The sequence below is a fragment of the Bacillus sp. LB7 genome, from assembly GCF_030449715.1.
Taxonomy (GTDB): Bacteria; Bacillota; Bacilli; order Bacillales; family Bacillaceae; genus Bacillus; species Bacillus paralicheniformis.
In genome coordinates this window covers 1-54,764 of record NZ_JASGCA010000020.1, presented here as the reverse complement: position 1 = coordinate 54,764, position 54,764 = coordinate 1, and the positions used below count along the sequence as shown (strand labels likewise).

Sequence of the window (54,764 nt, the reverse complement as noted above, 5' to 3'; positions counted from 1 at the left end):
TTAGAGAAATCCACTTTTTTCTTGCATATGTCCTTCAATACATAAAATTGGTCAAAAGAACCGGTAAACTCCTCTAACGAAGGCGACTGCGCCACCACTTTAAGGTTTGCGATTTCAGAACCATCCAATTCCAGTCTTTTCAGATGTTCAAGGCCGGCAAGAACGGTTCCGTCTTTAACGGAAGAATTGATAAGTGTTAGTGTTTGAAGCGTATGAAGCGTGCCTAAGAAATCAACGTTTTCTAACGTAATATTTTCAACCGTTAAAGACCTTAATGTTTCCAAACCTGCTATCGCTTTTATTTCTTCTTCGGATACATGTTCACTTCCGCATATATGTAATCGTTTCAACGTGCTGATTTGAGAAATATCGTTTATTTGTTTTTCGTTACAAACATTTACCTTTAAAAACTCAAGGTTTTTACAGTAAATGAGCGGCGTGTATTCTGCAGCTTGAATATCCGTCATATCCAATTCTCTCAAAGATGATAAATCCGCAAGCGGAGACAAATCGGTTACGCATGTTTTCTCCACATTTAAATACTGCAGATGTTTCAATTGAGCGATTGGCGTTAAATCTGTTACCGGGTTATTTCCAAGGTAAAGCTTTTTCAAAAAGATCATGCGTTGCAAAGGCGTTAAATCATGAATACGATTTGCACTTAAATTCAATTCCCTCATATCCGTACAGATTGATAGCGGTTTAATGTGTGTCAGCTCCCTGCCAGCTAAACGCAGCTTTATCTTGTTACAAAATGCTTTTGGACTTTCAGCCATCGTTTTCACAATCGCAGTCCAGCGATCGCCCAGCTGACGAAGCCATCGGTCTGCATGTTCAAGATCGGCTTCCTGCGGTCTTGCATGCAGCACCGGAAGTTCCATGGAACGGATGGCATCCAGGAAATGAAGCTCTTCCTCTTTGCCGTAGCTCCAGCTGACGGCATCATCATATTCATCAATCGTATAATGACCATTTTTGAGCGTATTTGTTATATGGATCAGTAAATCTGTCACATGATGAGCAATCACATACTTTATTTCTTCGTCGCGTCCGAAATTGATCACTTGTCCGGCTTGTCCCTCCTCATCAGGGTCAAGGTCTACGCCAATATGATTTCCTCCGTAATCCCTGCTAATCGGAATCCATCGGCGGTTCGCATATTTCTCTTTAATCCAATACGGCGGAACCGAATATGCATCGATCTCTTCCAATTCTTCATCTCCTTCAAGCCCTTTCCATATTCGCCACTCCGTGAGCATTTCTTGCAAGGAAAGAAAAGGAAGTCCGAAAAATAATCCGGGGCCCGATTCTTTTTCACCATTATGGGTAAGATAAAGCGCCCTGAGCTCTTCAGGAAACGTGACTTCCATTTCATTTTCAGCTTTTTGAATGTCTTCCTCTGTCGCAGGAGGATTCAAAAACGGACGGAAATGTTGTTTTAATTCAGTATGCAACTGTTTCATTATTGTTTGAATCATCTTTTCTCTCCTTCATGCTTTGTAAGACTCATTACATCATGAATGTGTATCCTTGGCAATCCGGGAAGGGAAACAGAGCGAAAAGCCGAACATATTAGGAGAGGTGAGCATGAGATGAAAGGTTTGTTTCAGTATAATTGGCAAGTTCGTGATGAGTGGTTTGACTGGTGCCTGAAGCAGCCGCCGGAGGAACTCGAAAAGAGGCGTTCAGGCGGTATGGAAAGCATTTTGAAAAACTTGTTTCATATTGTCGATGTTGAGGTGAGCTGGATGTATGCCATTTTAGACAAGCCGGACTTCACTCCCGAGTTTTCCGACTACCCGTCGATTCAGCACATTATCAGGTTTTCTGAAGCGTATCGTCCCGAAGTTGAGAGCGTGGTTTTTCATTTTTCCAGCGCAGCCGAACAAAAGCCTGTCAAAACGTCTTGGTCAGAAGATACCTATACACAAGGTGACATTTTAAAGCATTTGATCGCCCATGAAATTCATCACATCGGACAAATATCCGTCTGGGCGCGGGAGATGAACCGTGTTCCGGTATCCGCTTCATATGTAGGACGGCAGCAATAAAAAAGACCCCCAAGACAAAAGTCTTGAGAGCCTTTGAAACGCCATAAATTAACGTTTTGAGAACTGAGGTGCACGGCGTGCGCCTTTAAGTCCGTATTTTTTACGTTCTTTCATACGTGCGTCACGAGTCAGTAGACCGGCACGTTTTAGAGTTGAACGGTATTCCGGATCTGCTTCAAGCAAAGCACGGGCGATACCGTGACGGATTGCTCCGGCTTGACCGGATAAGCCGCCTCCATGAACGTTTACTAAAACGTCATAAGTACCAGCTGTTTCAGTCAAATTTAATGGTTGTTTGATATCTTCGATTAGAGCTGCAGATGGGATGTGCTCGCTGATTTCACGATTATTCACGATGATACGGCCTTCTCCTGGAACTAAGCGCACACGCGCTACAGAGCTTTTACGACGGCCAGTACCGTAATATTGAACCTGTGCCAAATTGGTAACCTCCTTTTTAATTAACCGCGAAGTTCGTAAACTTCAGGTTTTTGTGCTTCGTGTGGATGCTCAGAACCACGGTATACGTTCAATTTTTTGAACATTTGACGACCTAGAGAACCCTTTGGAAGCATGCCTTTGATCGCAAGTTCAAGCATTTTCTCAGGGTAGTTTGTACGCATTTCAAGAGCAGTTCTTGATTTTAAACCGCCTGGATGTTGAGTGTGACGGTAGTAAATTTTGTCCGTTAACTTTTTACCAGTTAACTCGATTTTTTCAGCGTTGATGATGATCACATGATCTCCAGTGTCAACGTGTGGTGTGTAAGTTGGTTTATGTTTTCCGCGAAGGATAGATGCAACTTCTGTAGAAAGACGTCCTAGCGTCTTGCCAGCAGCATCAACAACTAACCACTTGCGTTCAATATTACTTGCGTTAGCCATAGGTGTTGTACGCATTAAATTTCCCTCCTAAATAAATCTGCCATTTTCAATAAACTTCAATTACGTTCTATTTCAAAACACAATAAGTTTCCGGGGCTTATCGTGGGGTTGAAATACATACCATATGATATCTTATAACTTTCTGTACTCTCTGTCAAGAAAATGTTACACCTGGTTTAGTTGTCATAGATAACACGCCATAAATACAAGCCGTGCGCCGGTGCAGTGCGCCCTGCGGCATCGCGGCTTCTGGCAAGAATCATCTTTTCAATGTCTCCAGGGGAAAATTTGCCGGTTCCTACATCCAGAAGCGTGCCTGCAATGATTCTAACCATGTTATACAAAAATCCGCTGCCCACAATCCTCATCTGCAGGCCGTCCCCTGTGTCAGACCATTCCAGTTCATAGACCGTTCTGACTTTGTCCTTCACTTCGGTTTTGGTCGCACAAAAGCTTGTGAAATCATGGGTTCCGACCAGATAGCGGGAGGCTTCTTTGACTTTTTCCATATCAAGGTCATACGGAACATGGTATGCATAGTGGCGTTTAAAAACGTCCGGATGTCTGCCCCTGTAAATCATATACCGGTATTCTTTTCTTTTTGCAGAAAACCTCGCATGAAATTGATCATCGACAGCTTCCGCCTTGTGGACCGATATATCACCAGGCAGCAGGGCATTTAAAGCATACGGCCATTTCGCCTCAGGGATGGATAGCGGACTGTCAAAATGAATCGTCTGTCCGACCGCGTGGACGCCGCTGTCGGTGCGCCCGGATGAAACGACGGGAATACGCTCTTTCGCTTTATGGAGTGTTTGCAGCGCTTTTTCAAGCTCATCCTGCACCGTTCTTTGACCAGGCTGCACTTGGTAGCCGTAAAAAAGGTGTCCGTCATATGAAATCGTGCACTTCATTCTCATCGTCTATCACCTAAGTCCGCAATAAAATTAGCAATACGCCAAGACCAGCTAAAATGAGGAGCACGGAAGTATCCTTCCATTTCCATGTCAGCTGCCTGTATTTTGTACGGCCTTCCCCTCCCCTGTATCCTCGCGCCTCCATCGCGGTTGCAAGCTCTTCGGCTCTTTTAAAGGCACTGACAAACAGCGGAACAAGAAGGGGAACGATCGCTTTGACACGTTCTTTGACCGGGCCGTTCGTAAAATCGACGCCTCTTGCCATTTGCGCTTTCATGATCTTATCCGTCTCTTCGATCAGAGTCGGTATAAATCTGAGGGAGATGGACATCATGAGAGCGAGTTCATGAACGGGAAGCTTCAACTTTTTAAATGGACCGAGCAAATGCTCCAAACCATCGGTCACTTCGATTGGAGTCGTCGTCAATGTTAAAATCGTTGTGATCATGATGAGGTAAACAAAGCGCAGCGAAATAAAAATCCCTTGTACAAGCCCCTGCTCATAAATTTTAAACAAGCCGAAATCGGCGAGAACCGGTCCTTCCCTTGTCATAAAAATATGAAGCAGAAACGTAAACAGCACAATCCAGAACACCGGCTTCATCCCTTTTAAAAGGAATCGCACCGGAACGCCCGACAAAGCTGCGGCTGCGACCGTAAACAGGCCGAGCAGTGCATATGTTTCCGTATTATTCGCGAAAAAAACGATAAAGACAAAAAGGAAAATGGTTAACAGCTTTGTACGCGGATCAAGCCGGTGAACGATCGATGTCCCGGGTACATATTTGCCGATAATGATATTGTCCATCATAGGGCATTTTCCTCCTGAAACAGAGCTTTAATTTCGGAGGCTGCTTCTTCAATCGTCAAGATCGGCGCTTTGAACGTAATGCCCAGCGTTTCTTCAAGACGTTTTTGGAATTTAATCGTTTCCGGCAAATCAAGCCCTAAGGCAGCGATATCGTCTTTCCTTGAAAAAAGCTCCCGCGGCGTCCCTTTTGCTTTGACCGTGCCTTTATGCATCACAATCAGTTCATCTGCATACGCCGCCGCATCTTCCATACTGTGGGTGACGAGAATCGTCGTCAGCTTCCTCTGCTTATGGAGGCTGTAGAACATGTCCATGATCTCTTTGCGGCCTCTTGGGTCAAGCCCTGCCGTCGGTTCATCGAGGACGAGAACCTCCGGCTCCATCGCCAGCACGCCCGCAATAGCCACGCGGCGCATTTGCCCGCCGCTTAGTTCAAACGGAGACCTGTCGGACAGCTCCTCATCCAAACCTACAAGCTTCAGCATTTCCCTCGCCTTTTCTTCCGCATTCTCCCGGCTCATGCCGAAATTGATCGGGCCGAATGAGATGTCCTTTAAAATTGTTTCTTCAAACAGCTGATGTTCAGGAAACTGAAAGACAATCCCGACCTTTTTCCGCAAAGCTTTTAAGTGTTTATTCTTTTTGCCTGCTTCAAGAACGTCCCCGCCGAGGCGTATCTGTCCTTTTGTCGGCTTTAAAAGCCCGTTCAGGTGCTGAAGCAATGTCGATTTTCCCGATCCTGTATGGCCGATCACAGCGACATAGCTTCCTTCGTTAATCACGGCGTTGACATCATAGATCGCCAGGCGTTCAAAAGGCGTTTTCATCTGGTATCGGTGCTCTACATCTTTGATTTCAATGTGCATAGCTCATTCACCAATCCTTCTTGTGTCAGATGATCGCCTTTCAAAGCCAGACCGCTTTCCTTCAGCATTTGGCTGAGCTGAAAAGAAAACGGCAAATCAAGCCCGATTTTTATCAGGTCTTGATTCAAACGAAAGACTTCCTGCGGCGTGCCTTCGGCAAATTTTTTCCCGCCGTTCATGACGATGATCCGGTCGGCCTTAGCAGCTTCGTTTAAGTCATGTGTAATCGAAATGACCGTAACCATTCCTTGGTCTTTCAGCCTTCTGACCGTATCCAGCACTTCTTCCCGCCCCATCGGGTCAAGCATGGAAGTCGCCTCGTCGAGAATCATGATGTCAGGCCGGGCGGCAAGCACTCCCGCAATCGCAACACGCTGCTTTTGCCCTCCAGAGAGATGGTGCGGCTCTTGATCGAGAAATTCTTGCATGTTCACCTGTTGAACGGCCCAATCCACCCTTTCCACCATGTCTTCTCTTGGAACTCCGTTGTTTTCTAAACCAAAAGCCACATCATCGCGGACGGTTGTCCCGACAAATTGGTTATCCGGATTTTGAAACACCATGCCGACTTTTTTTCGGACATCCCAGACCGTCTCTTCCGTCAGCTGAATACCGCCGACTTCAATCGATCCTTCGTCAGGCAGGATCAGACCGTTCAAAGCACGGGCGAGCGTCGACTTCCCTGAGCCGTTGTGACCTACGATCGCAAGCCATTCTCCTTTCGACACATGGAAAGATACATGATCAAGCGCAGGCCTGTCCGCATCTTTCTGGTAGCGAAACGTAATATCCTCTGCAGCGATTAATCGATCTTGATTCATTTGCCCGTCCGGCCTCCTCTCCTCTAAAGCTCTGCTTTTCTGACTATTCTTTTATCATAGAAAATTCCCCGGTATCTAAAAAAAGGGCATAGATCCAGTTAAAAACTGTCCCGCCCTTCTTTAGACACACAAAATATGTGATTAAACCAATTCGATGATAGCCATTGGTGCTCCGTCACCACGGCGAGGACCAAGCTTCATAATACGTGTGTATCCGCCTTGGCGCTCTTCATAACGAGGTGCTACATCAGAGAAAAGTTTTTGGAGTGCATCTTGGTCTTTCTCTGCATCTGCAACCTCATTGCGGATGTATGCAGCTGCTTGGCGGCGTGCGTGTAAATCTCCGCGCTTGCCAAGTGTAATCATTTTTTCTACAACAGAGCGAAGTTCTTTCGCGCGAGCTTCTGTTGTTTCAATTCTCTCGTTGATGATCAAGTCTGTTGTAAGATCACGCAGCATTGCTTTACGCTGTGCACTAGTGCGTCCTAGTTTTCTGTATGACATGTGGTGTCCCCTCCTTTATTGAAATACTCTATCTGAAATAAAAAACACACGAAAATCCTAGTTCACATGGAAACTAGTCAATCGTCTTTGCGAAGGCCAAGTCCAAGTTCTTCAAGTTTCGCTTTTACTTCTTCAAGCGACTTGCGACCCAGGTTGCGAACTTTCATCATATCTTCTTCAGTTTTGTTCGCAAGTTCTTGAACTGTATTGATTCCCGCACGCTTCAAGCAGTTGTAAGAACGGACTGAAAGATCGAGCTCTTCAATAGTCATTTCAAGAACTTTTTCTTTTTGATCCTCTTCTTTTTCAACCATGATTTCAGCATGCTGAGCTTCGTCGGTCAAACCGACAAAAATATTAAGGTGTTCAGTCAAAATCTTTGAACCAAGCGCAATCGCTTCTTTTGGTCCAGTGCTTCCATCTGTCCATACGTCAAGCGTAAGTTTGTCATAGTTTGTAATCTGACCCACACGAGTATTCTCAACTTGATAAGATACACGAGAAACAGGTGTAAAGATGGAATCAATCGGGATGACGCCAATCGGCTGATCGTCTCTTTTATTCGAGTCAGCTGGTGTATACCCGCGACCTCTTTGAGCGGTTAAGCGAACTCGAAAACTCGCATTTTGGCCAAGAGTCGCAATGTGAAGATCAGGATTCAAAATCTCAACATCACTGTCGTGGGTAATATCAGCAGCTGTTACAACTCCTTCACCCTGAACATCAATCTCAAGCGTCTTCTCTTCTTCAGAGTAGATTTTCAGTGCAAGTTTTTTAATGTTTAAGATAATCGTTGTAACATCTTCAACTACGCCTTCGATCGTCGAGAATTCATGCAGTACACCATCTATTTGGATCGATGTTACAGCGGCACCAGGGAGTGAGGATAAAAGGATACGACGTAAGGAGTTACCCAAAGTTGTACCATATCCACGCTCAAGTGGCTCTACGACAAATTTACCATACTTGGCATCGTCGCTGATTTCAACCGTTTCGATTTTTGGTTTTTCAATCTCGATCATTTCATAAAACCCTCCTTCAAAACGTCGAAACCCCGGAAAGAATTTCTCTGATTCTATCCGAAATTCCCCATTGTTTAGTCCCGTATGTGCTCAGGCAACGAGTGTGCATTCGTTTTATAAATTAACTGTATCATAACCCATTATTGACAGGGACACAAAATCTATACAAACAAATTACACGCGGCGACGTTTTGGCGGACGGCATCCGTTATGAGGAACAGGCGTTACGTCTCTGATTGCTGTAACTTCCAGTCCAGCAGCTTGAAGTGCACGAATTGCAGCTTCACGGCCGGAACCTGGTCCTTTTACAGTAACTTCAAGAGTTTTAAGTCCATGTTCGATAGAACCTTTAGCAGCTGTTTCAGCAGCCATTTGTGCAGCGAATGGAGTGGATTTTTTAGAACCTTTAAATCCTAGAGATCCGGCACTTGACCAAGAAAGAGCATTGCCATGAACATCTGTGATAGTAACAATCGTGTTGTTGAAAGTTGAACGGATATGAGCAATTCCAGATTCAATATTCTTTTTCACGCGGCGTTTACGCGTGTTTGTTTTACGAGCAGCAGCCATTGTTTAATTACCTCCCTTGCTTATTTTTTCTTGTTAGCTACAGTACGACGCGGACCTTTACGAGTACGCGCGTTATTTTTAGTATTTTGACCGCGAACAGGCAATCCGCGACGATGACGAATTCCGCGGTAGCTTCCGATTTCGATCAGACGTTTGATGTTAAGAGACACTTCACGGCGAAGGTCACCTTCAACTTTCAATTTGTCAATCACGTCACGGATTTTACCAAGTTCTTCTTCAGTCAAATCACGAACGCGAGTATCTTCAGAAACTCCAGCTTCTTTTAGAACTTGCTGAGCCGTTGTACGACCGATTCCAAAGATGTATGTTAATGAAATAACAACACGTTTATCACGTGGGATATCTACACCAGCAATACGAGCCATCTCTCTCGCACCTCCTTAAAAATTATCCTTGTTTTTGTTTATGCTTTGGATTTTCACAGATCACCATTACTTTTCCTTTTCTGCGAATGACCTTACATTTTTCACAGATCGGTTTAACTGATGGTCTCACTTTCATGTGTTTCCAACCTCCTTCAATTTCCGGAGTGCTTTATTTGTAACGGTACGTAATTCTACCACGAGTTAAGTCATATGGAGATAATTCTACCGTAACTTTGTCTCCAGGTAAAATGCGAATGAAGTGCATGCGGATTTTACCAGATACGTGAGCCAAAACCGTATGGCCATTCTCAAGTTCAACTTTGAACATTGCGTTTGGCAGCGTTTCGACTACAGTACCTTCCACTTCAATTACATCGTCTTTCGCCATTCAAGTGTTCTCCCTTCTTCAAATCAGTAACTTGCTCTCTGACAAATTTCAAAAGAGAAAATCTCAATTTTCCGTTTGTCACACGCCCTGTTTCGTTTATACTGTTCTGAACTTCCGGAGATACGCAATCATAAAAGGTTAAATGATTGATATTCTTTTTCTTAGGAGAATGAAATTTACGCTTTTCTCCGTCTGCTACCAGCACATGATGATGATCGACTATATCAATAACAACTGCGTATTGGTTCATTTCGCGGCCTTTAATTATGCGTACGAACTGTCCAATTTCAGGTGATTTCCGATACATCTCATTTCACCTAGGCTTTTGTCAGTATCTCAAAACCGGCTTCCGTTATGGCAATCGTGTGTTCAAAGTGAGCACACTTCTTCCCGTCCACAGTTACAACCGTCCAGTTGTCAGCCAATGTTTTGACATAGCGTGTGCCTGCATTGACCATCGGCTCAATGGCCAGGACCATGCCAGGCTTTAAACGCGGGCCTTTGTTCGGCGGACCGTAGTGAGGAATTTGCGGATCCTCATGCAGATCCTGCCCTACCCCGTGTCCTACATATTCCCTGACGACTGAAAATTGTTCGCTTTCGACATATGTTTGAATTGCGTGGGAAATATTCGACAAACGTTCTCCCGGTTTTGCTTCCTTCAAGCCTCTATATAAAGACTCCTCTGTCACATCCAGCAGCTTCTGATCATCATCGCTGATCGTACCCACTGGATAAGTCCATGCAGAGTCACCATGATAACCGTTCAGCTTCGCACCGATATCGATGCTGATGATGTCCCCGTCGCGAAGGACCCGTTTTCCCGGAATACCGTGCACGAGTTCTTCGTTGACCGAAACGCAAATGCTCCCGCGAAAACCATTATACCCTTTAAAAGACGGGATTGCACCTTGCTTTGTAATAAAACGTTCGGCAATTTGATCCAGTTCTTTTGTCGAGATGCCGGGTTTAATGTGCTTTTTCAGCTCCTGATGAGTTAAAGCGACAATTCTTCCGGCTTCCCGCATGATTTCGATTTCTCGGGGAGTTTTACAAATAATCATTTGTCCCGGCCTCCGAGAAGCTCCTTTATATCAGCGTAAACTTCATTGATGTGCTTTTGCCCGTCAATGTTTACGAGATATCCTTTTTCCTCGTAGAAATCGAGTAAAGGCTGGGTTTGCTTCATGTTGACCTCTAACCGCGTGGATACGGTAGCTTCATTATCGTCTTCACGCTGATAAAGCTCTCCTCCACACTTGTCGCATACATTTTCTTTCGCAGGCGGATTAAAGACTAAATGATAAGTTGCACCGCAGTTTTTGCAGATTCTGCGTCCTGTCAGACGTTCCATCAATGCATCTTTATCGACTTGAATGTTGATGACATGGTCAATCGACTTGCCAAGTCCTTTAAGAATTTCCTCAAGTGCTTCAGCTTGAGCGACTGTTCTCGGAAATCCGTCCAGAAGAAAACCTCCGTCACAATCATTCTTGCCAAGTCTCTCCCTGACAATACCAATTGTCACTTCATCCGGAACAAGCTCACCTTTATCAATGTATGATTTGGCTTCGAGTCCCAGATCCGTTTCTTCTTTCATCGCAGCGCGGAACATGTCTCCTGTTGAGATATGAGGTATCCCAAAATCTTCAACAATCCGTTCAGCCTGTGTCCCTTTACCGGCTCCAGGCAGTCCCATTAAGACTAAGTTCATTTCGGATTCCCCGTCCTCTCTATTTTAGAGGGAATGGGCGCGCCCCATTTCCTCTAGTGCTTCATAAATCCACGATAGTTTCGTTTTACCAGCTGGCTTTCAAGCTGCTTCATTGTTTCAAGTGCAACCCCGATGACAATCAGCAAACTTGTTCCGCCAATTTGTGCAGATGAAGGCAGCCCAGCAATATTAACGAACAAGACAGGAAGAATGGCAATCACGGCCAAGAATATGGAGCCTACAAATGTAAGTCGATACAAAATGCTCGTAATTCTATCTTGAGTCATTTTTCCTGGACGAACTCCCGGAATATAGCCACCTTGTTTTTTAAGATTATCGGCCATTTGCTCAGGGTTTACCTGCACAAATGCATAGAAATAGGTAAAGGCGATGATCAATGCCGCGTAAACTCCCATTCCGACTGGATGCGTGTAATCAAACGTTTTTTGAATCCAATTCGTGACGTCATTGGTACCAAAAAATGTTGCCACGGTCCGCGGAGTGGTGATAAACGCTACTGCAAAGATAACCGGAATAACTCCCGCCGGGTTAACCTTCAGTGGCAAGTGTGTAGACTGGCCGCCAGGAACCGGTGAACGGCCTGAACCTTTCGCATATTGAATTGAAATTTTTCTAACTGCCTGTTGGATGAAAATAACGCCAACGACAATCGCCAAAATCGCAACCAATATAACGACAACCTTTATGATTTGCAAGAATAACTGATCTCCAGCATCTACAAACTGCTGAGCGTAGATCTGATTAATCGTCTGCGGAATGCCGGCAACGATACCGGCGAAGATGATAATGGATATTCCGTTACCAACGCCATGAGACGTAATTTGTTCTCCCAGCCACATTAAAAAAGCAGTTCCAGCAGTTAGTACAACCGCAATAAGCAAATAAGTACCGACTCCAGGGTTTGTAATCAACGCGCCGCCGGCCATGTTGTTAAACCCGTAAGACATACCTAAAGCCTGGATAAATCCAAGAACGATTGTGAAGTACCTTGTGAACTGAGCTAGTTTTCGGCGACCAACTTCTCCTTGCTTAGACCATTCGGTAAACTTCGGCACAACATCCATCTGCAGGAGCTGAATGATGATTGAAGCTGTGATGTAAGGCATGATTCCCATCGCAAGAATGGAGAAGTTGAACAATGCACCGCCGCCAAATGTGTTTAGAATCCCAAATACGCTCATTTGATCCTGTGCCTTTAAAACTTCTGTGTTTACATGCGGCACAGGAATGAACGAACCGAGACGAAAGACGATAAGCATTAAAAGAGTGAAGATAATCTTATTCCGAATATCCTTCACACGCATAAAATTGGAGATTGTCTTAAACAAGTTAGATCACCTCAGCTGTACCGCCAGCAGCCTCAATTGCTTGTTTAGCAGAAGCGGAGAATTTATTGGCTTTAACAGTTAATTTCTTTTCTAATTTACCGTCGCCAAGAATTTTCACTCCAGATTTCAACTTGCTGATTACACCTGTTTCTAAAAGAAGTTCAGGAGTAACTTCCGTCCCTTCTGCAAAGCTGTTGAGTTTGTCTAGGTTGACCACAGCGAAATCCTTGCGGTTGATGTTTGTGAAACCGCGCTTAGGAAGACGTTGGAATAAAGGCATTTGTCCACCCTCGAATCCAGGACGTACACCGCCGCCAGAACGAGCGTTTTGACCTTTATGACCTTTACCTGCTGTTTTACCGTTACCAGAACCAATACCACGACCTACGCGGTTGCGCGTTTTACGTGAACCTTCTGCGGGCTTTAATTCATGAAGTTTCATTTGGACACCTCCTTAGCCTATCGTTTATTTTTAAAGTTCTTTAACAGAAACTAAATGAGATACTTTGTTAATCATACCGCGGATTGCAGCGTTGTCTTCATGAACGACAGTTTGGTTTGTTTTCTTTAAACCGAGCGTTCTTACAGTAATGCGCTGATCTTCCGGGCGTCCGATTACACTGCGTTTGAGGGTAATTTCTAATTTAGCCATTAATGTTCCCTCCTTATCCTAACAGTTCTTCTACAGATTTTCCACGAAGCTTCGCAACGTCCTCAGCGCGTTTCAGCTCGCTTAAACCTTGGACTGTTGCACGGATCATGTTGATCGGTGTGTTAGAACCTAAAGACTTAGAAAGGATATCAGCTACACCTGCAAGCTCAAGTACCGCACGTACTGGGCCTCCAGCGATAACTCCCGTACCTTCAGAAGCAGGTTTTAACAAGATGTTTCCTGCACCGAAACGTCCGATGATTTCGTGTGGAATTGTAGTTCCAACCATTGGTACTTCGATCAAATTCTTTTTCGCATCTTCAACAGCTTTGCGAATCGCTTCCGGAACTTCTTGTGCTTTACCAGTTCCGAAACCAACGTGACCGTTTTTGTCACCGACAACGACTAGAGCTGCGAAACGGAAACGACGACCACCTTTAACAACTTTCGCTACGCGGTTAACGGTAACTAAGCGTTCTTCTAACTCTAATTTGCTTGGGTCAATACGACGCATATTCATATGTCCCTCCTTCTTTTATTAAAATTCTAATCCAGCTTCGCGTGCAGCATCAGCCAATGCTTTTACACGTCCATGATAAAGGTAACCGCCACGGTCGAACACGACATTTGTGATACCTTTTTCAGAAGCGCGTTTTGCAACAAGCTCGCCAACTTTTGCAGCCGCAGACGTATCGCTGACATTTTCAGCGTTAAAGTCTTTATCAAGAGTAGATGCACTCACAAGTGTAACACCGTTCACGTCATCAATCACTTGTGCGTAAATATGTTTGTTTGAACGGAAAACATTTAGACGAGGTCTCTCAGGGGTTCCTGAAAGCTTCGCGCGAACACGACCGTGTCTTTTAAGACGTGCAGCATTCTTGCTTGTTTTCGTAATCATCTGGGTCACTCCTTTCTCACATTAAGCGGTTTTACTTAGCAGATTTACCTTCTTTACGACGAACCATTTCTCCTTCATAGCGGATCCCTTTGCCTTTGTAAGGCTCTGGAGAACGTACAGCGCGAATGTTTGCAGCAGTAGCTCCAACACGCTCTTTATCTGTACCTTTTACAACTACTTTTGTTTGAGATGGAACTTCGATTTCAATTCCGTTTTCAGGAACGATTTCTACTGGGTGAGAGTATCCAACGTTCAAAACAAGTTTGTTTCCGGATTTAGAAGCACGGTAACCGACACCGACTAATTCCAAACCTCTTTCAAAACCTTTAGATACACCTTCAACCATGTTTCCGATGATGCTGCGAGTTGTGCCATGCAGCGCACGGTGTTCTTTATTATCAGAAGGACGTTCTACAGTAAGTACATTGTCCTCAATTTTAATCTTCATATCAGGATGAAACGTACGAGTTAATTCTCCTTTTGGTCCTTTCACGGTTACAGTGTTGTCATTCATAGTAACTGTAACGCCTGAAGGAATCTCAAGTAGCTTCTTACCTACACGAGACATACCAAACACCTCCATTCATGTTAAACTTCTTACCAAACGTATGCTAATACTTCTCCGCCAGCCTGTTTAGCGCGGGCTTCTTTATCCGTTAACACACCTTGTGATGTAGAAAGAATTGCGATTCCAAGTCCGTTCAGTACGCGAGGCACTTCGTTTGACTTAGCGTAAACGCGCAGACCTGGTTTGCTGATTCTTTTAAGGCCAGTGATGACACGCTCGTTGTTTTGTCCGTATTTCAAGAAAACACGGATGATGCCTTGTTTGTTATCTTCAATGAATTCTACGTCACGGATGAAACCTTCTCTTTTCAAGATTTCAGCGATTTCTCTTTTCAACTTAGAAGCAGGAATTTCAAGCTTCTCATGACGCACCATGTTTGCATTACGAATACGAGTCAGCATATCTGCAATCGGATCTGTCATAACCATTATTTAATAACCTCCTTCCCATAAACGGGGATTACCAGCTGGCTTTTTTAACGCCAGGAATTTGTCCTTTATATGCAAGTTCACGGAAACAAATACGGCAAAGTTTAAATTTACGAATAACAGAGTGCGGACGGCCGCAGCGTTCGCAGCGAGTGTACTCTTGTACTTTAAACTTCGGTGTGCGTTTTTGTTTCGCAATCATTGACTTTTTAGCCACGATTTCGCCTCCCTTTCATTGATTATTTCTGGAATGGCATACCTAATTGAGTTAACAGTTCACGAGCTTCTTCATCAGTGTTGGCAGTCGTTACAATAACGATGTCCATACCGCGAACTTTAGTTACCTTATCATAGTCAATTTCAGGGAAGATCAGCTGTTCTTTGATTCCTAGTGTGTAGTTTCCACGACCGTCAAAAGATTTTTTTGAAATTCCGCGGAAGTCACGTACACGCGGTAAAGAAACAGAAATTAGTTTATCAAGGAAATCGTACATGCGCTCTCCGCGAAGAGTTACTTTCGCACCGATTGGCATTCCTTCACGAAGACGGAATCCAGCAATAGATTTCTTCGCACGAGTAACGACAGGTTTCTGACCAGCGATAAACGTTAGTTCTTCAACAGCGCTATCGATAGCTTTAGCGTTTTGAACAGCGTCACCAACACCCATGTTGATTACGATTTTTTCGATTTTAGGCACTTGCATCACAGATTTGTATTCGAACTTTTTCATTAATGCAGGTGTAATGTCTTTATTGTACTTTTCTTTAAGGCGGTTCATGAGATAGACCTCCCTTCCTTTATTACTAGTTATCTAGAACTTGCCCAGATTTTTTTGCAACACGAACTTTTTTGCCATTTTCTACTTTGTATCCTACGCGCGTCACTTCACCTGTTTTAGGATCGAGCGGCATTACGTTTGACACATGAATTGGCGCCTCTTGATTTAAAATTCCGCCTTGAGGATTTGCTTGAGTCGGCTTTGCGTGCTTCTTCACCATGTTGACACCCTCAACGATTACGCGGTCTTTTTTAGGGAAAGCTGCAAGGATCACTCCTTGTTTCCCTTTGTCTTTACCAGAGATAACCATTACTTTATCGCCTTTTTTAACATGCATCCTGATCGCACCTCCTTAGTCCGGCATTGATATCATTAAAGTACTTCTGGAGCTAGAGAAACAATTTTCATGAAGTTGTTATCACGAAGTTCACGTGCTACAGGTCCGAAGATACGAGTTCCGCGCGGGCTTTTGTCGTCACGGATAATAACACATGCATTCTCATCGAATTTGATGTAAGATCCGTCATTTCTGCGTGCGCCGCTCTTAGAACGAACGATAACAGCTCTCACGACTTCACCTTTTTTGACAACGCCTCCTGGTGTTGCTTGTTTAACCGTGCAAACAATGACATCACCAATGTTAGCTGTTTTGCGTCCAGAACCACCAAGCACCTTGATTGTTAACACTTCACGGGCACCAGAGTTATCAGCTACTTTTAAACGAGTCTCTTGTTGAATCATTATTTGTTACCTCCCTTCGGAAAAAGGATTTCCGAACTTTATTAGATAATAACAGCTTCTTCGACAACTTCAACTAGACGAAAACGTTTAGTCGCAGATAATGGACGAGTTTCCATGATCTTTACGATGTCACCGATTTTAGCTTGATTATTTTCATCATGTGCTTTGAATTTTTTAGAGTACTTTACGCGTTTACCGTAGAGTGAATGTTTTTTGTAAGTTTCTACAACGACAGTGATGGTTTTATCCATTTTGTCAGAAACAACACGTCCTTGGTAGACTTTGCGCTGATTGCGTTCGCTCATGTTTTAGAGAACCTCCCTCCGGAATTATTTGTTGGCAGCAATTTCTCTTTCCCGAATCACAGTTTTCATGCGCGCGATTGACTTGCGCACTTCACGAATGCGAGCAGTATTTTCAAGTTGTCCTGTCGCTAATTGAAAGCGAAGATTGAAAAGTTCTTCTTTAAGAGACTTTACTTTTTGTTCAATTTCAGCAGTGGTAAGGTCACGAATTTCATTAGCTTTCATTTGATTCACCACCAATTTCTTCACGTTTTACGAACTTCGTTTTAATTGGCAATTTGTGAGATGCAAGACGAAGAGCTTCACGAGCGACTTCCTCAGACACACCAGAAATTTCAAATAAAACTTTGCCCGGTTTTACAACAGCTACCCATCCTTCAGGAGCACCTTTACCGGAACCCATCCGAACCTCTAGAGGCTTAGCTGTATAAGGCTTAGAAGGGAAAATTTTGATCCAAACTTTACCGCCACGTTTCATGTAACGAGTCATCGCAATACGTGCTGCTTCGATTTGGCGGTTTGTGATCCAAGAAGCTTCTTGAGCCTGGATACCGTATTCACCGAAATGCACTTCAGTGCCGCCTTTCGCACGGCCGCGCATTTTTCCGCGATGCTCTCTGCGATATTTAACGCGTTTTGGCATTAACATATTATTTTCCTCCTTCCTCAGTTTTCTTCTTAGTAGGAAGAACCTCTCCACGATAGATCCAGACTTTTACACCAAGCTTGCCGTAAGTTGTGTCAGCTTCAGATGTAGCATAGTCGATGTCTGCACGCAAAGTGTGCAATGGAACAGTTCCTTCACTGTAGTATTCAGAACGAGCGATGTCAGCGCCGCCAAGACGACCGGATACCATTGTTTTCACACCTTGTGCACCAGCACGCATTGTGCGTTGGATTTGTTGCTTTTGCGCACGACGGAATGAAATACGGTTTTCCAATTGACGAGCAATGTTATCAGCAACTAGCTGAGCATCAAGATCAGCTCTTTTGATTTCAAGAATGTTAATGTGTACACGCTTGCCAGTAAGGCTGTTAAGGGCTTTGCGAAGCGCTTCGACTTCAGAACCGCCTTTACCGATAACCATACCAGGCTTAGCTGTGTGGATCGTAATATTTACACGGTTTGCCGCACGCTCGATTTCCACTTTAGAAACAGAGGCGTCAGACAGGCGTTGATTAATAAATTCACGGATTTTTAGATCTTCGTGAAGGAAGTCAGCGTAATCTTTGCCAGCGTACCACTTAGATTCCCAATCACGTATAACACCAATACGAAGACCGACTGGATTTACCTTTTGACCCACGAGTTATCCCTCCTTCTTTTCTGATACAACGATTGTAATGTGGCTCGTACGTTTGTTGATTTGGCTTGCACGTCCCATAGCGCGCGGACGGAATCTTTTCAACGTCGGGCCTTCGTTCACGTAAGCTTGAGTAACAACCAGGTTGTTTGCATCCATTTCGTAGTTGTGCTCAGCATTAGCGATAGCAGATTTTAAAACTTTTTCAATAATCGGGGAAGCAGCTTTTGGCGTAAGGTTTAAGATCGATACTGCTTCACCTACTTGCTTGCCTCGAATCAGGTCCATTACTAGACGTGCCTTACGAGGAGCAATACGGACTGTTCTTGCGACAGCTTTAGCTTGTTGCATTTAAAAGCCTCCTCTCATTAGCGTCTTGTTTTTTTGTCATCACTAGCATGACCTTTGTAAGTACGAGTCGGTGCGAATTCACCCAACTTGTGACCTACCATATCTTCAGAGATGTAAACAGGCACATGTTTGCGTCCATCATAGACTGCGATTGTGTGACCGATAAATTGCGGGAAAATAGTAGAACGGCGAGACCAAGTTTTCACAACTTGTTTCTTATCCGTTTCATTTAATTTCTCGATTTTTGTCATTAGATGATCATCGACAAATGGTCCTTTTTTTAAGCTGCGAGCCATTTTGGAACCTCCCTTCGTGATTGCACTACGGTCCGATATGAACCGTAGACAACCCCGTTATTTATTTTTTCGACGACGTACGATGAATTTATCTGATTTGTTCTTTTTCTTACGAGTTTTGAATCCAAGAGTTGGTTTACCCCATGGAGACATAGGTGATTTACGTCCGATTGGAGCGCGTCCTTCACCACCACCGTGCGGGTGATCGTTAGGGTTCATAACAGAACCGCGAACTGTAGGGCGGATGCCTTTCCAGCGAGAACGTCCTGCTTTACCGATGTTGATCAGTTCGTGTTGTTCGTTACCCACTTGACCGATAGAAGCACGGCAAGCAGAAAGGATCATGCGAACTTCACCGGAGTTCAGACGTACAAGAACGTATTTTCCTTCTTTACCAAGAACTTGAGCAGATGTTCCAGCTGAACGTACCAGCTGTCCGCCTTTTCCAGGTTTCAATTCAATGTTGTGCACGACTGTACCAACAGGGATGTTGATCAGTGGAAGTGCGTTACCTACTTTAATGTCAGCTTCTGGTCCTGACATGATTTCAGTTCCTACTTGAAGGCCCTTAGGAGCCAGGATGTAGCGTTTTTCTCCGTCTACATAGTTAATTAGAGCAATGTTAGCTGAACGGTTTGGATCGTACTCAACTGTAGCAACGCGTCCAGGTATACCATCTTTATCGCGTTTGAAGTCGATAATACGGTATTGGCGTTTATGTCCGCCGCCTTGATGACGTACAGTTAATTTACCTTGGTTGTTACGTCCGCCTTTTTTGTGAAGCGGAGAAAGCAAGGATTTTTCCGGCTGATCTGTTGTGATTTCTGCGAAATCAGAAGTTGTCATGCCGCGACGTCCGTTAGAGGTCGGTTTGTACTTTTTAATCGCCATTTTGAATTTCCCTCCTTCTTTTCACAAATAATTAAGCTTCAAAAATTTCGATTTCTTTGCTGTCTTCAGTAAGCTTGACAATCGCTTTTCTGCGTTTGTTCGTCATACCAGAGTAGCGGCCGACACGTTTGAATTTCCCTTTGTAGTTCATGATGTTGACTTTTTCAACTTTCACTCCAAAGATTTGTTCAACAGCGTCTTTCACTTCTGTTTTGTTAGCTTTTACGTCTACTTCAAACGTGTATTTTTTTTCAGTCATTAAATCAGCAGAACGTTCAGTAATGACGGGGCGCTTTAGAACATCACGAGGATCTTTCATTATGCAAGCACCTCCTCTACTTTTTCAACCGCTGCTTTCGTCATCACAAGCTTCTCGTGACCGACAACATCGAGGACGTTGATTCCGTTAGCTTCAACAACAGTAACTCCTGGAAGGTTGCGAGCAGATAGTTCAACTGTCTCGTTTGCATCCGCAGTTACGATTAAAGCTTTCTTCTCGATAGACAGACCTTTAAGGATAGCTGCCATTTCTTTTGTTTTAACCGCATCAAGATTAAGATCTTCAAGAACGATCAAGTTGTTGTCATTCACTTTAGAAGACAATGCTGATTTGATAGCCAAGCGGCGAACTTTTTTCGGTAATTTATATGCATAGCTGCGTGGTGTAGGACCGAATACGATACCACCTCCGCGCCATTGCGGTGAACGGATAGACCCTTGACGAGCACGGCCGGTACCTTTTTGACGCCAAGGTTTGCGACCTCCGCCACGTACTTCCGAACGATTTTTTACTTTATGAGTTCCTTGACGTAAGGAAGCTCTTTGCATAAGAATAGCGTCGAATACTACGCTCTCATTTGGCTCAATTCCAAATACAGAGTCGTTTAATTCGATATCACCAGCAGTAGAACCGTTTTGGTTATATAAAGCTACTTTTGGCATGATCAATTTCCTCCTTTCCTAAGAGAATTATTTAGTTTTAACAGCACTTTTAACAGTGACTAGAGATTTTCTTGCACCAGGAACGTTACCTTTAACTAAAAGAAGGTTGCGTTCTGCATCCACTTTTACGATTTCAAGGTTTTGAACGGTAATTTGCTCTCCGCCCATACGACCAGGCAACAGTTTACCTTTGAATACACGGTTAGGGTCTACAGGTCCCATTGAACCAGGACGACGATGGTAGCGGGAACCGTGAGACATAGGTCCGCGAGATTGTCCGTGGCGTTTAATAGCACCTTGGAAACCTTTACCTTTCGATGTTCCTGTTACATCAATAACTTCTCCGTTAGAGAAAATATCAACTTTGACTTCCTGACCAACTTCATACGCATCCATATCCACTCCGCGTAATTCCTTAACGAAGCGCTTAGGTGCAGTTTCCGCTTTTGCGACGTGTCCTTTTTCCGGTTTGTTGGCAAGCTTTTCACGCTTGTCGTCAAAACCGATTTGAATCGCTTCATAGCCGTCGTTTTCAGTAGTTTTCTTCTGAAGTACAACGTTAGGAGCAGCTTCAATAACAGTTACCGGAATAAGATCACCGTTTTCTGCGAAAACTTGCGTCATACCAATTTTTCTTCCTAAGATTCCTTTGGTCATTCGTCACACCTCCTATAAAAATCATTCTATATTTTAGATTAAAGTTTAATTTCGATATCGACACCAGATGGTAAATCTAATCGCATTAAAGCGTCGACAGTTTGTGGTGTTGGGTTCACAATGTCGATCAAACGTTTATGTGTACGCATTTCAAACTGTTCACGAGAATCTTTGTATTTGTGCACCGCACGAAGGATTGTGTAAACTGATTTCTCAGTTGGCAACGGAATCGGACCAGAAACGCTGGCTCCGGAACGTTTAGCCGTTTCAACAATCTTCTCAGCAGATTGATCAAGGATTCTATGATCATACGCTTTTAAACGAATACGAATTTTTTGTTTTGCCATTATTTTCCCTCCTTTTCGCCTACTTACATTAGACAATTCTCCGTGAGAAAAACCTGAATCACCTTGCCATGGCAAAGCGGCCGGGTGTGTCAGCAACCTCTCACTTCATCGCAGTCAAAGACCAACATGCACTATTATACAAAATTTATAGGCATGATGCAAGGTAATATTAAATATTACCGGCTTTTGCACACTTTTTTTATTATACAGATTCAAGCAGTGTTAATCAAGAGCTTACAGGCGGAAAATAAATCCCTTTATAATAACGACGTAAATAAAAAACGAGACCCGGCTGGATCTCGTTTTTTTATTTTATAAGTATTATTCAGTGATAGAAGAAACTACGCCAGAACCAACTGTACGTCCGCCTTCACGGATAGAGAAGCGAGTTCCGTCTTCAATCGCGATTGTTGAAATCAATTCAACAGTCATTTCGATGTTGTCTCCAGGCATAACCATTTCTACGCCTTCAGGAAGCTGAATGATACCCGTTACGTCAGTTGTACGGAAGTAGAACTGAGGACGGTAGTTAGAGAAGAATGGAGTGTGACGTCCGCCTTCTTCTTTAGAAAGAACGTAAACTTCAGCTTTGAATTTTTTGTGCGGAGTGATTGTACCTGGTTTAGCAAGTACTTGACCGCGTTGGATATCTTCACGAGATACACCGCGAAGAAGTGCACCGATGTTGTCACCAGCTTCAGCGTAATCAAGAAGCTTACGGAACATTTCAACACCTGTAACAGTTGTTTTACTGTTTTCTTCTTGAAGACCGATGATTTCAACTTCGTCACCGACTTTAACTTGTCCGCGCTCAACGCGTCCAGTTGCAACTGTTCCACGACCTGTGATTGAGAATACGTCCTCAACAGGCATCATGAACGGTTTGTCAGTATCGCGCTCTGGAGTTGGGATGTATTCATCAACCGCATCCATCAATTCGAAGATTTTAGCTTCGTATTCAGCGTCACCTTCAAGAGCTTTAAGAGCTGAACCTTTGATAACTGGTACATCGTCACCAGGGAACTCATACTCAGAAAGAAGATCGCGAACTTCCATTTCAACTAGCTCAAGAAGCTCTTCGTCGTCTACCATGTCGCATTTGTTCAAGAATACTACGATGTATGGCACACCTACGTTACGAGAAAGAAGGATGTGCTCACGAGTTTGTGGCATTGGGCCGTCAGCAGCAGAAACAACAAGGATCGCACCGTCCATTTGCGCAGCACCAGTGATCATGTTTTTAACATAGTCAGCGTGTCCTGGGCAGTCAACGTGTGCATAGTGACGGCTGTCAGTTTCGTACTCAACGTGTGCAGTAGAGATTGTGATACCGCGCTCACGCTCTTCTGGAGCACCGTCGATTTGGTCGTATGCCATAGCAGTACCTTTACCAGATTTCTTATGAAGCACAGTAGTGATAGCAGCTGTTAATGTAGTTTTACCATGGTCAACGTGTCCAATTGTACCAATGTTGGCATGTGATTTGGAACGGTCGAATTTTTCTTTAGCCATTCTGAAAATCCTCCTTAAAAAGGTTAGTTTTTGTTATATAGAGTGATAGAAAGTGAAAGCAATATTTCACTTTCTCATCTTACAATAGTATTTATACTTTAATGAAGAGGCAAAATCAATTATTCACCTTGATTTTTTTTGATGATCTCATCAGCGATGCTCTTAGGCACTTCTTCGTAGTGGTCAAAGACCATTGTGAACGTACCGCGTCCTTGTGTGTTTGAACGGAGAGCCGTAGCGTAACCGAACATTTCAGAAAGTGGAACCATTGCGCGAACAACTTGAGCGTTTCCGCGTCCTTCCATACCTTCTACGCGACCGCGGCGTGATGTAATATCACCCATGATGTCTCCCATGTATTCTTCTGGGATAACGACTTCAACTTTGGAGATCGGCTCAAGAATAACCGGGTTACACTTGCTTGCCGCGTTTTTAAGCGCCATTGAAGCAGCGATTTTAAACGCCATTTCGTTTGAATCGACGTCATGGTAAGAACCGTCAAACAGCTTCGCTTTGATGTCAATAACAGGGTAACCTGCGACGACACCGTTTTGAAGTGAATCTTCAAGTCCTGCTTGAACAGCCGGAATGTATTCACGAGGAACGACACCACCGACGATTGCGTTTTCGAACTCAAAGCCTTTTCCTTCTTCGTTTGGAGAGAATTCGATCCAAACGTGTCCGAACTGTCCGCGTCCACCGGACTGACGTACGAATTTACCTTCAACTTGCGCGCTCGCACGGAATGTTTCACGATACGCAACTTGAGGAGCACCGACGTTGGCTTCAACTTTAAATTCGCGTTTCATACGGTCAACGATGATATCAAGGTGAAGCTCACCCATACCGCCGATGATCGTTTGACCTGTTTCAGGGTCAGTATGCGCACGGAATGTTGGATCCTCTTCAGCCAATTTAGCCAGTGCAGTAGACATTTTGTCTTGGTCAGCCTTAGATTTAGGCTCGATTGCAACGTGGATAACAGGCTCAGGGAATTCCATAGATTCAAGAATAACAAGGTTTTTCTCGTCGCAAAGCGTGTCCCCTGTAGTCGTGTCTTTCAAACCTACAGCAGCAGCGATATCCCCTGCGTACACAGTAGAGATTTCTTCACGGCTGTTGGCGTGCATTTGCAGGATACGGCCGACGCGCTCACGTTTGCCTTTTGTTGAGTTTCTTACGTATGAACCGGAATCAAGTGTTCCTGAGTACACACGGAAGAACGTCAATTTACCAACGTAAGGGTCAGTCATAACTTTAAATGCAAGTGCTGAGAAAGGTGCTTCATCAGAAGACTCACGAGTAACCTCTTCCTCAGAATCAGGCAGAGTACCTTTGATTGCTGGTACGTCAGTTGGAGCTGGCAGGTAGTCAAGAACTGCGTCAAGCACTAATTGAACACCTTTGTTTTTGAAAGCTGAACCACAAAGAACCGGATAGAACTCAACGTTACAAGTTCCTTTGCGGATTGCTGCTTTCAGCTCGTCAACTGTGATTTCTTCGCCTTCCAAGTACTTCATCATAAGCTCTTCATCAAGCTCAGCAACAGCTTCAATCAAGCTGGCGCGAAGCTCTTCAGCTTTGTCTTTGTACTCAGCAGGGATTTCACGCGCATCAGAGCGTGTTCCAAGATCATCTTCATAGTAGTACGCAACGTTTTCTACAAGGTCGATGATCCCTTCGAAATTGTCTTCGGCGCCAATCGGTAATTGGATCGCGTGAGCGTTCGCCTCAAGACGGTCTTTAAGAGTTCCTACAGAGTAAAGGAAGTCCGCACCCGTTTTGTCCATCTTGTTGACAAATACGATACGAGGTACTCCGTAAGTTGTTGCCTGACGCCAAACTGTTTCAGTTTGCGGCTCAACGCCTGATTGTGCGTCAAGAACGGCAACGGCACCATCAAGTACGCGCAGGGAACGTTCAACCTCAACTGTGAAGTCTACGTGTCCTGGTGTGTCGATGATGTTTACGCGGTAACCTTTCCATTGTGCAGTTGTTGCAGCGGATGTGATTGTGATACCGCGTTCTTGTTCCTGCTCCATCCAGTCCATTTGGGAAGCCCCTTCGTGAGTTTCACCAATTTTATGGATACGGCCTGTGTAGAACAAGATACGTTCAGTTGTTGTCGTTTTACCGGCATCGATGTGAGCCATGATTCCGATATTACGAGTTTTTTCTAAGGAGAACTCTCTTGCCATTGGGTCTTTTCTCCTTCCTTCTTAGGGAATAATATTTTGTCGTTCGAGATTACCAGCGATAGTGAGCGAACGCTTTGTTTGCTTCAGCCATCTTATGAGTATCTTCACGTTTCTTAACAGCAGCACCAGTGTTGTTAGCTGCATCAAGGATTTCGTTAGCTAAACGCTCTTCCATCGTTTTTTCTCCGCGAAGACGAGCGTAGTTTACTAACCAGCGAAGTCCAAGAGTCGTACGGCGTTCAGGACGAACCTCTACAGGTACTTGGTAGTTCGCACCACCTACGCGGCGTGCTTTTACTTCAAGCACTGGCATGATGTTCTTCAATGCTTGTTCGAAAACCTCCATTGCATCGTTGCCGGTACGTTCTTTAATAATATCGAATGACTTGTATAGGATTGTTTGAGCTTTACCTTTTTTACCGTCGATCATCATTTTGTTGATCAAACGAGTAACCAGTTTAGAGTTGTAAAGCGGATCAGGTAAAACGTCTCTTTTTGCTACAGGACCTTTACGTGGCATCTGATTATCCTCCCTTCTCTTGTTACGGGTTTACAGCAAGCAGAGGGATTTCACGGTTCAGCTGCCGGGATCAAACTGACGCTTGGCGCGGTAAGCCTGATGCCCTTAACAGCATTGCCAGAACTCCTTGCTTTTAAAAACCCTTTTATTTGTATTTAAACGGAATTATTTTTTCTTAGGACGTTTTGTACCGTATTTAGAACGGCCTTGTGCACGGTTTTCAACTCCGGCAGTATCAAGTGCGCCACGCACGATGTGGTAGCGTACCCCCGGTAAGTCTTTTACACGTCCACCGCGGATCAATACGACACTGTGCTCTTGCAGGTTGTGTCCGATACCAGGAATGTAGGCCGTAACCTCGATTCCGTTAGTTAAGCGAACACGGGCATATTTACGAAGCGCCGAGTTCGGCTTCTTCGGTGTCATTGTACCGACACGGGTACATACTCCGCGTTTTTGTGGTGAAGATACGTTAGTGTGCTCTTTCTTGAAGCTGTTGTATCCTTTGTTAAGTGCTGGAGACTTAGAAGTTTCAACTTTGCTTACGCGTCCTTTGCGGACTAGCTGATTAATTGTAGGCATTTTGTAATTCCTCCCTTCATCATGTTTTATAACCCACATACCCAGGTGGTTCATTTAAAAGCAAAAAACAATGCCTTTGCATAAAAGCAAAAACAACGAGTACGTTATTGAATAATGGCAACAGCTGCAGCTCCGACTTCAATTCCGCAGGCTTTGCCGAGCTTTTTCATGGACTCTGCCATTGAGACGGGAATCCCTTGTTCATTTGCCAGGTTAATAACATCTGACGTCAGAAAAGGATCAGCGTCTTTTGCTACGACGACTTCCTTAACAGAATTGCGCTTCAGCGCTTTGACTGTCTGCTTCGTACCGATAATAATAGATTGAGCCTGTGATACTTTATCATAAGACATCATATATCCTCCAAAGCAACAGGTTTAAATTGAGCACCTTGGTTATATTATCATCCTGAAAGAAGGATGTCAACATATGATGACAATTTTTAGTGACATCCTTCTTTAGGATTTTTTTATTTATTCAGCCGGAACCATTTCATCAGATGATTGGACTTGCAATACCGGCTTCACTTTACGGTAGTTCAGCATACCCGTTCCAGCAGGAACAAGCTTACCGATGATAACATTCTCTTTTAGGCCGAGAAGCTCATCGCGTTTTCCTTTAATTGCTGCATCTGTCAGGACACGTGTTGTTTCCTGGAATGACGCGGCAGACAGGAAGGAATCCGTTTCAAGCGATGCTTTGGTGATACCGAGAAGCACCGGACGGCCTGTTGCAGGGCGTTTGCCTTCGAGCAGAACTTTTTTGTTCGCTTCGGTAAACTGGTGAATATCGAGCAGCGTGCCTGGCAGCACTTCCGTGTCGCCGGCATCGATGACACGCACTTTGCGAAGCATCTGGCGAACCATAACCTCGACGTGCTTATCCCCGATTTCAACCCCTTGCATACGATAAACCTTCTGCACTTCATGAAGGAGGTATTCTTGCACCGTGGTAATGTCAGTAACTTTCAGAAGCTCTTTCGGGTCGACAGAACCTTCTGTCAGCACCTGACCACGGGAAATTTTCTCTCCTTCAGTGACTTTCAGGCGCGCGTTGTAAGGCGCCGTATATGAACGGCTTTCGACTTCGCCCTGAACGACGATTTCCTGCTGTTTGTCACGCACTTCATTGATTTCAGCTACGACACCGTCAATTTCAGAGATCGTCGCTTGACCTTTAGGGTTTCGCGCTTCAAACAATTCCTGGATACGCGGCAAACCTTGTGTAATATCGTCTCCGGCAACCCCGCCCGTATGGAAGGTACGCATCGTTAACTGTGTACCTGGCTCACCAATGGACTGGGCAGCGATGATTCCGACTGCTTCCCCGACTTCGACGTCGGTTCCTGTTGCCAGGTTGCGGCCGTAGCATCGTTTACATACACCATGTGACGTATTACATGTAAATGCGGAGCGGATCCACACTTGTTCAATGCCTGCTTCGACAATTTCGAGCGCTTTATCTTCGTCGATCAGCTCGTTTTCATCCACGAGCACTTCCCCTGTTTCCGGATGTTTAACAGGTTTTCTCGCGAATCGGCCGACAAGACGCTCTTCAAGACGTTCGATCACTTCTGTGCCTTCTGTGATCGATTCGGCAAGTATGCCGCGGTCTGTGCCGCAGTCAGTCTCACGAATGATGACGTCTTGGGCTACGTCTACGAGACGGCGTGTCAGGTAACCTGAGTCGGCTGTCTTCAGAGCCGTATCCGCAAGACCTTTACGCGCACCGTGAGTAGAGATAAAGTACTCGAGTACCGTTAAACCTTCGCGGAAACTTGACTTGATCGGAAGTTCGATGATTCGTCCAGCCGGGTTGGCCATCAGACCGCGCATACCCGCAAGCTGCGTAAAGTTTGATGCGTTACCCCGGGCTCCGGAATCACTCATCATGTAGATCGGGTTGATTTCATCCAAGGATTTCATCAGCTTGCCTTGGATCGTATCTTTAGCTGCACTCCAGATGGAAATGACTCGCTCATAACGCTCTTCTTCTGTAATCAGACCGCGTCTGAACTGCTTCATAACGTTATCAACTTTTCCTTGCGCTTCTTCAAGGATTTCCTGTTTGTCGTCCAATACGACGATATCGGAAACACCGACCGTAATTCCGGCTTTTGTGGAATATTTAAATCCAAGGTTTTTCATGCGGTCAAGCATTTTTGATGTTTCTGTAATATGGAATCTTTTGAAGATCTCCGCAATGATTTTACCCAAAATGCCTTTTTTGAACGGCTGGTTGATTTCCTGGTTCTTAATGGCTTCTTTAACATCTGCACCGTAATCCAAGAAGAAACGGTCAGGTGTTTTTTCTTCAATGTTGCTCTTCGTCGGTTCGTTCATGTATGGGAACGACGGCGGAAGAATCTCGTTGAAAATCAGTTTTCCGACAGTTGTAACGAGCAGCTTGGAACGCTGTTCTTCGGTAAATGTTTCATTTTTCAGGGAGTTAACCGCAACGGCTACTCTCGTATGCAAATGAACATATCCGTTTTGATACGCAAGAATCGCTTCATCCGTATCTTTGAAAACCATACCTTCGCCGACTGCTCCTGGGCGTTCTAACGTCAGATAGTAGTTTCCAAGCACCATATCCTGAGACGGCGTAACAACCGGTTTTCCGTCTTTAGGGTTCAGGATGTTTTGCGCGGCAAGCATCAGGATGCGCGCCTCAGCTTGCGCTTCTGCTGATAAAGGAACGTGAACCGCCATTTGGTCACCGTCAAAGTCGGCGTTGTATGCCGTACATACAAGCGGATGAAGACGGATGGCACGGCCTTCGACAAGCGTTGGTTCGAACGCTTGAATACCTAATCTGTGAAGCGTAGGTGCACGGTTGAGAAGCACAGGGTGTTCTTTGATAACTGATTCAAGGACATCCCAGACTTCAGGCTGAACGCGCTCAATTTTACGCTTCGCACTCTTAATGTTGTGGGCAAGACCTTTTTCAACAAGCTCTTTCATGACGAATGGCTTGAACAGTTCCAGCGCCATTTCTTTCGGAAGACCGCATTGATACATTTTCAGGTTCGGACCTACGACAATAACCGAACGGCCTGAGTAGTCAACACGCTTACCGAGAAGGTTTTGACGGAAACGGCCTTGTTTACCTTTCAGCATGTGAGAAAGGGATTTTAACGGTCTGTTTCCCGGACCTGTAACAGGACGGCCTCTGCGTCCGTTATCGATCAGCGCGTCCACGGCTTCTTGAAGCATGCGCTTTTCGTTTTGAACGATAATGCTTGGCGCTCCAAGATCCAAAAGACGTTTTAATCGATTGTTACGGTTGATGACACGGCGGTACAAATCGTTCAGATCGGAAGTTGCAAAACGTCCACCGTCAAGCTGTACCATCGGTCTCAGCTCAGGCGGAATGACCGGAAGAACGTCGAGGATCATCCAGGACGGCTTATTTCCGGAGTTGCGGAATGCTTCCAATACTTCCAAGCGTTTGATCGCACGTGTGCGGCGCTGTCCTTGTGACGTTTTAAGCTCTTCTTTCAGCATATCCACTTCTTTATCGAGGTCGATATCTTGAAGGAGCTTATGAATCGCTTCAGCACCCATTGATGCTTGAAATTTATTTCCGTACTTATCAAGGTACGCCCGGTACTCTTTTTCAGAAAGAAGCTGTTTTTTCTCAAGCGGTGTATTGGCCGGATCTGTTACGACGTAAGAAGCAAAGTAAATGACTTCTTCCAATGCCCGCGGAGACATATCCAGCACAAGACCCATACGGCTCGGGATTCCTTTAAAATACCAGATGTGAGAAACAGGGGCTGCCAGCTCGATATGCCCCATTCTCTCACGACGGACTTTAGCCCGGGTTACTTCAACTCCACAACGGTCGCAGACTACGCCTTTATAACGAACCCGCTTGTACTTTCCGCAGTGGCATTCCCAGTCCTTTTGAGGACCGAAAATGCGCTCGCAGAATAGACCATCTTTTTCAGGTTTCAAAGTACGATAGTTGATTGTTTCAGGCTTTTTCACTTCTCCGTAAGACCATGAACGGATTTTGTCAGGTGAAGCGAGACCGATGTTCATATACTCAAAATTGTTCACATCCAGCAAGGGGCCTACCTCCCTTTTTATCTTCGGGTTATACCCTGTCACTTGCGTATAAAATTCGTTTATTCTTTAGTGACGACATCGCGTTCTGCGTCAGCAGAAACGAATTCTTCGGACTCTTCATCATTCGGCAGAGAGAGCCCTTCGTTTTGTTTCGCGTCTTCGTCGTCTTCCAAGTCTCTCATTTCGATTTCTTCTTCGTCGCTTGATAGGATTTTGACGTCCATACCTAAGCTTTGAAGCTCTTTGATCAATACTTTGAACGATTCCGGAACACCAGGTTCTGGAACATTGTCGCCTTTTACGATGGCTTCGTATGTTTTCACACGGCCTACGACATCATCCGATTTAACAGTCAGGATTTCTTGAAGTGTATATGCTGCACCGTAAGCTTCAAGCGCCCAAACCTCCATCTCTCCAAAACGCTGTCCACCGAACTGCGCTTTACCTCCGAGAGGCTGCTGGGTAACGAGTGAGTAAGGACCTGTAGAACGCGCGTGCAATTTGTCGTCAACCATGTGAGCCAATTTGATCATGTACATGATACCGACAGACACCCGGTTGTCAAACGGCTCCCCAGTTCGGCCGTCGTAAAGGACTGTCTTTGCGTCCCTTGACATGCCGGCTTCTTCAAGCGTTTCCCACACATCTTCTTCGCGGGCACCGTCAAATACCGGCGACGCGACATGCAGGCCGAGACGGCGTGCAGCCATACCAAGGTGCAGCTCCAACACCTGCCCGATGTTCATACGCGATGGTACGCCCAGCGGGTTTAACATGATGTCAATCGGTGTTCCGTCAGGCAGATACGGCATATCTTCCTCCGGAAGGATTTTCGAAATAACACCTTTGTTACCGTGGCGTCCGGCCATTTTGTCCCCTTCAGAAATTTTACGCTTCTGAACGATGTAAACGCGGACGAGCTGGTTAACGCCCGGAGGCAGTTCGTCTCCGTCTTCGCGGTTGAACACTTTTACATCAAGGATGATACCGCCGCCTCCGTGAGGTACACGCAGCGACGTATCGCGGACTTCACGCGCTTTTTCGCCGAAGATGGCGTGAAGCAGGCGCTCTTCTGCTGTAAGCTCTGTAACACCTTTAGGCGTTACTTTACCAACAAGAAGATCTCCGTCTTTTACTTCAGCACCGACACGGATAATTCCGCGTTCATCGAGGTTGCGAAGAGCGTCTTCACCGACGTTTGGAATATCGCGTGTGATTTCTTCAGGTCCGAGTTTTGTATCCCGGGCCTCTGATTCGTATTCCTCAATATGAATAGACGTGTATACGTCGTCTTTTACAAGGCGTTCGCTCATGATGATGGCATCCTCATAGTTGTAGCCATCCCATGTCATAAAGCCGACCATGACGTTGCGTCCAAGGGCAAGCTCACCTTTTTCCATAGACGGACCGTCAGCTAAAATTTCACCTTTTACAACCTCATCACCGACGCTTACGATCGGACGCTGGTTGTAGCAAGTTCCCTGGTTGGAACGAACAAACTTCAGCAGGCTGTATTTATCAAGGTTTCCTTTGACTTTCTGGCCGTCGACTTCTTCATAGCGGCGCACCCAGATGTTTTTCGCTTCCACCCGTTCAACGATTCCAGGATGACGGCAAATAACAGCGGCACCGGAGTCTTTTGCAGATACATACTCCATTCCGGTTCCGACGATCGGAGATTCAGGCTGCATAAGAGGTACAGCCTGCCGTTGCATGTTCGCTCCCATCAGGGCGCGGTTTGAGTCATCGTTTTCCAAGAAAGGAATACATGCAGTCGCGGCAGAGACAACCTGTTTAGGCGAAACGTCCATATAGTCGACGCGGTCTTTCGGAACAACGGTGTTCTCCCCTCTGAAACGGGCGACGATGCTGTCATCCACAAAAGATCCGTCATCATTCAGACGTGCGTTAGCCTGGGCAACGACATAGTTGTCTTCTTCATCTGCTGTCAAGTAATCGATTCTCGGCGTTACTTTTCCAGTCTCAGGGTCAACGCGGCGATACGGTGTTTCGATGAAGCCGAAACGGTTCACTTTCGCGAATGAAGAAAGCGAGTTGATCAAACCGATGTTTGGACCCTCAGGAGTTTCAATCGGACACATCCGGCCGTAGTGGGAATAGTGAACGTCACGGACTTCCATTCCGGCACGCTCACGGGTCAAACCGCCCGGTCCGAGCGCTGACAGACGGCGCTTATGCGTCAGCTCAGCAAGCGGATTCGTCTGATCCATAAACTGAGAAAGCTGCGAGCTTCCGAAAAACTCTTTGATTGATGCGATGACAGGGCGAATATTGATCAGCTGCTGTGGCGTGATCGTGTTTGTATCTTGAATAGACATTCTTTCACGAACAACACGCTCCATTCTGCTTAAACCGATACGGAATTGGTTTTGCAGAAGCTCTCCCACTGAACGGAGACGGCGGTTTCCTAAATGGTCGATATCGTCGGTATCGCCCACTCCGTGAAGCAGGTTAAAGAAATAGCTGATGGAAGAGATAATATCAGAAGGTGTAATATTTTTAACGCCTTCTTCAATATAAGCATTTCCAATCACATTGATCGTCTGCTCCCCTTCTTGATCTGTAGGGGCATAAATTTTAATAGACTGAAGCGTCACTTCATCTTCGACAACTCCGCCGTTCGGATACAGCTTTTTAAAACCGATTCCGTTTTCAAGGTACGGCAGGACTTTGTCAAGCGTTCTTCTGTCTAAAATCGCGCCTTTTTCGGCAAGAATTTCGCCTGTTTCAGGATCGATCAGCGTTTCAGCAAGCCGCTGATTAAACAGTCTGTTTTTGATGTGAAGCTTTTTATTAATTTTATAACGTCCTACACTTGCAAGGTCATATCTTTTCGGATCAAAGAACCTTGAATCAAGCAGGCTTTTTGCGTTTTCTACTGTAGGCGGCTCTCCTGGACGAAGACGCTCGTAGATTTCAAGAAGCGCTTTATCGGTGTTTTCCGTATTATCTTTATCAAGCGTATTGCGTAAATACTCGTTTTCACCGACGAGATCAATGATCTCTTGGTCAGATCCGAAGCCAAGAGCACGCAAAAGAACCGTAACCGGCAACTTACGTGTGCGATCGATGCGTACATAAACAACATCTTTCGCATCAGTCTCGTATTCTAACCATGCGCCACGGCTTGGAATGACAGTCGCGGTAAAACCTTTCTTACCGTTTTTGTCTACTTTACCACTAAAATATACACTTGGAGAACGAACGAGCTGAGATACAATGACCCGTTCCGCACCGTTGATAATAAAGGTTCCAGTGTCTGTCATAATAGGGAAATCACCCATGAAGACATCCTGATCCTTTACTTCACCGGTCTCTTTGTTGATTAAGCGGACTTTAACACGCAGCGGAGCTGAGTAGGTCACGTCGCGCTCTTTTGATTCTTCTACCGGATACTTAGGCTCGCCCAAGCTGTAGTCGATAAATTCCAGAGAGAGGTTACCAGTGAAATCCTCAATTGGCGATATGTCTTGAAACATCTCTCTAAGACCCTCATCAAGAAACCACTGATAAGAAGAGGTTTGAATTTCAATGAGATTTGGTAATTCTAACACTTCGCTAATGCGTGCATAGCTTCTGCGCTGGCGGTGTCGTCCATACTGAACTAGTTGACCTGTCAACTGATTCACCCCTCAAATCATGCGTAATATATGTGTAACAAGCATTTCTTCCGCAAATATGTAAGAAATACTTTTACAAGACAAAAGAAAAAAGGGTTTCTAATTTAGAAAACCACATCCAAAAACAAAATACCGATTTTATTAGTGTTCCCAAAAATGTATATTTTATACAAACCTAGGCGTTTCTTAAAAACAGCAGCAAAATATATACATTGGCATTTTATAATATTAACATAGCTGAAAATCCGAGTCAAACTTTTTTTGCTTTGATGATATAGTACCCTTTCTTTTTGTGAACGACTTCAACGTCCTCAAAAAGTTCTTTTAATTTTTCAATGGCAGAAGGCCCGCCTTGTTTTTTCTGAATGACGACCCACAACTCTCCTGAAGGCCGCAAATGTTCAGCGCTTTTTTCAAAGATGGCGTGCACAGTTTTTTTCCCGGCGCGTATAGGGGGATTAGTAATAATAGAAGCGAATTTTTTTGCAGGTTCGACGTTGGCAAACAGATCACTCTGATAGATCTTTGTGTTGTCGATCTGATTATTTAACGCGTTTTCCTTCGAAAGTTCGACAGCTCTTTCATTAACATCGATCATGTGAACCATTCGATCTTCGAAATCCGCCGCAAGCGAAAGACCAATCGGGCCATAGCCGCAGCCTACATCCAAAAAATCACCTTCTGTATCCGGTTCCCGGAAAGCTTCAATCAGCAGTCTTGAGCCAAAGTCCACTTCTCTTTTTGAAAAAACTCCGCTGTCGCTGATAAAAGTAAACGCCCGGTTTCTCAAGCGAAATGCCCACGTTGATCTGCTGCTTTTTGCTGAAGGTTTTTCCGAATAATAATGGTCAGTCATCACAGAACCTCCTCAGGTGGTGAACTCTCCAGATATCTTGAAACAAGATGGCGTATCTTATGCGGAAGGGACTACAATTAATTAGCAAAGAAAAAGCCCGCTTTTAAAAGCGAGCTTTCCCCTAAAGATTAGGTGAAGATTACTTAACTTCTACAGAAGCGCCAACTTCTTCAAGTTTAGCTTTAAGCTCTTCAGCTTCTTCTTTCGCAATACCTTCTTTAAGAGGTTTTGGAGTGTTGTCAACAAGTTCTTTAGCTTCTTTCAAGCCAAGACCAGTGATTTCACGAACAACTTTGATAACTTTGATTTTTTGATCTCCTGCACCAGCAAGAACAAGATCAAATTCAGTTTTTTCTTCAGCAGCACCGCCTGCAGCAGCTCCGCCAGCTACAGCTACAGGAGCAGCAGCAGTTACGCCAAATTCTTCTTCGATTGCTTTTACTAAGTCGTTCAGTTCAAGTACAGTTGCTTCTTTAACGGAAGCAATGATTTCTTCGATATTTAAAGCCATTTGTAATTCCTCCATTTTGTTTTATTTTTTAGATACTGATGCTATTAAGCGCCTTGTTCTTCCTTTTGTTCTGCAACAGCTTTAGTTGCAAGAGCAAGGTTGCGAACTGGAGCTTGAAGTACGCTAAGCAACATAGAAAGCAAGCCTTCGCGAGATGGAAGTTCAGCAAGAGCTTTCACTTCTTCAACTGTAGACACTTTGCCTTCGATTACGCCCGCTTTGATTTCAAGAGCTTCGTGCTTTTTAGCAAACTCGTTAAGAACTTTAGCTGGAGCGACAACATCTTCAGTGCTGAATGCAATCGCATTCGGTCCTGTTAAGAAATCGTTCAAACCATCAAGTTCAGCTTGTTCAACCGCACGGCGAGTCATCGTGTTTTTGTACACTTTGAACTCAACGTTAGCTTCGCGAAGCTGTTTACGAAGTTCTGTTACTTCAGCTACGTTAAGGCCGCGATAGTCAACGATGATCGTTGATTTACTTTCTTTCAGTTTAGAAGTAATTTCTTCAACAACAACTTTTTTTGTTTCAATTGCGCTGCTCATGGTTACACCTCCTGTAAGATTCATCTGTGTAACACTTATACCGTTCGGTGATCACGTTCTTTAACGACATGTTCCATATAAAAAGCCTCCATTCGACATGGAGGCTGTATATACAAGCATACGTAACGCTAGAGCTGTGATATATATACACCTCGGTAGGAGATTAAGCCTTATCGGCACCTACTGTCTACGGTATAAATGGACATATTTTATTTTTACAACGTTTTGAATTATATCAGAACGTCTTATCAAAAGTCAATATTATTTTACGTTGAAAGTTGAAGGGTCCACTTTGATTCCAGGTCCCATTGTAGATGTAACAGAAACGTTTTTCACGTATACACCTTTAGCAGCAGCAGGTTTCGCTTTCAAAATTGTGTCGTACATTGTCGCGAAGTTTTCTACAAGCTTGCCTTCTTCGAATGACACTTTTCCGATTGGAACGTGGATGTTTCCTGCTTTATCAACGCGGTATTCAACTTTACCCGCTTTGATTTCGTTGACTGCCTTTTCAACTTCGAAAGTAACCGTTCCTGTTTTAGGGTTTGGCATAAGACCTTTTGGTCCAAGCACGCGTCCGATTTTACCGACTTCACCCATCATGTCAGGAGTCGCAACGATTACATCAAAATCAAACCAGCCTTGCTGAATTTTGTTGATGTAATCAGAATCGCCTACGTAGTCTGCACCAGCAGCTTCTGCTTCTTTCGCTTTTTCGCCCTTAGCGAAAACAAGAACGCGCTGAGTTTTGCCTGTTCCGTTTGGAAGTACAACTGCACCGCGGATTTGCTGGTCGTTTTTACGAGGGTCAACACCTAAACGGAATGCCGCTTCAACAGTGGCATCGAATTTAGCTGTGTTTGTTTTTTTCACAAGCTCAATCGCTTCGTTTACGTCGTAAGCTTTTGTACGCTCTACAAGCTTGGCAGCTTCGACGTATTTTTTACCTTTTTTAGCCATTTTAAAATTTCCTCCTTAGTGGTTTTAGCGGAATAACCTCCCACGAATAAGGGTTGCGAACTTGTCTGATCCAAACTCGCAACCCAGCAAAGAGACAAAAATTAGTCTTCGATCACAATACCCATACTGCGGGCAGTTCCTTCAACCATACGCATAGCCGCTTCAACATCTGCCGCATTTAAGTCAGGCATTTTTGTTTCGGCGATTTCACGTACTTTATCGCGTTTAACGGTTGCGACTTTATTACGGTTAGGCTCACCAGAACCTGACTCAATTCCAGCCGCTTTTTTAAGCAATACAGCAGCAGGCGGAGTTTTTGTGATAAATGTAAATGAACGGTCTTCGTAAACCGAAATTTCTACAGGAATGATCAGACCAGCTTGGTCAGATGTACGAGCGTTAAACTCCTTACAGAATCCCATGATGTTAACACCGGCTTGACCCAATGCAGGACCAACTGGCGGAGCTGGATTCGCTTTTCCAGCAGGAATTTGCAATTTTACAACTTTAACTACTTTTTTAGCCACGAGACACACCTCCTTAAGTCCGTGATGTGGTAATAGGGTGAACCCTCCCACTCAAGGTCTCATTCTTTATATGAATGATGAAAATATCAAGCTAGCTGCCTTGACGTTTTTGCCAAGACGCACCTTTGTATATTATCACTTTTATATAGTGATTTCAAGCGCTTTTCCATTACAATTTGTCAACTTGAGTAAATTCGAGCTCAACCGGGGTCTCTCTTCCGAACATATTAACAAATACTTTGACTTTATTTTTGTCATGGTCGATCTCTTCAATCGTCCCTGTGAAATCAGCAAACGGGCCATCGATCACCTTGACTGTTTCTTTCAATTCAAAGTCGATTTCTGTTTTTCTTTCTTCAAGCCCCATCCGCTTCAGGATTTTTTCCGCTTCACCCGGAAGCAGCGCAGTCGGCTTTGAACCTGATCCGGCTGAACCGACAAACCCGGTCACGCCCGGCGTATTTCGAACAACATACCAGGAATCATCCGTCATGACTAGTTCGACAAGTACATACCCAGGGAATACTTTCTTTTTAACGACTTTTTTCTTGCCGTTTTTAATATCTGTTTCTTCCTCTTCAGGTACAACGACGCGGAATATCTTATCCTGCATCCCCATCGATTCCACCCGTTTTTCCAAGTTCGCCTTTACTTTATTTTCATAGCCGGAGTACGTATGAACCACATACCATTTCTTTTCCATTCTCATTCAGGACCCTTTCAGTCCTTCCCTCCCCACACCTTAAAAGTTTTTGGCCGTACCTTTTGGTCGTACCGGGAAACTGACACTTTCTTTTATACGAGCCTCATATTTTGAAACAATGAAAAAACCCGTTAAACGGGTTTTTTGGCAAGTCATATTTAGATCTATTATAACACGTTATGCTGATCATTATTCAACTATTAAACGAATTAATTGCGTAATACCCGAATCGATGAGTGCAAAAAAGATGGCGAAAAAGATAACGGTGGTGATAACAGTGATCGTATAGCGCGTTAGTTCTTTTCCTTTAGGCCAGGTGACCTTTTTCATTTCTTTTCCGACATTCTTTAAAAATTTGATAATACCCATGGTAAGAAACCTCCACAACCTAAAAACAAAAACGCCTATTTTGTTTCCAGATGTACTGTATGTGAATTGCAGTTATTGCAGTATTTCTTTACTTCGAGCCGTTCAGCCAAAGCTGCGGAGCTTTTCATTGTCGTATAATTACGATTTCCGCAATTTTTGCAGGCTAACGTTACTTTTTTCTTCATGTTTACACCTTTTTCTGGACGATCATTTCCTAAGTAACATATCACAGTCATAAAATGACTGTCAATATGCCATAAGCATTGGCTACAAGCTGATTTCGCGGAGCTCCAGGTACTTTTCAAGCTTTCTTTTGACGCGCTGGAGCGCATTATCGATCGATTTTACATGGCGGTTTAGTTCTTCGGATATTTCCTGATAGGATCTTCCGTCGAGATAGAGCGCAAGAACTTTTCTTTCTAAATCACTAAGCAATTCTCCCATTTTCAGCTCGATATCATCGAATTCTTCCTGATTGATGATCAGCTCTTCAGGATTCATGACCTTTGCTCCGGAAATCACGTCGAGAAGCGTCCGGTCTGATTCCTCGTCATAAATGGGCTTGTCCAGCGACACATAAGAATTGAGCGGAATATGTTTCTGGCGAGTAGCTGTTTTGATAGCGGTAATAATTTGGCGGGTAATGCATAATTCTGCAAAAGCTTTGAATGAAGTCAGCTTGTCCTCTCTAAAATCACGGATAGATTTGTAGAGTCCAATCATGCCTTCCTGAACGATATCTTCCCGATCAGCCCCGATTAAGAAGTAGGATCTTGCTTTTGCCCTTACAAAATTACGGTACTTTGTAATCAAGTAATCTAACGCATCACTGTCTCCGACATGAACCATTTCAATGACCTGCTCGTCTTCCAACTGGCAAAAACGTTCTTTGCTGAACTGTTCTTTGCTGAATTTTCCCTGGTTGTTTTGTAAGTTCACTCCGATCCCCCCGACCGCACGTAGATAGAAATATTATACAGTAATGGACAAAAAAGCGTCAACCTAATCCAAGTCGCCACGCCGCCATTTTTCGAAGATCTTCAAGACGTCTTCTGACAATGGAATTTTCCCCGCGGGACGTTCTGAGGTGATTTGTTTCACCCTTTTTTCGATTTGCCTTTCGATCGCTTCGACTTCCCTGAGCAGCTCCCTGGCTGATTTGCGCAGGGCCCCTTGGCCGAAAATCGCCCATTGCTCTGTGTAGTCGGATGTGGCAACATGGAGTTGCGTCTGAATATTATCCAAGTCTGACACCAGTTTCTCGATCCGTTCATCAGCCGTTTCATTTTCCCTTGTGAATATCACTTCTACGCGATGATTGACCTTCTTTTTCTCGATTCCTTTAACGAGATGCGCATCAAAGACAACGATTACCCGAAACCCAGTATACGATTGATATTCCGCCATCTTCTGTATCAACAGATCCCTTGCTTCTTCAAAACTGTTTTCTTTTAAATCTTTCAACTGAGGCCATGCCCCAATCATGTTATAACCGTCGACCAACAGGATGTCCATTCCGTCTATTCTCCCAGAGGGCTTCGTTTCCGGTACACTTCATACATCAGGAGACCAGCTGCGACTGAGGCGTTCAGGGACGTGACTTTTCCCGCCATCGGCAGGCGGATGAGAAAATCACATTTCTCTTTAACAAGCCTTCCCATGCCTTTTCCTTCGCTGCCGATGACAAGCGCAAGCGGCATATTTCCATCGAGCGACCTGTAGTCCTGTTGTCCAGACGCATCGGTACCGACTACCCAAATGCCCCGTTGCTTCATTTCTTCCAGGGTTCGCGACAGGTTGGTCACTTTGACGACCGGAATATGTTCGATGGCTCCTGTCGAGGCTTTGGCGACAGTCGTCGTAAGGCCGACCGCACGCCTCTTCGGAATGATGATGCCATGAGCCCCTACCGCATCTGCGGTGCGCATAATAGAGCCCAGATTGTGCGGATCCTCAATTTCGTCTAAAACGAGGATAAACGGCTGTTCATTTTGGTCTTCGGCCTTTTGATACAGATCATCCAGCTCGGCATACTCGTAAGCCGCGACCTGAGCGACGACGCCCTGATGCTGTCCGGAAACCATTTGATCGAGTTTTTTTCTTGGGACATAATGAATCGTGATGCCTTTTTTGGCGGCGAGTTCAACGACTTGCTGAGCCTGTCCCTTCACTGTGTTTTCCGCCATCCACAGCTTATACAATTCCCGGCCGGACTTTAATGTTTCGATGACCGCGTTTTTTCCTATGACGTAATCATGCTGCTGACTCATTTGACTTCCTCCCTGCCATCCCGTTTTTCCAGCGCTGCTTTGATGAGTTCATTAAGCCTATCTTCCCTGTTCTCAAGAAAAAGATACCCGATAACCGCCTCAAAAGCCGTACTGTAACGATATGTTTGAACATCCGTATTTTTCGGTACCGTTCCGGATTTGGCATTCCGTCCTCTTCTCAGCACAGCTTGTTCTTCCTCGGTGAAAAATTCCTGCTCCTCAAGCGCAAACAGCATGCTTGCCTGCGACTTGGCGGAGACATAGCGCCTCGACTGCCTGTGCAGATCATTGGGCCTTGTCATGCCTTGCTTTAAGAGGTGATGCCTGACGTATATCTCCAATACGGCATCACCCATGTAAGCAAGCGCCAAACCATTCAGCTGTTTGGCGTCTTTAATGGATTCCAAATTCATGTTTACGATTCTCCTCTTTTCCAGCGCGTACCCTGTGGAGTGTCCTCCAGGATAATGTTCATGCTTTTCAGCTGGTCGCGAATCTGGTCAGATGTTGCAAAGTCACGGTTTCTGCGGGCTTCATTCCGCTTCTCGATCAGTTCTTCAATGTCCTTATCCAAAAGTTCCTGTTCCTTGAGGGAGAAGCCGAGCACTGAGCAGATCTCGTCAAACAGCTGCAGAAACGCCTGAATGACATGTTCTGAAGTATTCTTTTCCTGCAGATAGTAGTTGGCGTGTTTGGCCAGATCAAACAGGACGGAAATTGCATTCGCTGTATTGAAATCATCATCCATTGCCGTTTCGAAGGCTTTTCGCTGCTCTTCGATTTTTCCAAGCCATTCTGAATCGCCCTCTGTTAAATTTGTACTGCTTTTCAGGCGATGCTGCAAATTGCTATAAGCCGTTTTTAGACGCCCAAAAGCGTTTTTTGTGTTCTCGAGAAGTTCGACCGAATAGTTGATCGGATGTCTGTAATGAACAGACAACATGAAAAACCGCAGCACTTGGGGATCATGCTCTTTAATAATGTCATGCACAAGCACAAAGTTGCCGAGCGATTTTGACATTTTCTCATTATCGATATTAATGTAGCCGTTATGAAGCCAATATTTCGCGAAAGGCTTCCCTGTCAATGCTTCCGATTGGGCAATTTCGTTTTCGTGATGCGGGAAGGTCAAATCCTGGCCGCCGGCATGAATATCGATCGAATCGCCCAAATATTTTTTCGCCATCGCAGAGCACTCGATATGCCAGCCGGGACGGCCTTTTCCCCAAGGGCTATCCCAGGAGATTTCGTTATCTTTCGCCGCTTTCCATAATGCGAAATCGAGCGCATCTTCTTTTTTCTCGCCCACTTGAATCCGGGCGCCTGATCTCAGCTCATCGACCGATTGATGCGACAGCTTTCCATAGCCTTCAAACGATCTTGTTTTATAATAAACATCCCCGTCTGCCTCATAAGCATAGCCCTTATTAATCAGCGTCTGAATAAAATCGATGATTTCATCCATGTTTTCAGTGACGCGCGGATGGCAGTCCGCTTTTGTGCAGCCCAGTGAACCGACATCTTCGAAGTATGCCTTAATAAAGCGTTCGGCGATGACAGGCACTTCCTCTCCAAGCTCATTTGCCGCTTTAATTAATTTGTCATCGACATCTGTAAAATTGGAGACGTATTGGACGTCATAGCCTTTGTACTCCAAATACTTTCTGACCGTGTCATAGACGATCGCCGGCCTTGCATTTCCGATGTGGATGTAGTTATATACAGTCGGCCCGCACACATACATTTTGACCTTGCCTTCTTCAAGAGGCACAAACGGCTCTTTTTTTCGTGTGAGAGTATTATACAGTGTTAGTGTCACAGCTCATCTTCCCTTTCTTTTCTCCGGAGCTCTTGTTTCAGCTGCCTGATTTCGTTTTCCAATTCTCTGAAGCGGTCAGCCACCGGATCCGGCAAGTCCTGGTGGTTCAAGTCGCGTCTGATTTTCTTTCCGTTTTGAACGACGACGCGGCCCGGGATGCCGACAACTGTGGAGCATTCAGGCACATCATGCAGGACGACGGAGCCGGCGCCGATTTTCGCGCCTCTTCCGATTGTAATGGATCCAAGCACTTTTGCCCCTGTTGAGATCAGGGCATGATCCTCGATTGTCGGATGCCTTTTGCCTTTTTCTTTCCCAGTTCCCCCAAGCGTCACGCCCTGAAAAACCGTGACATTGTTTCCGATCTCACAGGTTTCGCCGATCACAACCCCCATGCCGTGATCGATGAAAAACCTCCTGCCGATCTTGGCGCCCGGGTGAATTTCGATTCCTGTAAAGAAGCGGGCGATTTGAGAGATCATTCTGGCGATGAAAAACCTTTTTCTTTTATATAAAGCATGTGCAATTCGATGCGCCCATATAGCATGCAAACCTGAATAAGTTAAGATGACTTCAATGTAGCTTCTCGCAGCTGGATCTTGATCAAATACGACGTCTACATCTTCTTTCAGCATTTTAAAGAACACATGATTCCCCCCGTTCCCCGCTTCCTTTGTCTCTATTGTCAAACCATATAAAAAAACGCCTCTGTCTAATGACAGAGACGCTTTTTGACGCGCGGTTCCACTCTGTTTAGAAAACAGCACAGCTGTTTTCTCAACTCTCATCCATAACGGCGGATACCGCCTTTGAATACTTGTTATAAAAACGTTCTTCAAAGGTCTCAAGAGGTGCATTTCTAAAGCCCGGCGCTTAAGTCTTTTCCAGCCGATGAAGACTCTCTCTTTAAAGGCCCTGGCTTTATACTTATCCCTGTCAACGATTTATCTTATTGAATAATGTTATTCAGCCGTTTTAAAACGGTGTCTTTCCCCAATAATTCAATGGACTGAGGCAGTTCAGGACCGTGGGTCTGCCCTGTCGTCGCTACGCGGATCGGCATAAACAGCTTTTTCCCTTTATGTCCTGTTTCTTTTTGAACGGCTTTGATGGATGCCTTGATCTCATCTGCCGTAAACGAGTCAAGCTGCTCAAGCTTTTCGGCAAATACGCGAAGCACTTCCGGAACCTGCTCTTCTTCTAAAACTGTTCTTGCTTCACGATTATACTGGATATCGTCTTTAAAGAACAACTCTGTTAACTCGACGATTTCAGCGCCGTAGCTCAACTGTTCCTGATATAGAGAAATCAGCTTGCGAACCCATTCCTGTTCGCTGCCTGTCAGCTCTTCTGAAACCTTGCCCGCTTTTTGCAAATGCGGAACGGTCAATTCGATCACCTGATCAAGATCAAGTTTTTTCACATACTGGTTGTTGACCCATTTCAGTTTATGCGTATCAAACACCGCTGGTGATTTTGACAAACGGTGTACATCAAATATCTCAATAAACTGATCTTTTGTAAACAGTTCTTCTTCTCCGACCGGCGACCAGCCGAGAAGAGTGATGAAGTTAAACAATGCTTCAGGCAAATAGCCGAGCTCTTCGTACTGTTCGATAAACTGAATGATGGACTCATCCCGTTTGCTCAGTTTTTTGCGATTTTCATTGACGATTAATGTCATATGTCCAAATTCCGGGATTTCCCAGCCGAGGGCGTTGTAAATCATGATCTGCTTCGGCGTATTGGAAATGTGGTCTTCGCCGCGCAGGACATGCGTCATTTTCATTAAATAGTCATCGACAGCTACGGCAAAGTTGTAAGTAGGCGTTCCGTCTTTCTTCACGATAACGAAGTCGCCGATGCCGTCTGTTTCAAAAGAAATTTCTCCTTTGACGATGTCATTGAAGCTGATGACTTCTCCTTGAGGAACTTTAAAGCGGATGCTCGGCTGTCTTCCTTCAGCTTCGAGCTTTTCCTGCTCTTCTTTATTTAAATTGCGGCACTTGCCTGAATAACGCGGCATTTCTCCGCGGGCAGCCTGTTCTTCGCGCTCTTTCTCAAGCTCTTCTTCCGTGCAGTAACATTTGTAGGCAAGCCCTTTTTCAAGAAGCTCCTCGTAATATGTTTTGTAAATGTCGTTTCTTTCAGATTGGCGGTATGGTCCGTATTCTCCGCCGACATCCACGCTTTCATCCCAGTCGATGCCCAGCCATTTTAAATAGTTCAGCTGGCTTTGCTCTCCGCCTTCAATGTTACGCTTCCGGTCCGTATCTTCAATGCGGATGATGAATTTTCCGCCTTGGCTCCGGGCAAACAAATAATTAAAGAGAGCGGTTCTGGCATTTCCGATATGTAAATGGCCTGTTGGGCTCGGCGCATAACGAACCCGAACTTCGTTTCCCATCTGTCTAACTTCCTTTCGTCTCTAGCAGAGTTCAAATTTATTTCCTATTCTATCATCAAATGAACCTGTCTTCAAAATGAATTATGCCTTTTGGAGCAGAACGGAAGCCTGGGCGGCAATTCCTTCGGCTCTTCCCGTAAATCCGAGCTTTTCGGTTGTGGTCGCTTTTACGTTAATTTGGGACATTTCCGCCTCAAGCCCTTCGGCAATTCTGGCTCTCATGTCTTCGATATACGGCGCCATTTTAGGCTTTTGGGCGATGATTGTACAATCCAGATTCCCGAGCGTATAGCCTTTTTCCTTCACAATCATCCAGACGTGACGAAGGAGTTTGAAAGAGTCGGCATCTTTGAACTCAGGGTCGGTATCCGGAAAGTGTTTTCCGATATCGCCCTCGCCGACGGCGCCGAGACATGCATCCGCAATCGTGTGCAAAAGCACATCGGCATCCGAATGTCCGAGCAGGCCTTTTTCGTAAGGAATCGTAATTCCCCCGATAATGAGCGGCCTGCCTTCCACTAGTTGATGGACGTCAAATCCTTGGCCTATTCTAAACATGTTCATTCCTCTTTTCCGCTTCTAATATCGCTTCTGCGACAAGCAAGTCATCCGGGGTCGTCAGCTTGATGTTTTGATAATCCCCTTGAATGATTGCAACCGCACCTCCGGCTTCCTCGACCAGACTGGCGTCGTCCGTACCGAGGAAACCTTTTGCTTCAGCCTCAAGGTGAGCATTCATCAGAATAGAAAGACGAAAAGCTTGTGGGGTTTGAGCGGCCCACAAGCTTGAACGTTCAATCGTTCCGGCTACTTCACCGTCTTGAACGCGTTTGATCGTGTCTTTAACAGGAACGGCAACGATAGCAGCCCCTGTTTCCTTCGCTTTCTCGACAAGCTGTTCGATATATTTCCGTTTAATAAAGGGTCTTGCTCCGTCATGGACGAGGACCGTTTCCTCTTTGCCGGCGGCTTTAATGCCCGCAAATACGCTTTGCTGGCGTTCTCTTCCGCCCGGCACCATCTCGATCGGAGTTGTAAAATGATAGGTTTTTAAAAGGGTTTTGAATTCATCGAATTCCTGTTCATTGATGACAAGAATGATCCTTTTGCAGGCATCATGGTTTTCAAACACCTTTAATGTATGAATAATCACAGGTATTCCTTTCGCCTCGATAAACAGTTTGTTTTTCCCGGCATTCATTCGTTTACCTTGTCCGGCGGCAGGAATGACGACTTCGTAATTCATTTTATTTCTCCCTTTTTCAAAGCGCCTTTTCCAGCAGTTTCGGCTTGGCGAATATCATTCTGCCTGCCGCTGTCTGCAGCACGCTGGTCACGAGCACGTCGATATGTTTGCCGATATAATTTCGCCCTTCTTCCACGACAATCATCGTGCCGTCGTCCAGATAAGCCACGCCCTGATTATGTTCTTTCCCGTCTTTGATGACCTGCACCTTCATTTCTTCTCCCGGAAGCACGACAGGTTTGACGGCGTTGGCAAGGTCGTTGATGTTCAATACGGCAACCTTTTGGAGCTCGCATACTTTGTTCAAATTGAAATCGTTTGTGACGACAACGCCTGAGGTCAATTTCGCCAGTTTGACAAGCTTGCTGTCGACCTCTTGAATATCTTCAAAATCGCCTTCATAAATTTCAACTTTGATATCGAGCTCTTTCTGGATCCGATTTAAAATATCCAGTCCTCTCCGTCCTCTGTTTCGTTTGAGGACGTCTGAAGAGTCGGCGATATGCTGCAGCTCCTCAAGCACAAACTGAGGAATCACAATGACGCCTTCAAGAAATCCGGTCTGACAAATATCAGCAATTCTCCCATCTATAATAACACTTGTGTCTAAAATTTTCAGCTTTTTGTCTTCTTCAGGACGCTCTTCCTCAGCAGAACCTTTTTTCTTTCTCGATGTGAAAAGTGTCAGCATTTCATCCTTTTTCTTGAAACCTACACGGAATCCGAGATAGCCGAGAAATGCGGCCAACACAATCGGAATGACCGTGCTGATCAACTGATAAGGGATGTCTTTTAACGGAATGACGTTGACGATAAGATAAGCGAGCATAAGTCCGAAGATTAATCCCAAAGAGCCGAACAATAAATCTGAGACAGGTGCTTTGATCAAGGAATCCTCAATTTGTTTCACCCAGTTGATGACATGATCCGCACACCAGATGCCCAGAAGAAAAAAGATGATAGCTCCTAAACAAGCGGACGCATACGGGTTTGTTACTAAAGGTATGTCCTGTACATTTAACAGCACAAACAATTCCGGTATGAGAAAAATACCGATAACGCCTCCCAAAATCGCAAAGAACGCTTGAACTATTCGTTTCAACATACCTTCACCTCCTTTAAAATAATCGTTTTAATTTTTATGAATGCAGCTGTTTCAACCGGAAAAAGGGAAAACAAAAAGTAAGAATAATATACCCATAAATTGCAAATTTTAATCACTTTTAGAAATTTTTCTCACAGCTGCCTGTCAGTATAATGTTTCTCCTGAAGTCTCTTTAATCCTTTCTTTATCTTTTGGGCACGAACAGCCCCAATTCCTTCCACTTCATCCAATTCTTTTACATCCGCTTCGATAATGAGCTTTAAATGGCCGAATGCTTCGACAACATTTTCGACGATCGGCATCGGGAGACGGGGGATTTTATGAAGGAGCCTGTAGCCTCTCGGGAAAACGTATTCCTCCATATTCGTAGTTGCTGAATAGCCTAAAAGCTTAAGGAGAATCGAGTCATCCAGCAATTCGAAACTCGACATATCCTGAAGCTGCTTCAACAGGACAAACGGGTCTTTGATTTTTTCTTTCACATAATCTTTAACGAACAGCGCCGCTTCCTGCTCCATATCGGTGATCAGTTCGCTAACCTGGAGCCTGATGAGATGGCCTTCTGTTCCAAGTTCTTTAATATACATATTAATTTCATTTTTGATTCTGAGCACCATTTCATATCGATGCAGTACAGAGATGACATCCCCAAATGTCACAAGCTCTTCAAACTCCAGCGCATTCAAATTGGAAATCGCATGGTCCAAAATGAGTTTGTATTTTTCGAGTGTCTGAATCGCCTGATTGGCTTTTGTTAAGATAAAGCCGATATCTTTGAGTATATATTTCATATTTTCCTGATAGAGCGTAATCACATTCCGCCTTTCAGAAATTGCAATGATCAGACAGCCGGTCTGCTTGGCCACACGCTCGGCCGTTCTGTGCCTCATGCCCGTCTCAGAAGATGGTATCGTCGCCTCAGGCATGAGCTGCGTATTGGCATATAAAATTTTCTGCCCTGAATCGCTGAGAATAATCGCCCCGTCCATTTTAGCCAGCTCGTACAGATGAGCCGGAGAGAAAGAAGAATTAATGTGGAACCCTCCATCAACCACTTCTTTCACTTTATCATTGAAGCCGACTACGATTAATCCGCCTGTTTTGGCGCGAAGGACGTTTTCGATTCCCTCGCGAAGAGGTGTGCCGGGGGCGACAAACTGCAATATTTCTGAAAGATCCTGTTTCGCTCCTTTTTTGTCTTTTTCCATATATTATGATCCTCCTAATGAAGCTCGAAGGGCCTCAGCTACATTTTCAACGCCGACGACTTCAATTCCTTTCGGCTTTGTCCATCCTTCCACATTTGCAGAAGGAATAATCATTCTTTTAAAACCAAGCTTCGCCGCTTCCTGCACCCTCTGTTCTATCCTTGATACTCTGCGGACTTCCCCTGTCAAGCCGACTTCTCCGATAAAACAATCCGTCGGATGAGGCGGGGTGTCTCTGAAGCTTGAGGCGATGCTCACCGCAACGGCGAGGTCGATCGCCGGCTCGTCCAGCTTGACGCCGCCGGCGACTTTTAAATAGGCGTCTTGATTTTGCAGCAGCAGCCCAACCCTTTTTTCTAAAACCGCCATCAGCAATGAGACGCGGTTATGATCAATTCCGGTTGCCATCCTGCGCGGATTTCCAAAACTCGTGGGGGAAATCAGCGCCTGAATCTCTACTAAGACCGGCCTCGTGCCTTCCATTGAAGCCACGACACTCGAGCCGGCTGCTCCCGCCGAGCGCTCTTCGAGAAAGATTTCCGACGGATTCAGCACTTCTGTCAGGCCCTCTTCCCTCATTTCAAAGATTCCCATTTCATTCGTTGATCCAAACCGGTTTTTGACGGCTCTTAAAATCCGAAATGTATGATGCCGCTCGCCTTCAAAGTAAAGGACGGTGTCGACCATATGTTCCAGAAGTCTCGGTCCGGCAATCGAACCTTCTTTTGTGACATGCCCGACGATAAATATCGGAATCCCTTTTGTTTTTGCAATTCTCATCAGCTCAGCGGTGCATTCCCTGACCTGTGACACGCTGCCCGGAGCTGATGTGATATCACTTTGGTAAACGGTTTGAATCGAATCAACCACCACGAATGACGGATTCATCTCTTCTATAGAAGACGTAATATACTCCATATCGGTTTCAGATAAAACGTGAAGAGTGGGACTGTTGATGCCTAGACGGTCTGCTCTCAGCTTTGTCTGCTTGACCGATTCTTCACCTGAGATGTACAGGACATTTTCTTTTGAATCAGCGAGCTGGGCAGATACTTGAAGCAGCAAGGTTGATTTCCCGATGCCGGGATCGCCTCCGATTAAAACGAGTGAACCTTTGACGATACCGTTTCCCAAGACGCGGTTGAATTCGCCCAGTTTCGTTTTAATTCGCGGCTCTTCTGTTGTTTTGATTGAAGTGAGAGGTGAAGGCTTTTGCACCGTTTGAACGGAATGTGAAAAAGCGGTTCTTCTGTTGGCGGCGGGTTTTTTTATCGTTTCTTCCACCATGGTATTCCATGTGCCGCATCCGGGGCACTTCCCCATCCACTTGGCGGATTCGTAACCGCATGAGTGACAAATGAATTTAGTCTTTGTTTTAGCCATTGATTTTTCAAAACGCTCCCTTTATAAGAAAGTGAGGCATACTGATGAACATCGTATGCCTCTTTCTTTTGTCTCTATATTAGTTCGTTTTAGCTTCGGTTTTTACGACAAATTCTCCGTCTTCTACATCCAAAACAATATGCTGGCCTTTTTCAATATGGCCTTTCAGGAGCTCTTCAGACAGCCGGTCCTCCACGTGTTTTTGGATTGCTCTTCTGAGAGGGCGCGCCCCGTATTCGAGATCCACGCCTTCATCGGCAATTTTTTCTTTAGCCGCTTCAGTCAGCTCAATTGATAGATCCTGTTCTTTCAGACGCTTAGTTAATTGTTCTGACATGAGGGATACAATATCTTTCAAATGTTTTTTCTCCAAAGAGTGGAAGACGATAATCTCGTCGATCCGGTTGATAAATTCAGGTCTGAAGGCGCGTTTTAATTCGCCCATGACTTTGTCTTTCATATCTTTATAATTCTGGGTTTCATCCTGCACATTAAACCCGACGTATTTATTTCTTCTCAGTTCGCTCGCACCGACGTTTGATGTCATGATCAAAATCGTATTTCTAAAGTCGACCGTGCGCCCTTTTGAATCAGTCAGGCGGCCGTCTTCAAGCACTTGCAGCAAAATATTGAAGACATCAGGGTGCGCTTTTTCGATTTCGTCAAGCAAGACGACGGAATACGGTTTTCTTCTCACTTTCTCAGTAAGCTGTCCGCCTTCATCATAGCCGACATATCCCGGAGGGGAACCGACGAGTCTTGATGTTGAATGTTTTTCCATGTACTCGGACATATCGATGCGAATCATGGCTTCTTCATCGCCGAAAATGGACTCGGCAAGCGCACGGGCAAGCTCCGTTTTTCCTACGCCTGTAGGGCCGAGGAAAATAAACGAACCGATAGGACGTTTTGGATCTTTTAAGCCGGCACGCGCTCGTCTGACTGCTTTGGCAACCGCAACGACAGCCTCATCTTGGCCGATAACGCGGGAATGAAGAATGCTCTCCATGTTCAGTAATTTGTCTGTTTCAGTCTGCGCAATTTTCGAAACCGGCACTCCGGTCCAGCTTGAAACAACCATTGCAATATCGTCGACTGTCACTTCGGAATTTTCTTGTCCCTGCTTTTCTTTCCAGGTTTTCTTGGTTTCTTCGACCTGTTCACGCAGGCGCTGCTCCGTATCCCGTAATGACGCTGCTTTTTCGAATTCCTGGCTTTGAACAGCGGCATCTTTTTCTTTCCTTACCTCATCAAGCTTTTGTTCAAGCTCTTTTAAGTTAGGAGGCGTTGTAAATGAACGCAGGCGAACCTTTGAACCGGCTTCATCGATTAAGTCGATCGCCTTGTCAGGCAGAAAACGGTCCGAAATATACCGGTCTGACAGCTTCACAGCCGCTTCGATCGCTTCATCCGTAATCGATACGCGGTGGTGGGCTTCATAGCGGTCTCTGAGACCTCTCAATATTTGAATGCTCTCTTCAGGAGACGGCTGGTCAACCTGAATCGGCTGAAAACGCCGTTCGAGTGCTGCATCTTTTTCAATGTATTTGCGGTATTCATCAAGGGTTGTCGCTCCGATGCATTGCAGCTCTCCGCGCGCCAGTGAAGGTTTAAGGATATTGGAGGCATCGATGGCCCCTTCCGCTCCCCCGGCTCCGATGAGAGTATGCAGCTCATCGATAAAGAGGATGATATTTCCCGCTTGACGAATTTCGTCCATCACTTTTTTCAGACGGTCTTCAAATTCACCGCGGTATTTCGTACCGGCGACAACCGTTCCCATATCAAGCGTCATGACGCGCTTGTCGCGGAGAATCTCCGGTACTTCGTTATTGATGATCTGTTGAGCCAGGCCTTCGGCAATTGCTGTCTTACCGACACCGGGCTCCCCGATTAACACAGGGTTGTTTTTCGTTCTGCGGCTCAGCACTTCAATTACGCGCTGAATTTCTTTGCTTCTGCCGATTACGGGGTCAAGGCTGTCTTCTTTTGCAATCGCCGTGAGATCCCTGGCAAGACTGTCTAAGGTTGGTGTGTTGGCATTGCTGTTGGCGCCTGAAGCAGCGCCACCGCTCTCATTGCTGCCCAACAGCTGCAATACTTGCTGTCTCGCCTTGTTTAAGCTGACGCCTAAATTATTCAGCACCCTTGCCGCAACACCTTCCCCTTCTCGGATCAAGCCGAGGAGGATGTGTTCAGTTCCAACGTAAGAGTGACCAAGCTTTCTTGCTTCATCCATCGCCAGTTCAGTCACTTTTTTGGCTCTCGGTGTGTAATGGATCGATTGTGACATCTCTTGTCCGCGGCCGATGAGGCTTTCAACTTCTTTTTGAATTTTGTCAGGGCTGAGTCCTAATGCCTGCAGCGCCTTTGCAGCAATTCCTTCTCCCTCGCGGACAAGGCCGAGGAGAATATGTTCTGTTCCAATGTTATTATGGCCCAGACGCAGAGCTTCTTCTTGAGCAAGCGCCAATACTTTTTGTGCTCTTTCTGTGAATCTTCCAAACATCATATTGTTTCATCCTCCTGTCTATTGCCGTTGTTTTCTAATTTCAGGCGTTCCCTGATAAGAGCAGCCCGCCTGATGTCCCTCTCGTTTGGCCTTAAGACTCCTCCCGAATATTGCTGGAGAAATCCAGGCTGCGTGAGGATCATCAGCTCATTAAGTATATTGCTGGAAAGACCTTTTATTATCCCCAGGTCAATTCCAAGACGAACGTCTGAAAGACATCTTGCTGTTTCTTTCGATTCGATCATCCGGCAATTGGACAGTACGCCGTAAGATCTGTAGACGCGGTCTTCAAGCTCGATTTGCGAAGTCTGATAAAGCGCCTTTCTTGCTGAACGTTCTTGTTCGATCAACTGAGCAACGACGCTGTTCAGATCTTCGACAATGTCGTGTTCCGATTTACCGAGGGTAATTTGGTTGGAAATTTGAAAGATATTCCCTAATGCTTCGCTGCCTTCACCGTAAATTCCTCTAACAACAAGCCCCAATTGATTAATTGCCGGAATAATTCTGTTTATTTGCCTAGTTAACACTAAAGCAGGAAGGTGCATCATGACAGAAGCTCTAAGCCCGGTTCCGACATTTGTAGGACAGCTGGTCAAGTAGCCTCTTTGTTCTGAAAAAGCATAGTCAATCCGTTCTTCAATCCAATCGTCCACCTGATTTGCTGCTTTCAATGCTTCTGAAAGCTGAAATCCCGGGAACAGACATTGAATGCGAATATGATCTTCCTCATTCAGCATAATACTCACTTCTTCATTTTCAGAAAGAAGGCATGCGCCAAAGGAAGCTTCCGTCAAATGCGGACTGATCAGATGTTTTTCTACAAGAACCCTTTTTTCCAAAGGCTGCACCTGATCCATTTTCACAAGCTCAAATTTCCCGATACCGGGCACTTCATAGCCTGTGAATTGTTCTTCAAACAATGTAATAATCGCTGAAGCCTCTTCGTTTGAAAAAAGCGTTGGAAAACGAACTTTATCCAAATTGCGAGCAAGACGGATCCGGCTGCTAAGCACGATGTCACTTTCAGGGCCTTCCTGCCGCATCCAATTGCTTAAAGCATTCTGAATAAAATGCTGCAGTGACATCAGTCCTCCTCCTCCTTGTCTGCATTCAGGTTTTGTTCAAGCGACCTGATCTGGTCTCTAATGTTGGCTGCTTTTTCAAATTCCTCCTGCTGAATTAATTCTTTCAGCTCTTTTTTCAACGCTTCAATTTGTCTTCTGACATGCAGGTTACCGCCGATCCGCTTTGGTATTTTACCGGCATGGACCGTGTTCCCGCTGTGAACTTTCCTTAAAACCGGAGTAATATAGGAATGGAAGGTTTTATAACATTCCGAACATCCAAATCGGCCTGTTTTTCGAAATTCCGGGAACGTCATATTGCATTTTTTGCATCTCAGAACCTGATCCGGCTGTTGAAAAAGCTGAGCCTCGCTGCTGTTAGTAAAAGACGAGTCAAAATTCAGCAGTCCGGATAACAAATTATGGATGGAAAATCCGCCGCTCTCATTCATAGAATATGACTCACTGTTTTCTTTCGCACATTGTTCACAGATATGCATTTCTTTTTTTTCGCCATTAATGACTTTCGTAAAGTGAAAAGTTGCTGGTCTTTCTTTACACTCTTGACATATCACGCTTCTCACCCGCTTTACTTAAATTTAAGTGACGTAAGCATGGCTTTCATCATTCTTGCTCTTAATTCGTCTCGTTCAGGCAAATCAATATATAATACAGAACGATCCATGACACTGACCATCAATTTTGCTTCACTTTTTGTAATGACACCATTTTCTAACAGCCTTAAAATGATATCGTCCGAAGCAGCTTGGGAGAGCCTTGTATAGATTTGATTCATAATGTTATCAATCAAATCAATTTTATCGTTCATTTTAATTTTAATAATTCGAATATAACCGCCGCCGCCTCTTTTGCTTTCGACGATGTATCCGCGCTCACTCGTAAAACGCGTATTGATCACGTAATTGATCTGAGAAGGAACACACTGAAATTTATCGGCTATTTCGCTCCGTTTAATCTCTAATATTTCTTTCCCGTTCTGTTCTAATATTTGTTTCAAATACTGTTCGATTATGTCAGAAATATTTTTCCCCACTCAGCCCCCTCCTTCACTTGACTTTGACTATATTTGACTTTAACTTTACTATAAGTGGTTTTCGTTTTTTTTTCAACTAATTGCTCTTCGTCCTTTATTATTTCCACTTTTGGCTATCATAAAACCTTAAGGAATAGAAAAAAGATCAGCTTATATAAGCTGATCTTCTTAAGCGCTTGGCGGCGTCCTACTCTCACAGGGGGAAGCCCCCAACTACCATCGGCGCTGAAGAGCTTAACTTCCGTGTTCGG

70 protein-coding genes, 1 rRNA gene and 2 other annotated features (1 of these 73 running past the window's edge) are annotated in these 54,764 nt (G+C 44.9%); of the genes, 1 reads left to right on the top strand and 70 read right to left on the bottom strand.

The window, feature by feature from the left end:
• A protein-coding gene (locus QMZ64_RS19700; protein WP_265625036.1) for an SMI1/KNR4 family protein crosses the window boundary here: on the bottom strand, window positions 1-1,478 show its 5' portion. 61 nt of this gene lie to the left of the window's left edge; only the first 1,478 of its 1,539 coding nucleotides appear in the window; its start codon is at window positions 1,476-1,478; its stop codon lies beyond the left edge, outside the window.
• Between the two features lie 114 nt (window positions 1,479-1,592).
• On the opposite strand from QMZ64_RS19700, the gene QMZ64_RS19695 reads away from it, so the two are divergent.
• On the top strand, window positions 1,593-2,051 hold the full coding sequence (locus QMZ64_RS19695) for a DinB family protein (RefSeq protein ID WP_265625037.1): 459 nt from the start codon (window positions 1,593-1,595) through the stop codon (window positions 2,049-2,051).
• A 48-nt stretch (window positions 2,052-2,099) separates the two neighbouring features.
• Here the strand turns inward: QMZ64_RS19695 and rpsI are convergent, their stop codons facing one another.
• The 69 genes from rpsI to rrf form a co-directional block, all read right to left on the bottom strand.
• Window positions 2,100-2,492: a 30S ribosomal protein S9 gene (rpsI, locus tag QMZ64_RS19690; protein WP_020449882.1), complete on the bottom strand. Its 393-nt coding sequence runs from the start codon at window positions 2,490-2,492 to the stop codon at window positions 2,100-2,102.
• Window positions 2,493-2,512: 20 nt separating this feature from the next.
• The gene (rplM, locus tag QMZ64_RS19685) at window positions 2,513-2,950 is read right to left on the bottom strand and encodes a 50S ribosomal protein L13 (RefSeq protein ID WP_020449881.1); all 438 of its coding nucleotides are present in this window, start codon (window positions 2,948-2,950) and stop codon (window positions 2,513-2,515) included.
• Window positions 2,951-3,111: 161 nt separating this feature from the next.
• Window positions 3,112-3,855, bottom strand: coding sequence for a tRNA pseudouridine(38-40) synthase TruA (gene truA, locus QMZ64_RS19680; RefSeq protein WP_265625131.1), 744 nt, complete (start codon window positions 3,853-3,855; stop codon window positions 3,112-3,114).
• A 10-nt stretch (window positions 3,856-3,865) separates the two neighbouring features.
• A complete protein-coding gene (locus tag QMZ64_RS19675; RefSeq protein WP_265625132.1) occupies window positions 3,866-4,663 on the bottom strand; it encodes an energy-coupling factor transporter transmembrane component T family protein in 798 nt (265 codons plus the stop codon).
• Window positions 4,660-5,529: an energy-coupling factor ABC transporter ATP-binding protein gene (locus QMZ64_RS19670; RefSeq protein WP_265625133.1), complete on the bottom strand. Its 870-nt coding sequence runs from the start codon at window positions 5,527-5,529 to the stop codon at window positions 4,660-4,662. Before QMZ64_RS19670 ends, QMZ64_RS19675 begins: the two co-directional genes overlap by 4 nt.
• The gene (locus tag QMZ64_RS19665; protein WP_243944436.1) at window positions 5,505-6,350 is read right to left on the bottom strand and encodes an energy-coupling factor ABC transporter ATP-binding protein; all 846 of its coding nucleotides are present in this window, start codon (window positions 6,348-6,350) and stop codon (window positions 5,505-5,507) included. The genes QMZ64_RS19670 and QMZ64_RS19665 overlap by 25 nt, the downstream gene beginning before the upstream one ends.
• A gap of 141 nt (window positions 6,351-6,491) precedes the next feature.
• Window positions 6,492-6,854: a 50S ribosomal protein L17 gene (rplQ, locus tag QMZ64_RS19660; RefSeq protein ID WP_020449876.1), complete on the bottom strand. Its 363-nt coding sequence runs from the start codon at window positions 6,852-6,854 to the stop codon at window positions 6,492-6,494.
• 77 nt (window positions 6,855-6,931) lie between these two features.
• Window positions 6,932-7,876 (bottom strand): DNA-directed RNA polymerase subunit alpha, encoded by a 945-nt coding sequence (locus tag QMZ64_RS19655; RefSeq protein ID WP_043925518.1) that lies wholly within the window; start codon window positions 7,874-7,876, stop codon window positions 6,932-6,934.
• Between the two features lie 174 nt (window positions 7,877-8,050).
• A complete protein-coding gene (rpsK, locus tag QMZ64_RS19650; protein ID WP_020449874.1) occupies window positions 8,051-8,446 on the bottom strand; it encodes a 30S ribosomal protein S11 in 396 nt (131 codons plus the stop codon).
• Window positions 8,447-8,466: 20 nt separating this feature from the next.
• Window positions 8,467-8,832 carry a 30S ribosomal protein S13 gene (gene rpsM / locus QMZ64_RS19645; protein WP_006640338.1) on the bottom strand — a complete coding sequence of 122 codons (366 nt, stop codon included), beginning with the start codon at window positions 8,830-8,832 and terminating at the stop codon, window positions 8,467-8,469.
• Between the two features lie 22 nt (window positions 8,833-8,854).
• Window positions 8,855-8,968, bottom strand: coding sequence for a 50S ribosomal protein L36 (gene rpmJ, locus QMZ64_RS19640; RefSeq protein ID WP_003156543.1), 114 nt, complete (start codon window positions 8,966-8,968; stop codon window positions 8,855-8,857).
• Window positions 8,969-9,001: 33 nt separating this feature from the next.
• Window positions 9,002-9,220, bottom strand: coding sequence for a translation initiation factor IF-1 (infA, locus tag QMZ64_RS19635; RefSeq protein WP_003178377.1), 219 nt, complete (start codon window positions 9,218-9,220; stop codon window positions 9,002-9,004).
• Window positions 9,198-9,527 carry a KOW domain-containing RNA-binding protein gene (locus tag QMZ64_RS19630; RefSeq protein ID WP_165425834.1) on the bottom strand — a complete coding sequence of 110 codons (330 nt, stop codon included), beginning with the start codon at window positions 9,525-9,527 and terminating at the stop codon, window positions 9,198-9,200. The genes infA and QMZ64_RS19630 overlap by 23 nt, the downstream gene beginning before the upstream one ends.
• Before the next feature lie 10 nt (window positions 9,528-9,537).
• Entirely contained in the window at window positions 9,538-10,284 is a 747-nt protein-coding gene (gene map, locus QMZ64_RS19625; RefSeq protein WP_023855909.1) for a type I methionyl aminopeptidase, read from the bottom strand.
• Window positions 10,281-10,934 (bottom strand): adenylate kinase, encoded by a 654-nt coding sequence (locus QMZ64_RS19620; RefSeq protein ID WP_265625134.1) that lies wholly within the window; start codon window positions 10,932-10,934, stop codon window positions 10,281-10,283. The genes map and QMZ64_RS19620 overlap by 4 nt, the downstream gene beginning before the upstream one ends.
• A gap of 53 nt (window positions 10,935-10,987) precedes the next feature.
• Entirely contained in the window at window positions 10,988-12,283 is a 1,296-nt protein-coding gene (secY, locus tag QMZ64_RS19615) for a preprotein translocase subunit SecY (RefSeq protein WP_020449870.1), read from the bottom strand.
• A gap of 1 nt (window position 12,284) precedes the next feature.
• Window positions 12,285-12,725 (bottom strand): 50S ribosomal protein L15, encoded by a 441-nt coding sequence (gene rplO / locus QMZ64_RS19610; RefSeq protein ID WP_026586056.1) that lies wholly within the window; start codon window positions 12,723-12,725, stop codon window positions 12,285-12,287.
• A gap of 30 nt (window positions 12,726-12,755) precedes the next feature.
• Window positions 12,756-12,935, bottom strand: a complete 180-nt coding sequence (gene rpmD / locus QMZ64_RS19605; protein WP_003178363.1) for a 50S ribosomal protein L30 — start codon at window positions 12,933-12,935, stop codon at window positions 12,756-12,758.
• Window positions 12,936-12,948: 13 nt separating this feature from the next.
• The gene (gene rpsE / locus QMZ64_RS19600) at window positions 12,949-13,449 is read right to left on the bottom strand and encodes a 30S ribosomal protein S5 (protein WP_023855910.1); all 501 of its coding nucleotides are present in this window, start codon (window positions 13,447-13,449) and stop codon (window positions 12,949-12,951) included.
• A gap of 24 nt (window positions 13,450-13,473) precedes the next feature.
• On the bottom strand, window positions 13,474-13,836 hold the full coding sequence (rplR, locus tag QMZ64_RS19595) for a 50S ribosomal protein L18 (RefSeq protein ID WP_301441525.1): 363 nt from the start codon (window positions 13,834-13,836) through the stop codon (window positions 13,474-13,476).
• Window positions 13,837-13,867: 31 nt separating this feature from the next.
• A complete protein-coding gene (gene rplF / locus QMZ64_RS19590) occupies window positions 13,868-14,404 on the bottom strand; it encodes a 50S ribosomal protein L6 (protein WP_043925510.1) in 537 nt (178 codons plus the stop codon).
• A gap of 29 nt (window positions 14,405-14,433) precedes the next feature.
• Window positions 14,434-14,832: a 30S ribosomal protein S8 gene (gene rpsH, locus QMZ64_RS19585; RefSeq protein ID WP_003178355.1), complete on the bottom strand. Its 399-nt coding sequence runs from the start codon at window positions 14,830-14,832 to the stop codon at window positions 14,434-14,436.
• A 31-nt stretch (window positions 14,833-14,863) separates the two neighbouring features.
• Window positions 14,864-15,049: a 30S ribosomal protein S14 gene (gene rpsN, locus QMZ64_RS19580; RefSeq protein WP_003178353.1), complete on the bottom strand. Its 186-nt coding sequence runs from the start codon at window positions 15,047-15,049 to the stop codon at window positions 14,864-14,866.
• Window positions 15,050-15,071: 22 nt separating this feature from the next.
• Window positions 15,072-15,611: a 50S ribosomal protein L5 gene (gene rplE / locus QMZ64_RS19575; RefSeq protein WP_020449865.1), complete on the bottom strand. Its 540-nt coding sequence runs from the start codon at window positions 15,609-15,611 to the stop codon at window positions 15,072-15,074.
• A 25-nt stretch (window positions 15,612-15,636) separates the two neighbouring features.
• Complete coding sequence (gene rplX / locus QMZ64_RS19570; protein ID WP_154999532.1) at window positions 15,637-15,948, bottom strand: 50S ribosomal protein L24; 312 nt, start codon at window positions 15,946-15,948, stop codon at window positions 15,637-15,639.
• A 35-nt stretch (window positions 15,949-15,983) separates the two neighbouring features.
• A complete protein-coding gene (rplN, locus tag QMZ64_RS19565; protein WP_020449864.1) occupies window positions 15,984-16,352 on the bottom strand; it encodes a 50S ribosomal protein L14 in 369 nt (122 codons plus the stop codon).
• Window positions 16,353-16,393: 41 nt separating this feature from the next.
• Window positions 16,394-16,657 (bottom strand): 30S ribosomal protein S17, encoded by a 264-nt coding sequence (rpsQ, locus tag QMZ64_RS19560; protein WP_003178345.1) that lies wholly within the window; start codon window positions 16,655-16,657, stop codon window positions 16,394-16,396.
• Between the two features lie 24 nt (window positions 16,658-16,681).
• Window positions 16,682-16,882, bottom strand: a complete 201-nt coding sequence (rpmC, locus tag QMZ64_RS19555) for a 50S ribosomal protein L29 (protein ID WP_003178343.1) — start codon at window positions 16,880-16,882, stop codon at window positions 16,682-16,684.
• Window positions 16,872-17,306, bottom strand: coding sequence for a 50S ribosomal protein L16 (gene rplP / locus QMZ64_RS19550; RefSeq protein WP_006640324.1), 435 nt, complete (start codon window positions 17,304-17,306; stop codon window positions 16,872-16,874). The genes rpmC and rplP overlap by 11 nt, the downstream gene beginning before the upstream one ends.
• 1 nt (window position 17,307) lies before the next feature.
• Window positions 17,308-17,964: a 30S ribosomal protein S3 gene (rpsC, locus tag QMZ64_RS19545; RefSeq protein WP_023855912.1), complete on the bottom strand. Its 657-nt coding sequence runs from the start codon at window positions 17,962-17,964 to the stop codon at window positions 17,308-17,310.
• 3 nt (window positions 17,965-17,967) lie between these two features.
• On the bottom strand, window positions 17,968-18,312 hold the full coding sequence (rplV, locus tag QMZ64_RS19540) for a 50S ribosomal protein L22 (RefSeq protein WP_020449862.1): 345 nt from the start codon (window positions 18,310-18,312) through the stop codon (window positions 17,968-17,970).
• Between the two features lie 17 nt (window positions 18,313-18,329).
• The gene (rpsS, locus tag QMZ64_RS19535; protein WP_006640321.1) at window positions 18,330-18,608 is read right to left on the bottom strand and encodes a 30S ribosomal protein S19; all 279 of its coding nucleotides are present in this window, start codon (window positions 18,606-18,608) and stop codon (window positions 18,330-18,332) included.
• Window positions 18,609-18,665: 57 nt separating this feature from the next.
• Window positions 18,666-19,499, bottom strand: a complete 834-nt coding sequence (gene rplB, locus QMZ64_RS19530) for a 50S ribosomal protein L2 (protein WP_243944430.1) — start codon at window positions 19,497-19,499, stop codon at window positions 18,666-18,668.
• A gap of 31 nt (window positions 19,500-19,530) precedes the next feature.
• A complete protein-coding gene (rplW, locus tag QMZ64_RS19525) occupies window positions 19,531-19,818 on the bottom strand; it encodes a 50S ribosomal protein L23 (RefSeq protein WP_003178328.1) in 288 nt (95 codons plus the stop codon).
• The gene (gene rplD, locus QMZ64_RS19520) at window positions 19,818-20,441 is read right to left on the bottom strand and encodes a 50S ribosomal protein L4 (RefSeq protein WP_003178327.1); all 624 of its coding nucleotides are present in this window, start codon (window positions 20,439-20,441) and stop codon (window positions 19,818-19,820) included. The genes rplW and rplD overlap by 1 nt, the downstream gene beginning before the upstream one ends.
• Before the next feature lie 27 nt (window positions 20,442-20,468).
• Window positions 20,469-21,098, bottom strand: coding sequence for a 50S ribosomal protein L3 (rplC, locus tag QMZ64_RS19515; protein WP_265625135.1), 630 nt, complete (start codon window positions 21,096-21,098; stop codon window positions 20,469-20,471).
• Between the two features lie 38 nt (window positions 21,099-21,136).
• A complete protein-coding gene (gene rpsJ / locus QMZ64_RS19510) occupies window positions 21,137-21,445 on the bottom strand; it encodes a 30S ribosomal protein S10 (protein WP_003156464.1) in 309 nt (102 codons plus the stop codon).
• A gap of 321 nt (window positions 21,446-21,766) precedes the next feature.
• Entirely contained in the window at window positions 21,767-22,957 is a 1,191-nt protein-coding gene (gene tuf, locus QMZ64_RS19505; RefSeq protein WP_265625136.1) for an elongation factor Tu, read from the bottom strand.
• 119 nt (window positions 22,958-23,076) lie between these two features.
• Window positions 23,077-25,155: an elongation factor G gene (fusA, locus tag QMZ64_RS19500; protein WP_243944421.1), complete on the bottom strand. Its 2,079-nt coding sequence runs from the start codon at window positions 25,153-25,155 to the stop codon at window positions 23,077-23,079.
• Window positions 25,156-25,204: 49 nt separating this feature from the next.
• Window positions 25,205-25,675 carry a 30S ribosomal protein S7 gene (rpsG, locus tag QMZ64_RS19495; RefSeq protein WP_003178317.1) on the bottom strand — a complete coding sequence of 157 codons (471 nt, stop codon included), beginning with the start codon at window positions 25,673-25,675 and terminating at the stop codon, window positions 25,205-25,207.
• A gap of 165 nt (window positions 25,676-25,840) precedes the next feature.
• The gene (rpsL, locus tag QMZ64_RS19490) at window positions 25,841-26,257 is read right to left on the bottom strand and encodes a 30S ribosomal protein S12 (protein ID WP_003178315.1); all 417 of its coding nucleotides are present in this window, start codon (window positions 26,255-26,257) and stop codon (window positions 25,841-25,843) included.
• A 104-nt stretch (window positions 26,258-26,361) separates the two neighbouring features.
• Window positions 26,362-26,610, bottom strand: coding sequence for a 50S ribosomal protein L7ae-like protein (locus QMZ64_RS19485; RefSeq protein WP_023855916.1), 249 nt, complete (start codon window positions 26,608-26,610; stop codon window positions 26,362-26,364).
• A gap of 120 nt (window positions 26,611-26,730) precedes the next feature.
• Window positions 26,731-30,330 (bottom strand): DNA-directed RNA polymerase subunit beta', encoded by a 3,600-nt coding sequence (gene rpoC / locus QMZ64_RS19480; RefSeq protein ID WP_265625137.1) that lies wholly within the window; start codon window positions 30,328-30,330, stop codon window positions 26,731-26,733.
• A 59-nt stretch (window positions 30,331-30,389) separates the two neighbouring features.
• Window positions 30,390-33,971 (bottom strand): DNA-directed RNA polymerase subunit beta, encoded by a 3,582-nt coding sequence (gene rpoB, locus QMZ64_RS19475; RefSeq protein ID WP_301441524.1) that lies wholly within the window; start codon window positions 33,969-33,971, stop codon window positions 30,390-30,392.
• A 250-nt stretch (window positions 33,972-34,221) separates the two neighbouring features.
• Window positions 34,222-34,827, bottom strand: coding sequence for a class I SAM-dependent methyltransferase (locus tag QMZ64_RS19470; protein ID WP_265625138.1), 606 nt, complete (start codon window positions 34,825-34,827; stop codon window positions 34,222-34,224).
• Window positions 34,828-34,966: 139 nt separating this feature from the next.
• Window positions 34,967-35,338, bottom strand: a complete 372-nt coding sequence (gene rplL / locus QMZ64_RS19465; RefSeq protein WP_003178305.1) for a 50S ribosomal protein L7/L12 — start codon at window positions 35,336-35,338, stop codon at window positions 34,967-34,969.
• A 44-nt stretch (window positions 35,339-35,382) separates the two neighbouring features.
• Window positions 35,383-35,883 carry a 50S ribosomal protein L10 gene (gene rplJ / locus QMZ64_RS19460; protein WP_003178304.1) on the bottom strand — a complete coding sequence of 167 codons (501 nt, stop codon included), beginning with the start codon at window positions 35,881-35,883 and terminating at the stop codon, window positions 35,383-35,385.
• Window positions 35,884-35,952: 69 nt separating this feature from the next.
• Window positions 35,953-36,094: a sequence feature (ribosomal protein L10 leader region), on the bottom strand.
• Window positions 36,095-36,144: 50 nt separating this feature from the next.
• Window positions 36,145-36,843, bottom strand: a complete 699-nt coding sequence (gene rplA, locus QMZ64_RS19455) for a 50S ribosomal protein L1 (RefSeq protein ID WP_020449850.1) — start codon at window positions 36,841-36,843, stop codon at window positions 36,145-36,147.
• Between the two features lie 101 nt (window positions 36,844-36,944).
• Window positions 36,945-37,370 (bottom strand): 50S ribosomal protein L11, encoded by a 426-nt coding sequence (gene rplK, locus QMZ64_RS19450; protein WP_003178300.1) that lies wholly within the window; start codon window positions 37,368-37,370, stop codon window positions 36,945-36,947.
• Window positions 37,371-37,539: 169 nt separating this feature from the next.
• Entirely contained in the window at window positions 37,540-38,073 is a 534-nt protein-coding gene (gene nusG, locus QMZ64_RS19445) for a transcription termination/antitermination protein NusG (RefSeq protein WP_003178298.1), read from the bottom strand.
• 189 nt (window positions 38,074-38,262) lie between these two features.
• Window positions 38,263-38,442 (bottom strand): preprotein translocase subunit SecE, encoded by a 180-nt coding sequence (gene secE / locus QMZ64_RS19440; protein ID WP_003178291.1) that lies wholly within the window; start codon window positions 38,440-38,442, stop codon window positions 38,263-38,265.
• A gap of 35 nt (window positions 38,443-38,477) precedes the next feature.
• Window positions 38,478-38,627, bottom strand: a complete 150-nt coding sequence (rpmG, locus tag QMZ64_RS19435) for a 50S ribosomal protein L33 (protein WP_003178289.1) — start codon at window positions 38,625-38,627, stop codon at window positions 38,478-38,480.
• 82 nt (window positions 38,628-38,709) lie between these two features.
• On the bottom strand, window positions 38,710-39,381 hold the full coding sequence (sigH, locus tag QMZ64_RS19430; RefSeq protein ID WP_003178288.1) for an RNA polymerase sporulation sigma factor SigH: 672 nt from the start codon (window positions 39,379-39,381) through the stop codon (window positions 38,710-38,712).
• Window positions 39,382-39,444: 63 nt separating this feature from the next.
• A complete protein-coding gene (gene rae1 / locus QMZ64_RS19425; RefSeq protein ID WP_165425831.1) occupies window positions 39,445-39,957 on the bottom strand; it encodes a ribosome-dependent mRNA decay endonuclease Rae1/YacP in 513 nt (170 codons plus the stop codon).
• Window positions 39,958-39,962: 5 nt separating this feature from the next.
• Window positions 39,963-40,712 (bottom strand): 23S rRNA (guanosine(2251)-2'-O)-methyltransferase RlmB, encoded by a 750-nt coding sequence (gene rlmB, locus QMZ64_RS19420; protein WP_165425830.1) that lies wholly within the window; start codon window positions 40,710-40,712, stop codon window positions 39,963-39,965.
• Window positions 40,709-41,125 (bottom strand): Mini-ribonuclease 3, encoded by a 417-nt coding sequence (locus QMZ64_RS19415; RefSeq protein ID WP_301441523.1) that lies wholly within the window; start codon window positions 41,123-41,125, stop codon window positions 40,709-40,711. The genes rlmB and QMZ64_RS19415 overlap by 4 nt, the downstream gene beginning before the upstream one ends.
• Window positions 41,126-41,127: 2 nt before the next feature.
• Window positions 41,128-42,531, bottom strand: a complete 1,404-nt coding sequence (gene cysS, locus QMZ64_RS19410) for a cysteine--tRNA ligase (protein ID WP_243944410.1) — start codon at window positions 42,529-42,531, stop codon at window positions 41,128-41,130.
• A complete protein-coding gene (gene cysE, locus QMZ64_RS19405) occupies window positions 42,528-43,178 on the bottom strand; it encodes a serine O-acetyltransferase (RefSeq protein ID WP_243944409.1) in 651 nt (216 codons plus the stop codon). Before cysE ends, cysS begins: the two co-directional genes overlap by 4 nt.
• A gap of 70 nt (window positions 43,179-43,248) precedes the next feature.
• Window positions 43,249-43,480 (bottom strand) — a binding site (T-box leader).
• Window positions 43,481-44,938: a glutamate--tRNA ligase gene (gene gltX, locus QMZ64_RS19400; protein WP_265625139.1), complete on the bottom strand. Its 1,458-nt coding sequence runs from the start codon at window positions 44,936-44,938 to the stop codon at window positions 43,481-43,483.
• Between the two features lie 81 nt (window positions 44,939-45,019).
• Window positions 45,020-45,496 (bottom strand): 2-C-methyl-D-erythritol 2,4-cyclodiphosphate synthase, encoded by a 477-nt coding sequence (gene ispF, locus QMZ64_RS19395; protein WP_075752562.1) that lies wholly within the window; start codon window positions 45,494-45,496, stop codon window positions 45,020-45,022.
• Complete coding sequence (gene ispD, locus QMZ64_RS19390) at window positions 45,489-46,184, bottom strand: 2-C-methyl-D-erythritol 4-phosphate cytidylyltransferase (RefSeq protein WP_265625140.1); 696 nt, start codon at window positions 46,182-46,184, stop codon at window positions 45,489-45,491. The genes ispF and ispD overlap by 8 nt, the downstream gene beginning before the upstream one ends.
• A gap of 16 nt (window positions 46,185-46,200) precedes the next feature.
• Window positions 46,201-47,289, bottom strand: a complete 1,089-nt coding sequence (locus QMZ64_RS19385) for a PIN/TRAM domain-containing protein (protein ID WP_009330350.1) — start codon at window positions 47,287-47,289, stop codon at window positions 46,201-46,203.
• Window positions 47,290-47,420: 131 nt separating this feature from the next.
• A complete protein-coding gene (disA, locus tag QMZ64_RS19380; RefSeq protein WP_020449840.1) occupies window positions 47,421-48,497 on the bottom strand; it encodes a DNA integrity scanning diadenylate cyclase DisA in 1,077 nt (358 codons plus the stop codon).
• 3 nt (window positions 48,498-48,500) lie between these two features.
• Window positions 48,501-49,880, bottom strand: a complete 1,380-nt coding sequence (gene radA / locus QMZ64_RS19375) for a DNA repair protein RadA (protein ID WP_152849931.1) — start codon at window positions 49,878-49,880, stop codon at window positions 48,501-48,503.
• Window positions 49,881-49,959: 79 nt separating this feature from the next.
• Complete coding sequence (gene clpC / locus QMZ64_RS19370; protein ID WP_075752568.1) at window positions 49,960-52,392, bottom strand: ATP-dependent protease ATP-binding subunit ClpC; 2,433 nt, start codon at window positions 52,390-52,392, stop codon at window positions 49,960-49,962.
• Window positions 52,389-53,480, bottom strand: a complete 1,092-nt coding sequence (gene mcsB / locus QMZ64_RS19365) for a protein-arginine kinase McsB (protein WP_023855926.1) — start codon at window positions 53,478-53,480, stop codon at window positions 52,389-52,391. The genes clpC and mcsB overlap by 4 nt, the downstream gene beginning before the upstream one ends.
• Window positions 53,480-54,034, bottom strand: coding sequence for a protein-arginine kinase activator protein McsA (mcsA, locus tag QMZ64_RS19360; protein ID WP_243944401.1), 555 nt, complete (start codon window positions 54,032-54,034; stop codon window positions 53,480-53,482). Before mcsA ends, mcsB begins: the two co-directional genes overlap by 1 nt.
• Window positions 54,035-54,048: 14 nt before the next feature.
• Window positions 54,049-54,513 carry a CtsR family transcriptional regulator gene (locus QMZ64_RS19355; protein ID WP_075752574.1) on the bottom strand — a complete coding sequence of 155 codons (465 nt, stop codon included), beginning with the start codon at window positions 54,511-54,513 and terminating at the stop codon, window positions 54,049-54,051.
• Window positions 54,514-54,687: 174 nt separating this feature from the next.
• A 5S ribosomal RNA gene (gene rrf / locus QMZ64_RS23360) occupies window positions 54,688-54,764 on the bottom strand; the annotation flags it as partial.

Excerpts from the sequence above, each read along its gene's own strand:
- QMZ64_RS19695 (WP_265625037.1), top strand. The coding sequence starts at position 1,593 with ATGAAAGGTTTGTTTCAGTATAATTGGCAAGTTCGTGATGAGTGGTTT.
- rplM (WP_020449881.1), bottom strand. The coding sequence starts at position 2,950 with ATGCGTACAACACCTATGGCTAACGCAAGTAATATTGAACGCAAGTGG.
- truA (WP_265625131.1), bottom strand. The coding sequence starts at position 3,855 with ATGAGAATGAAGTGCACGATTTCATATGACGGACACCTTTTTTACGGC.
- QMZ64_RS19675 (WP_265625132.1), bottom strand. The coding sequence starts at position 4,663 with ATGATGGACAATATCATTATCGGCAAATATGTACCCGGGACATCGATC.
- QMZ64_RS19670 (WP_265625133.1), bottom strand. The coding sequence starts at position 5,529 with ATGCACATTGAAATCAAAGATGTAGAGCACCGATACCAGATGAAAACG.
- QMZ64_RS19665 (WP_243944436.1), bottom strand. The coding sequence starts at position 6,350 with ATGAATCAAGATCGATTAATCGCTGCAGAGGATATTACGTTTCGCTAC.
- rplQ (WP_020449876.1), bottom strand. The coding sequence starts at position 6,854 with ATGTCATACAGAAAACTAGGACGCACTAGTGCACAGCGTAAAGCAATG.
- QMZ64_RS19655 (WP_043925518.1), bottom strand. The coding sequence starts at position 7,876 with ATGATCGAGATTGAAAAACCAAAAATCGAAACGGTTGAAATCAGCGAC.
- rpsK (WP_020449874.1), bottom strand. The coding sequence starts at position 8,446 with ATGGCTGCTGCTCGTAAAACAAACACGCGTAAACGCCGCGTGAAAAAG.
- rpsM (WP_006640338.1), bottom strand. The coding sequence starts at position 8,832 with ATGGCTCGTATTGCTGGTGTAGATATCCCACGTGATAAACGTGTTGTT.
- rpmJ (WP_003156543.1), bottom strand. The coding sequence starts at position 8,968 with ATGAAAGTGAGACCATCAGTTAAACCGATCTGTGAAAAATGTAAGGTC.
- infA (WP_003178377.1), bottom strand. The coding sequence starts at position 9,220 with ATGGCGAAAGACGATGTAATTGAAGTGGAAGGTACTGTAGTCGAAACG.
- QMZ64_RS19630 (WP_165425834.1), bottom strand. The coding sequence starts at position 9,527 with ATGTATCGGAAATCACCTGAAATTGGACAGTTCGTACGCATAATTAAA.
- map (WP_023855909.1), bottom strand. The coding sequence starts at position 10,284 with ATGATTATTTGTAAAACTCCCCGAGAAATCGAAATCATGCGGGAAGCC.
- QMZ64_RS19620 (WP_265625134.1), bottom strand. The coding sequence starts at position 10,934 with ATGAACTTAGTCTTAATGGGACTGCCTGGAGCCGGTAAAGGGACACAG.
- rplO (WP_026586056.1), bottom strand. The coding sequence starts at position 12,725 with ATGAAACTTCATGAATTAAAGCCCGCAGAAGGTTCACGTAAAACGCGC.
- rpmD (WP_003178363.1), bottom strand. The coding sequence starts at position 12,935 with ATGGCTAAATTAGAAATTACCCTCAAACGCAGTGTAATCGGACGCCCG.
- rpsE (WP_023855910.1), bottom strand. The coding sequence starts at position 13,449 with ATGCGTCGTATTGACCCAAGCAAATTAGAGTTAGAAGAACGCTTAGTT.
- rplR (WP_301441525.1), bottom strand. The coding sequence starts at position 13,836 with ATGATTACGAAAACAAGCAAGAATGCTGCACGTCTTAAAAGACACGGT.
- rplF (WP_043925510.1), bottom strand. The coding sequence starts at position 14,404 with ATGTCTCGTGTAGGTAAGAAGCTACTTGAGATTCCTTCAGGCGTTACA.
- rpsH (WP_003178355.1), bottom strand. The coding sequence starts at position 14,832 with ATGGTTATGACAGATCCGATTGCAGATATGCTGACTCGTATTCGTAAT.
- rplE (WP_020449865.1), bottom strand. The coding sequence starts at position 15,611 with ATGAACCGCCTTAAAGAAAAGTACAATAAAGACATTACACCTGCATTA.
- rplX (WP_154999532.1), bottom strand. The coding sequence starts at position 15,948 with ATGCATGTTAAAAAAGGCGATAAAGTAATGGTTATCTCTGGTAAAGAC.
- rplN (WP_020449864.1), bottom strand. The coding sequence starts at position 16,352 with ATGATTCAACAAGAGACTCGTTTAAAAGTAGCTGATAACTCTGGTGCC.
- rpsQ (WP_003178345.1), bottom strand. The coding sequence starts at position 16,657 with ATGAGCGAACGCAATCAGCGCAAAGTCTACCAAGGACGTGTTGTTTCT.
- rpmC (WP_003178343.1), bottom strand. The coding sequence starts at position 16,882 with ATGAAAGCTAATGAAATTCGTGACCTTACCACTGCTGAAATTGAACAA.
- rplP (WP_006640324.1), bottom strand. The coding sequence starts at position 17,306 with ATGTTAATGCCAAAACGCGTTAAATATCGCAGAGAGCATCGCGGAAAA.
- rplV (WP_020449862.1), bottom strand. The coding sequence starts at position 18,312 with ATGCAACAAGCTAAAGCTGTCGCAAGAACAGTCCGTATTGCTCCTCGT.
- rpsS (WP_006640321.1), bottom strand. The coding sequence starts at position 18,608 with ATGGCTCGCAGCTTAAAAAAAGGACCATTTGTCGATGATCATCTAATG.
- rplB (WP_243944430.1), bottom strand. The coding sequence starts at position 19,499 with ATGGCGATTAAAAAGTACAAACCGACCTCTAACGGACGTCGCGGCATG.
- rplW (WP_003178328.1), bottom strand. The coding sequence starts at position 19,818 with ATGAAAGATCCTCGTGATGTTCTAAAGCGCCCCGTCATTACTGAACGT.
- rplD (WP_003178327.1), bottom strand. The coding sequence starts at position 20,441 with ATGCCAAAAGTAGCTTTATATAACCAAAACGGTTCTACTGCTGGTGAT.
- rplC (WP_265625135.1), bottom strand. The coding sequence starts at position 21,098 with ATGACCAAAGGAATCTTAGGAAGAAAAATTGGTATGACGCAAGTTTTC.
- rpsJ (WP_003156464.1), bottom strand. The coding sequence starts at position 21,445 with ATGGCAAAACAAAAAATTCGTATTCGTTTAAAAGCGTATGATCATAGA.
- tuf (WP_265625136.1), bottom strand. The coding sequence starts at position 22,957 with ATGGCTAAAGAAAAATTCGACCGTTCCAAATCACATGCCAACATTGGT.
- fusA (WP_243944421.1), bottom strand. The coding sequence starts at position 25,155 with ATGGCAAGAGAGTTCTCCTTAGAAAAAACTCGTAATATCGGAATCATG.
- rpsG (WP_003178317.1), bottom strand. The coding sequence starts at position 25,675 with ATGCCACGTAAAGGTCCTGTAGCAAAAAGAGACGTTTTACCTGATCCG.
- rpsL (WP_003178315.1), bottom strand. The coding sequence starts at position 26,257 with ATGCCTACAATTAATCAGCTAGTCCGCAAAGGACGCGTAAGCAAAGTT.
- QMZ64_RS19485 (WP_023855916.1), bottom strand. The coding sequence starts at position 26,610 with ATGTCTTATGATAAAGTATCACAGGCTCAATCTATTATTATCGGTACG.
- QMZ64_RS19470 (WP_265625138.1), bottom strand. The coding sequence starts at position 34,827 with ATGACTGACCATTATTATTCGGAAAAACCTTCAGCAAAAAGCAGCAGA.
- rplL (WP_003178305.1), bottom strand. The coding sequence starts at position 35,338 with ATGGCTTTAAATATCGAAGAAATCATTGCTTCCGTTAAAGAAGCAACT.
- rplJ (WP_003178304.1), bottom strand. The coding sequence starts at position 35,883 with ATGAGCAGCGCAATTGAAACAAAAAAAGTTGTTGTTGAAGAAATTACT.
- rplA (WP_020449850.1), bottom strand. The coding sequence starts at position 36,843 with ATGGCTAAAAAAGGTAAAAAATACGTCGAAGCTGCCAAGCTTGTAGAG.
- nusG (WP_003178298.1), bottom strand. The coding sequence starts at position 38,073 with ATGGAAAAGAAATGGTATGTGGTTCATACGTACTCCGGCTATGAAAAT.
- secE (WP_003178291.1), bottom strand. The coding sequence starts at position 38,442 with ATGGGTATTATCAAATTTTTAAAGAATGTCGGAAAAGAAATGAAAAAG.
- rpmG (WP_003178289.1), bottom strand. The coding sequence starts at position 38,627 with ATGAAGAAAAAAGTAACGTTAGCCTGCAAAAATTGCGGAAATCGTAAT.
- rae1 (WP_165425831.1), bottom strand. The coding sequence starts at position 39,957 with ATGGACATCCTGTTGGTCGACGGTTATAACATGATTGGGGCATGGCCT.
- rlmB (WP_165425830.1), bottom strand. The coding sequence starts at position 40,712 with ATGAGTCAGCAGCATGATTACGTCATAGGAAAAAACGCGGTCATCGAA.
- QMZ64_RS19415 (WP_301441523.1), bottom strand. The coding sequence starts at position 41,125 with ATGAATTTGGAATCCATTAAAGACGCCAAACAGCTGAATGGTTTGGCG.
- gltX (WP_265625139.1), bottom strand. The coding sequence starts at position 44,938 with ATGGGAAACGAAGTTCGGGTTCGTTATGCGCCGAGCCCAACAGGCCAT.
- ispF (WP_075752562.1), bottom strand. The coding sequence starts at position 45,496 with ATGTTTAGAATAGGCCAAGGATTTGACGTCCATCAACTAGTGGAAGGC.
- ispD (WP_265625140.1), bottom strand. The coding sequence starts at position 46,184 with ATGAATTACGAAGTCGTCATTCCTGCCGCCGGACAAGGTAAACGAATG.
- QMZ64_RS19385 (WP_009330350.1), bottom strand. The coding sequence starts at position 47,289 with ATGTTGAAACGAATAGTTCAAGCGTTCTTTGCGATTTTGGGAGGCGTT.
- disA (WP_020449840.1), bottom strand. The coding sequence starts at position 48,497 with ATGGAAAAAGACAAAAAAGGAGCGAAACAGGATCTTTCAGAAATATTG.
- radA (WP_152849931.1), bottom strand. The coding sequence starts at position 49,880 with ATGGCTAAAACAAAGACTAAATTCATTTGTCACTCATGCGGTTACGAA.
- clpC (WP_075752568.1), bottom strand. The coding sequence starts at position 52,392 with ATGATGTTTGGAAGATTCACAGAAAGAGCACAAAAAGTATTGGCGCTT.
- mcsB (WP_023855926.1), bottom strand. The coding sequence starts at position 53,480 with ATGTCACTGCAGCATTTTATTCAGAATGCTTTAAGCAATTGGATGCGG.